The 55,067-nt window shown below is 68.8% G+C and carries 54 protein-coding genes (1 of these 54 running past the window's edge); 20 read left to right on the top strand and 34 right to left on the bottom strand.

The features are described 5' to 3' along the window. The 3 genes in view from modB to BUE42_RS09575 are tightly spaced (at most 27 nt apart) and all read right to left on the bottom strand, a layout consistent with a single transcriptional unit that may run on beyond the window. Window positions 1–57, bottom strand: the 5' portion of a protein-coding gene (modB, locus tag BUE42_RS09585) for a molybdate ABC transporter permease subunit (protein ID WP_073464685.1). Its footprint begins 636 nt before the window's first position; the window shows 57 of its 693 coding nt (coding positions 1–57); its start codon is at window positions 55–57; its stop codon lies beyond the left edge, outside the window. Continuing rightward, window positions 54–851, bottom strand: coding sequence for a molybdate ABC transporter substrate-binding protein (gene modA, locus BUE42_RS09580; RefSeq protein ID WP_073464683.1), 798 nt, complete (start codon window positions 849–851; stop codon window positions 54–56). The genes modB and modA overlap by 4 nt, the downstream gene beginning before the upstream one ends. 27 nt (window positions 852–878) lie before the next feature. Continuing rightward, on the bottom strand, window positions 879–1,871 hold the full coding sequence (locus BUE42_RS09575; RefSeq protein ID WP_073464681.1) for a quinone oxidoreductase family protein: 993 nt from the start codon (window positions 1,869–1,871) through the stop codon (window positions 879–881). A 62-nt stretch (window positions 1,872–1,933) separates the two neighbouring features. Here BUE42_RS09575 and BUE42_RS09570 point away from each other — a divergent pair, with 62 nt between their 5' ends. From BUE42_RS09570 to BUE42_RS09560, 3 genes are read left to right on the top strand one after another with little or no spacing between them, the layout of a single operon-like run. Continuing rightward, window positions 1,934–2,242: a putative signal transducing protein gene (locus tag BUE42_RS09570; protein ID WP_073464679.1), complete on the top strand. Its 309-nt coding sequence runs from the start codon at window positions 1,934–1,936 to the stop codon at window positions 2,240–2,242. Further along, window positions 2,239–3,165, top strand: coding sequence for a DMT family transporter (locus BUE42_RS09565; protein WP_073464979.1), 927 nt, complete (start codon window positions 2,239–2,241; stop codon window positions 3,163–3,165). The genes BUE42_RS09570 and BUE42_RS09565 overlap by 4 nt, the downstream gene beginning before the upstream one ends. Continuing rightward, entirely contained in the window at window positions 3,162–5,522 is a 2,361-nt protein-coding gene (locus BUE42_RS09560; protein ID WP_073464676.1) for a response regulator, read from the top strand. Before BUE42_RS09565 ends, BUE42_RS09560 begins: the two co-directional genes overlap by 4 nt. A 39-nt stretch (window positions 5,523–5,561) precedes the next feature. On the opposite strand, the gene BUE42_RS09555 is transcribed toward BUE42_RS09560, so the two are convergent. From BUE42_RS09555 to BUE42_RS09545, 3 genes are all read right to left on the bottom strand, one after another. Next, window positions 5,562–6,122 (bottom strand): ankyrin repeat domain-containing protein, encoded by a 561-nt coding sequence (locus BUE42_RS09555; protein WP_073464674.1) that lies wholly within the window; start codon window positions 6,120–6,122, stop codon window positions 5,562–5,564. After that, window positions 6,122–8,113, bottom strand: coding sequence for an ankyrin repeat domain-containing protein (locus BUE42_RS09550; protein ID WP_159445390.1), 1,992 nt, complete (start codon window positions 8,111–8,113; stop codon window positions 6,122–6,124). The genes BUE42_RS09555 and BUE42_RS09550 overlap by 1 nt, the downstream gene beginning before the upstream one ends. A 208-nt stretch (window positions 8,114–8,321) precedes the next feature. Next, a complete protein-coding gene (locus BUE42_RS09545; protein ID WP_047504410.1) occupies window positions 8,322–8,618 on the bottom strand; it encodes a hypothetical protein in 297 nt (98 codons plus the stop codon). Between the two features lie 143 nt (window positions 8,619–8,761). Between BUE42_RS09545 and BUE42_RS09540 the strand changes: the two genes are divergently transcribed. Beyond that, the gene (locus BUE42_RS09540; protein ID WP_073464669.1) at window positions 8,762–9,673 is read left to right on the top strand and encodes an AraC family transcriptional regulator; all 912 of its coding nucleotides are present in this window, start codon (window positions 8,762–8,764) and stop codon (window positions 9,671–9,673) included. 12 nt (window positions 9,674–9,685) lie between these two features. Here BUE42_RS09540 and BUE42_RS33700 read toward each other — a convergent pair whose 3' ends face one another. Together BUE42_RS33700 and BUE42_RS09530 are read right to left on the bottom strand one after the other, a co-directional pair. Continuing rightward, window positions 9,686–11,497, bottom strand: coding sequence for a glycosyl hydrolase (locus tag BUE42_RS33700; RefSeq protein ID WP_083614016.1), 1,812 nt, complete (start codon window positions 11,495–11,497; stop codon window positions 9,686–9,688). A 129-nt stretch (window positions 11,498–11,626) separates the two neighbouring features. Then, window positions 11,627–12,163, bottom strand: a complete 537-nt coding sequence (locus tag BUE42_RS09530) for a pyridoxamine 5'-phosphate oxidase family protein (RefSeq protein ID WP_073464664.1) — start codon at window positions 12,161–12,163, stop codon at window positions 11,627–11,629. Window positions 12,164–12,331: 168 nt separating this feature from the next. Here BUE42_RS09530 and BUE42_RS09525 point away from each other — a divergent pair, with 168 nt between their 5' ends. Further along, window positions 12,332–12,535 (top strand): hypothetical protein, encoded by a 204-nt coding sequence (locus BUE42_RS09525; RefSeq protein WP_073464662.1) that lies wholly within the window; start codon window positions 12,332–12,334, stop codon window positions 12,533–12,535. Window positions 12,536–12,566: 31 nt separating this feature from the next. Here BUE42_RS09525 and BUE42_RS09520 read toward each other — a convergent pair whose 3' ends face one another. The 7 genes from BUE42_RS09520 to BUE42_RS09490 all read right to left on the bottom strand — a co-directional run bounded on the left by BUE42_RS09520 (window position 12,567) and on the right by BUE42_RS09490 (window position 19,407). Further along, a complete protein-coding gene (locus tag BUE42_RS09520) occupies window positions 12,567–13,424 on the bottom strand; it encodes a hypothetical protein (protein WP_073464659.1) in 858 nt (285 codons plus the stop codon). 389 nt (window positions 13,425–13,813) lie between these two features. After that, the gene (locus BUE42_RS09515; RefSeq protein WP_073464656.1) at window positions 13,814–14,596 is read right to left on the bottom strand and encodes an SDR family oxidoreductase; all 783 of its coding nucleotides are present in this window, start codon (window positions 14,594–14,596) and stop codon (window positions 13,814–13,816) included. A gap of 54 nt (window positions 14,597–14,650) precedes the next feature. Next, window positions 14,651–15,631, bottom strand: coding sequence for a sialic acid TRAP transporter substrate-binding protein SiaP (locus tag BUE42_RS09510; protein ID WP_073464977.1), 981 nt, complete (start codon window positions 15,629–15,631; stop codon window positions 14,651–14,653). A gap of 10 nt (window positions 15,632–15,641) precedes the next feature. Further along, complete coding sequence (locus BUE42_RS09505) at window positions 15,642–16,628, bottom strand: tripartite tricarboxylate transporter substrate binding protein (protein ID WP_073464654.1); 987 nt, start codon at window positions 16,626–16,628, stop codon at window positions 15,642–15,644. 58 nt (window positions 16,629–16,686) lie between these two features. After that, window positions 16,687–18,087 (bottom strand): TRAP transporter large permease, encoded by a 1,401-nt coding sequence (locus BUE42_RS09500; RefSeq protein WP_073464651.1) that lies wholly within the window; start codon window positions 18,085–18,087, stop codon window positions 16,687–16,689. Then, window positions 18,084–18,698: a TRAP transporter small permease gene (locus tag BUE42_RS09495; protein ID WP_083614015.1), complete on the bottom strand. Its 615-nt coding sequence runs from the start codon at window positions 18,696–18,698 to the stop codon at window positions 18,084–18,086. Before BUE42_RS09495 ends, BUE42_RS09500 begins: the two co-directional genes overlap by 4 nt. Before the next feature lie 4 nt (window positions 18,699–18,702). Beyond that, complete coding sequence (locus BUE42_RS09490) at window positions 18,703–19,407, bottom strand: FadR/GntR family transcriptional regulator (protein WP_073464649.1); 705 nt, start codon at window positions 19,405–19,407, stop codon at window positions 18,703–18,705. A 164-nt stretch (window positions 19,408–19,571) separates the two neighbouring features. Here BUE42_RS09490 and BUE42_RS09485 point away from each other — a divergent pair, with 164 nt between their 5' ends. After that, the gene (locus BUE42_RS09485; RefSeq protein ID WP_083614014.1) at window positions 19,572–21,158 is read left to right on the top strand and encodes a discoidin domain-containing protein; all 1,587 of its coding nucleotides are present in this window, start codon (window positions 19,572–19,574) and stop codon (window positions 21,156–21,158) included. A 17-nt stretch (window positions 21,159–21,175) separates the two neighbouring features. On the opposite strand, the gene BUE42_RS09480 is transcribed toward BUE42_RS09485, so the two are convergent. Next, on the bottom strand, window positions 21,176–21,862 hold the full coding sequence (locus BUE42_RS09480) for a DUF6781 family protein (protein ID WP_073464644.1): 687 nt from the start codon (window positions 21,860–21,862) through the stop codon (window positions 21,176–21,178). 203 nt (window positions 21,863–22,065) lie between these two features. On the opposite strand from BUE42_RS09480, the gene BUE42_RS09475 reads away from it, so the two are divergent. Beyond that, window positions 22,066–22,290, top strand: a complete 225-nt coding sequence (locus BUE42_RS09475; protein ID WP_047504444.1) for a hypothetical protein — start codon at window positions 22,066–22,068, stop codon at window positions 22,288–22,290. A 29-nt stretch (window positions 22,291–22,319) separates the two neighbouring features. On the opposite strand, the gene BUE42_RS09470 is transcribed toward BUE42_RS09475, so the two are convergent. Both BUE42_RS09470 and BUE42_RS09465 read right to left on the bottom strand, forming a co-directional pair. Further along, window positions 22,320–23,234, bottom strand: coding sequence for a DMT family transporter (locus tag BUE42_RS09470; protein WP_073464642.1), 915 nt, complete (start codon window positions 23,232–23,234; stop codon window positions 22,320–22,322). Window positions 23,235–23,271: 37 nt separating this feature from the next. Further along, entirely contained in the window at window positions 23,272–24,819 is a 1,548-nt protein-coding gene (locus tag BUE42_RS09465; protein ID WP_073464640.1) for a methyl-accepting chemotaxis protein, read from the bottom strand. Between the two features lie 184 nt (window positions 24,820–25,003). Between BUE42_RS09465 and BUE42_RS09460 the strand changes: the two genes are divergently transcribed. Both BUE42_RS09460 and BUE42_RS09455 read left to right on the top strand, forming a co-directional pair. Beyond that, window positions 25,004–25,498, top strand: a complete 495-nt coding sequence (locus BUE42_RS09460; protein WP_073464638.1) for a hypothetical protein — start codon at window positions 25,004–25,006, stop codon at window positions 25,496–25,498. A 422-nt stretch (window positions 25,499–25,920) separates the two neighbouring features. Then, entirely contained in the window at window positions 25,921–26,733 is an 813-nt protein-coding gene (locus tag BUE42_RS09455; RefSeq protein ID WP_083614013.1) for a transglutaminase family protein, read from the top strand. A 24-nt stretch (window positions 26,734–26,757) separates the two neighbouring features. On the opposite strand, the gene BUE42_RS09450 is transcribed toward BUE42_RS09455, so the two are convergent. Continuing rightward, window positions 26,758–28,554 (bottom strand): DUF885 domain-containing protein, encoded by a 1,797-nt coding sequence (locus BUE42_RS09450; RefSeq protein WP_073464634.1) that lies wholly within the window; start codon window positions 28,552–28,554, stop codon window positions 26,758–26,760. A 172-nt stretch (window positions 28,555–28,726) separates the two neighbouring features. Between BUE42_RS09450 and BUE42_RS09445 the strand changes: the two genes are divergently transcribed. Next, window positions 28,727–29,407, top strand: coding sequence for a GNAT family N-acetyltransferase (locus BUE42_RS09445; RefSeq protein WP_073464632.1), 681 nt, complete (start codon window positions 28,727–28,729; stop codon window positions 29,405–29,407). Here BUE42_RS09445 and BUE42_RS09440 read toward each other — a convergent pair. Beyond that, on the bottom strand, window positions 29,365–29,892 hold the full coding sequence (locus BUE42_RS09440) for a transglutaminase-like cysteine peptidase (RefSeq protein WP_159445389.1): 528 nt from the start codon (window positions 29,890–29,892) through the stop codon (window positions 29,365–29,367). The two genes, BUE42_RS09445 and BUE42_RS09440, sit on opposite strands and share 43 nt — an antisense overlap. Window positions 29,893–30,200: 308 nt before the next feature. Then, window positions 30,201–30,503 carry a putative quinol monooxygenase gene (locus BUE42_RS09435; protein ID WP_073464973.1) on the bottom strand — a complete coding sequence of 101 codons (303 nt, stop codon included), beginning with the start codon at window positions 30,501–30,503 and terminating at the stop codon, window positions 30,201–30,203. Between the two features lie 113 nt (window positions 30,504–30,616). Here BUE42_RS09435 and BUE42_RS09430 point away from each other — a divergent pair, with 113 nt between their 5' ends. Then, window positions 30,617–31,579: a GlxA family transcriptional regulator gene (locus tag BUE42_RS09430; protein ID WP_073464627.1), complete on the top strand. Its 963-nt coding sequence runs from the start codon at window positions 30,617–30,619 to the stop codon at window positions 31,577–31,579. Here BUE42_RS09430 and BUE42_RS09425 read toward each other — a convergent pair. From BUE42_RS09425 to BUE42_RS09395, 7 genes are all read right to left on the bottom strand, one after another. Then, on the bottom strand, window positions 31,576–33,201 hold the full coding sequence (locus BUE42_RS09425) for a gamma-glutamyltransferase family protein (protein WP_073464971.1): 1,626 nt from the start codon (window positions 33,199–33,201) through the stop codon (window positions 31,576–31,578). The genes BUE42_RS09430 and BUE42_RS09425 overlap by 4 nt on opposite strands. Before the next feature lie 94 nt (window positions 33,202–33,295). Then, entirely contained in the window at window positions 33,296–34,801 is a 1,506-nt protein-coding gene (locus BUE42_RS09420; RefSeq protein ID WP_073464625.1) for a tripartite tricarboxylate transporter permease, read from the bottom strand. Between the two features lie 13 nt (window positions 34,802–34,814). After that, a complete protein-coding gene (locus tag BUE42_RS09415) occupies window positions 34,815–35,276 on the bottom strand; it encodes a tripartite tricarboxylate transporter TctB family protein (protein WP_073464622.1) in 462 nt (153 codons plus the stop codon). 163 nt (window positions 35,277–35,439) lie between these two features. Continuing rightward, window positions 35,440–37,245: a GspE/PulE family protein gene (locus tag BUE42_RS09410; RefSeq protein WP_073464620.1), complete on the bottom strand. Its 1,806-nt coding sequence runs from the start codon at window positions 37,243–37,245 to the stop codon at window positions 35,440–35,442. Continuing rightward, window positions 37,242–38,012 carry a spermine/spermidine synthase domain-containing protein gene (locus tag BUE42_RS09405; RefSeq protein WP_073464618.1) on the bottom strand — a complete coding sequence of 257 codons (771 nt, stop codon included), beginning with the start codon at window positions 38,010–38,012 and terminating at the stop codon, window positions 37,242–37,244. Before BUE42_RS09405 ends, BUE42_RS09410 begins: the two co-directional genes overlap by 4 nt. A 19-nt stretch (window positions 38,013–38,031) precedes the next feature. Continuing rightward, window positions 38,032–38,562 carry a DNA-deoxyinosine glycosylase gene (locus BUE42_RS09400; protein ID WP_073464616.1) on the bottom strand — a complete coding sequence of 177 codons (531 nt, stop codon included), beginning with the start codon at window positions 38,560–38,562 and terminating at the stop codon, window positions 38,032–38,034. Then, window positions 38,563–39,387: a TatD family hydrolase gene (locus BUE42_RS09395; RefSeq protein ID WP_073464614.1), complete on the bottom strand. Its 825-nt coding sequence runs from the start codon at window positions 39,385–39,387 to the stop codon at window positions 38,563–38,565. A 143-nt stretch (window positions 39,388–39,530) separates the two neighbouring features. On the opposite strand from BUE42_RS09395, the gene BUE42_RS09390 reads away from it, so the two are divergent. The 6 genes from BUE42_RS09390 to BUE42_RS09365 all read left to right on the top strand — a co-directional run bounded on the left by BUE42_RS09390 (window position 39,531) and on the right by BUE42_RS09365 (window position 44,419). Continuing rightward, window positions 39,531–40,613, top strand: coding sequence for a S1C family serine protease (locus BUE42_RS09390; protein WP_073464612.1), 1,083 nt, complete (start codon window positions 39,531–39,533; stop codon window positions 40,611–40,613). A gap of 26 nt (window positions 40,614–40,639) precedes the next feature. Then, entirely contained in the window at window positions 40,640–41,644 is a 1,005-nt protein-coding gene (locus tag BUE42_RS09385) for an AAA family ATPase (protein ID WP_073464610.1), read from the top strand. Continuing rightward, a complete protein-coding gene (locus BUE42_RS09380) occupies window positions 41,644–42,621 on the top strand; it encodes a DUF58 domain-containing protein (protein WP_073464608.1) in 978 nt (325 codons plus the stop codon). The genes BUE42_RS09385 and BUE42_RS09380 overlap by 1 nt, the downstream gene beginning before the upstream one ends. Beyond that, window positions 42,618–43,646, top strand: a complete 1,029-nt coding sequence (locus BUE42_RS09375) for a VWA domain-containing protein (RefSeq protein WP_073464606.1) — start codon at window positions 42,618–42,620, stop codon at window positions 43,644–43,646. The genes BUE42_RS09380 and BUE42_RS09375 overlap by 4 nt, the downstream gene beginning before the upstream one ends. Before the next feature lie 73 nt (window positions 43,647–43,719). After that, window positions 43,720–43,983, top strand: a complete 264-nt coding sequence (locus BUE42_RS09370; protein ID WP_200798931.1) for a hypothetical protein — start codon at window positions 43,720–43,722, stop codon at window positions 43,981–43,983. A 10-nt stretch (window positions 43,984–43,993) separates the two neighbouring features. Then, window positions 43,994–44,419, top strand: a complete 426-nt coding sequence (locus tag BUE42_RS09365) for a putative toxin-antitoxin system toxin component, PIN family (protein ID WP_073464604.1) — start codon at window positions 43,994–43,996, stop codon at window positions 44,417–44,419. Window positions 44,420–44,445: 26 nt separating this feature from the next. On the opposite strand, the gene BUE42_RS09360 is transcribed toward BUE42_RS09365, so the two are convergent. Together BUE42_RS09360 and BUE42_RS09355 are read right to left on the bottom strand one after the other, a co-directional pair. Further along, window positions 44,446–45,771: an ATP-binding protein gene (locus BUE42_RS09360; RefSeq protein WP_073464602.1), complete on the bottom strand. Its 1,326-nt coding sequence runs from the start codon at window positions 45,769–45,771 to the stop codon at window positions 44,446–44,448. Continuing rightward, the gene (locus tag BUE42_RS09355) at window positions 45,768–46,490 is read right to left on the bottom strand and encodes a response regulator (protein WP_073464599.1); all 723 of its coding nucleotides are present in this window, start codon (window positions 46,488–46,490) and stop codon (window positions 45,768–45,770) included. The genes BUE42_RS09360 and BUE42_RS09355 overlap by 4 nt, the downstream gene beginning before the upstream one ends. Before the next feature lie 94 nt (window positions 46,491–46,584). On the opposite strand from BUE42_RS09355, the gene BUE42_RS09350 reads away from it, so the two are divergent. Next, a complete protein-coding gene (locus tag BUE42_RS09350; RefSeq protein WP_073464967.1) occupies window positions 46,585–47,946 on the top strand; it encodes a TAXI family TRAP transporter solute-binding subunit in 1,362 nt (453 codons plus the stop codon). Between the two features lie 316 nt (window positions 47,947–48,262). Here the strand turns inward: BUE42_RS09350 and BUE42_RS09345 are convergent, their stop codons facing one another. The 4 genes from BUE42_RS09345 to BUE42_RS09330 are packed head-to-tail and all read right to left on the bottom strand — an operon-like array spanning window position 48,263 to window position 52,524. Next, the gene (locus tag BUE42_RS09345) at window positions 48,263–49,105 is read right to left on the bottom strand and encodes a carbohydrate ABC transporter permease (protein WP_073464965.1); all 843 of its coding nucleotides are present in this window, start codon (window positions 49,103–49,105) and stop codon (window positions 48,263–48,265) included. A gap of 44 nt (window positions 49,106–49,149) precedes the next feature. Continuing rightward, window positions 49,150–50,049 carry a carbohydrate ABC transporter permease gene (locus BUE42_RS09340; RefSeq protein ID WP_073464963.1) on the bottom strand — a complete coding sequence of 300 codons (900 nt, stop codon included), beginning with the start codon at window positions 50,047–50,049 and terminating at the stop codon, window positions 49,150–49,152. Window positions 50,050–50,074: 25 nt separating this feature from the next. Continuing rightward, complete coding sequence (locus BUE42_RS09335) at window positions 50,075–51,391, bottom strand: ABC transporter substrate-binding protein (protein ID WP_073464597.1); 1,317 nt, start codon at window positions 51,389–51,391, stop codon at window positions 50,075–50,077. Between the two features lie 59 nt (window positions 51,392–51,450). Then, window positions 51,451–52,524, bottom strand: coding sequence for an ABC transporter ATP-binding protein (locus tag BUE42_RS09330; RefSeq protein WP_073464594.1), 1,074 nt, complete (start codon window positions 52,522–52,524; stop codon window positions 51,451–51,453). Window positions 52,525–52,716: 192 nt separating this feature from the next. Here BUE42_RS09330 and denD point away from each other — a divergent pair, with 192 nt between their 5' ends. Further along, window positions 52,717–53,736, top strand: coding sequence for a D-erythronate dehydrogenase (gene denD, locus BUE42_RS09325; RefSeq protein ID WP_073464591.1), 1,020 nt, complete (start codon window positions 52,717–52,719; stop codon window positions 53,734–53,736). Beyond that, window positions 53,733–54,485 carry an SDR family NAD(P)-dependent oxidoreductase gene (locus tag BUE42_RS09320; RefSeq protein ID WP_073464589.1) on the top strand — a complete coding sequence of 251 codons (753 nt, stop codon included), beginning with the start codon at window positions 53,733–53,735 and terminating at the stop codon, window positions 54,483–54,485. The genes denD and BUE42_RS09320 overlap by 4 nt, the downstream gene beginning before the upstream one ends. Window positions 54,486–55,067: the final 582 nt, after the last annotated feature.

Here is a 55,067-nt window from a genome sequence, read left to right as displayed (position 1 = left end):
GCCGGCCACCTTCAGCGACAGCGCGAGCGGAATCCACGCGGACTCCGCGGCGTTCACGGCTTCTGGAAGCCGTAGCGTGCCAGCACCGCCTGGCCGGCCGGCGACAGCAGGTAGTCGACGAAGGCGCGGGCGGCCGCCGGGTTCGGGCCACCGGCGATCAGCGCCACCGGGTAGCGGATGGGGGTCTCGGTGGGCACGGTGAGCGCCACCTTGACCTTGTCCTTCAGCACCGCGGCGTCGGTGCCGTAGACGAAGCCGGCCTCGGCCTCGCCGCGCGCCACGTAGTCGAGCGCCTGGCGCACGTTCTGCGCGTAGACGGCCTTGGGTTCGACGTCGGCCCACAGCTTCGCGGCCTCGAGCGCGCCCTTCGCGTAGCGGCCGGCCGGCACGCCGCTCGGCTGGCCGAGCGCGATGCGCTTGACGGCCGGCTGCTTCAGGCCGGCCAGCGCGGCCAGCGCCAGCGTGCTGTCGGACGGCGTGACCAGCACCAGCGAGTTGCTGACGAAGTCGCGGCGCGAGCCGGCGGCCACCAGTTGCTGCGCCTGCGCGCGGTCCATCGTCTCCTGGTCGGCCGAGGCGAACACGTCGACCGGTGCGCCCTTCGCGATCTGCGCCAGCAAGGCGTCGGAGGCAGCGAAGTTCAGCAGCAGCTTGGTGCCCGGGTTCTGCGCCTCGAAGGCGGGGGCCAGTTCCTTGAAGGCGTTGGTCAGGCTGGCGGCGGCCGAAACGGTCAGGTCGGCGGCGTCGGCGGTGGCGGCGAAGACCGAGAAGGCCGCGATCAGCAGGCGGGCAGCGAGGCGCATGGTGGGGGCGTTACAGCGTGGAAGACCCCGAAATGTAGCGCACTGCATATCGCGTCGCCCGGATGCCAATCCGGGCTACGGGATCAGCACCGAACCGCCGACCGTCTTGCGCGATTCCAGGTCGGCATGCGCCTGCGCCGCGTCCTTCAGCGCGTAGCGGTGCTCCACCGGGATCTTCACCTGCCCGCTGGTCACCATCGCGAACAGCTCGTCGGCCATCGCCTGGGTCGACTCGCGGGTCGCGATGTGCGTGAACACCGTGGGCCGCGTCAGGAACAGCGAGCCCTTCGCGCCCAGCACGCCCAGGTCGAACGGTGGCACCTTGCCCGACGCGCTGCCGTAGCTGGCCATCAGGCCGAAGGGCTGCAGGCAGTCGAGCGACTTGTCCCAGGTGTCGCGGCCGACGCCGTCGTAGACCACCTTCACGCCCTTGCCGCCGGTGATCTCGCGCACCCGGGCCGCGAAATCCTCCCGCGCGTAGTTGATCGTGAAGGCCGCGCCGTGCGCCTGCGCGGCGGCGCATTTCTCGTCGGTGCTCGCGGTGCCGATCAGCTGCAGCCCGAGCGAGCGCGCCCATTGGCAGGCGATCAGCCCGACGCCGCCGGCCGCGGCATGGAACAGCACGAAGTCGCCCGCCGCGAGGCCGCCCTGCGGCAGCGTGCGGCGCAGCAGGTACTGCGTCGTGAAGCCCTTCAGCATCATCGCCGCGCCTTCGTCGAAGCCGATCGCGTCGGGCAGCTTCACGACGCACTTCGCCGGCATCACCCGCAGCGTCGCGTAGGCACCGGGCGGCTGGCTGACGTAGGCCGCGCGGTCGCCGACGCGCAGGTGCGAGACGCCCTCGCCCACCGCCTCGACGATCCCCGCGCCTTCGACGCCGATGCCGAACGGCGCCGGCAGCGCGTACGCGCCGCTGCGGTGGTAGACGTCGATGTAGTTGATGCCGACCGCATGGTGGCGGATGCGGATCTCGCCCGGGCCGGGTTCGCCGACCACGACCTCCGACAGCGTCAGGGTCTCGGGTCCGCCGGCTCGATCGAGGCGGACGGCGTGTGCAGTAAGTGGCATGGCTTGCTCCAGTGGATGCGGTATCGTGCCAGCACTCCCGCGACCCCTGCCCACGCCCGGTCTTGAAACGCCTCACCACTGCACCCAACCTCGCCCTCGCCCAGCTGTGGGCCGACATGCTCACGCAGACGGGCATCCCCACGACCGTGCAGCGCGCGTTCGCCAGCAGCCTCTCCGGCGGCGTGCCGCCCAGCGAGACGCTGCCCGAGCTGTGGGTCGACGACGAGGCCGACCATGCACTCGCCGTCGTGCGGCTGGACGAGCTGCAGCATCCGCGCCGCCAGCTGTGGGCCTGCCCGCAATGCCATGAAGTGATCGACGGCCCGTTCGAGCAGTGCTGGAACTGCGGCGCCGCGATGCCTTCCGCATGACGGCGCTGAATCCCCGCATCATCCTGATGCTGACCTTGCCGCCGGTGCTGTGGGCCGGCAACGCGGTGGTCGGCCGGCTGATGGTCGGCAGCGTGCCGCCGCTCGCGCTGAATGCGCTGCGCTGGTCGCTCGCCTTCGTGCTGCTGCTGCCGCTCGGCTGGCGCCTGCTGAAGCAGCCGCGCGACCTGCTCGAACGCTGGCGCTACCTGGCACCGCTGAGCCTGGTGGGCGTCGGCAGCTACAACGCGCTGCAGTACATGGCGGTGAGCACCTCCACGCCGATCAACGTGACGCTGATCGCCGCCAGTTCGCCGCTCTTCATGCTGGCCGTCGGCGCGCTGGCGTATGGCGAGCAGCCGACGCGGCGCCAGGCCGCCGGCGCCGCGCTGTCGCTGCTGGGCGTCGCGCTGGTGCTGTCGCACGGCCACCCGTCGACGCTGCTGCAGCTGCACCTGGTGCCCGGCGACCTGCTGATGCTGCTGGCGACCGCGCTGTGGGCGATCTACAGCTGGATGCTCGCGCGCCCGCCGGCCTCGATGCGCTACCCCGAGCGGCCGGCCTGGAGCGGTGCCGAGTTCCTGCTCGCGCAGGTCGGCTTCGGCGCGCTGTGGGCCAGCGCCGGCGCGGGCGCCGAGCAGGCGCTCACCGGGCAGCCGGTGCTGTGGTCGGGGTCGGTGTACGCGGCGCTGGCCTACGTGGCGATCGGCCCGTCGATCGTCGCCTACTTCTGCTGGGGCGCCGGCGTCACCGCGGTGGGGCCGGCGATCGCCGCCTTCTTCGCCAATCTGACACCGGTGTTCGCCGCGCTGATGTCGGCCGCCATGCTCGGCGAAGGGCCGCAGTGGTACCACATCGCGGCGTTCGGGCTGATTGCCGCAGGGATCGTCGTAACATCCCGCGCAGCGCCCCGCAGGACACCATGACACCTTCCGGTTCCGACGCAGCTCCCCCCGCCCGCAAGCGTTCCTGGCAACTGCTGTACGGTGCCGCTGCGCTGCTGATCCTGCTGGTGATCGGGCTCGACCAGTTCCTCGGCGTCAAGGTCAACGACCGCTTCGGCGATTCGCTGGCCGCCGACCGCGGCTGGGCCACGCGCTTCGAAGCGCTGGGCGAGCTGCGCCGCCTGGCCGGCGAGGTCGACGCGCCGGCCAACGACATCTTCGCGTCGGGCCAGGTCGACAACGAGCGCCTGCGGCTGCATGCCGCGCATGAGCGCTTCAAGCAGTCGCTCGCGACCGCGATGCAACGCTTCGAGAGCCACCCGGCCGAAGGCGAACGCGAGCTGATGGTGCAGGGGCTGCAATCGGCCGGCAGCACGGTGCAGCGCATGGTCGAGCAGGCCGAGACCACGCTGCAGCGCTTCGGCGAGCAGCGGCTCGATGCGGCGACGCGCTCGATGGTCGAGGTCGACCGCAGCTATGCGCACCTGCAGGAAGACCTGCGCGGCGTCGGGCGCATCTCGCGCACCATCCAGAAGGCGCAGTTCGATGCGCTGAGCCGGTCGGTGAGCCGCTACCGCTGGCTCGAGTTCGCGAGTGCCATCGGCGTCACCGCGATCACGCTCGGCATGCTGGTCTACGGCTTCCTGATCCGCCGCCGCATGGAAATGGCGTCGGCCGACAAGGCCCGGCACCTGACCGAGCTGCAGGCCGCGAAGGACGCGGCCGAGGCGGCGAGCCAGGCCAAGTCGCAGTTCCTCGCCAACATGAGCCACGAGATCCGCACCCCGATGAACGGCGTGCTGGGCATGACCGAGCTGCTGATGGGCACGACGCTGAACGACCAGCAGCGCCGCTTCGCCGACAGCGCGCACCGCTCGGGCCAGGCGCTGCTGGGCGTGATCAACGACATCCTCGATTTCTCGAAGATCGAGGCCGGCAAGTTCGAGGTCGAATCGCTGCCCTTCAACCCCTGCGAGGTGGCCTACGACGTCGCCGAGCTGCTGGCGGTGCAGGCGCATGCCAAGGGGCTCGAGGTGATCTGCCAGATGGGCCCCGACCTGCCGCTGCGTGCCTACGGCGATGCGGCGCGGCTGCGCCAGGTGCTGATGAACCTGATGGGCAATGCCGTCAAGTTCACCGAACGCGGGCATGTGATGATCTCGGTGGTGAAGCTGCCGGCCAGCAGCGCGGCGCACAACCATGCGGCGCTGCTGGAGTTCGCGGTGTCGGATTCGGGCCCGGGCATCTCGACGGCCGACCAGGCGCGGGTGTTCGACGCCTTCACGCAGGCCGACAGCTCGCGCACCCGGCGCCATGGTGGCACCGGCCTCGGGCTGACGATCTCGAGCCAGCTGGTGGCGATGATGGGCGGCAAGCTGCAGCTGCACAGCACGCGCGGCGAGGGATCGCGCTTCTGGTTCTCGCTGCCGATGCGGCTGGTGCCCGACAACGCGACGATGCTGACCGATCGCGAGGCGGCGGCGCTGCAGGGGCTGCAGGTGCTGGTGGTCGACGACAACACGACCAACCTCGACATCCTGCGCCACCAGCTGACGGCCTGGGGGCTGCGGGTGGACACCGCCGACAGCGGCGAGCACGCGCTCGAGCTGATGAGCAAGCGGCCGGTGGTGCACGACCTTGCGATCCTCGACGTGCACATGCCCGACATGGACGGCCTGTCGCTGACGCAGCGCATCCGCGCGAACCGCCGGCTCGACGGGCTGAAGCTCGTGATGCTGAGCTCGCAGGGGCTGGACATGCCGGCGATCAGCCTGACGCGGCTGGGCATCGAGCGCTGGCTGTCGAAGCCGGTGCGCAAGCAGGAGCTGCGACGCGCGCTGATCGACCTGCTGGCGCACGAGGCGCAGCCGGTGCCCGATGCCGTGCTGCCCGCCCCCGAGTTGCCGGTGCACGTCCCGGCAGGCCCGGTGCGGAGCGCGCGCGTGCTGCTCGCTGAGGACCACCTGGTGAACCAGGAGGTGGCGGCCCAGATGCTGCGGCTGGCCGGCTACGACGTGCAGGTGGTGTCCGACGGCCAGGCCGCGATCGACGCGGCCCGCAGCCATGCCTTCGATGTGGTGCTGATGGACTGCCTGATGCCGGTGGTCGACGGCTTCGAGGCGACCGCGCGGCTGCGCGAGATCGAGCGGGCCGAAGGCGTCAGCGGCAGCGCCCGGCTGCCGATCGTCGCCCTCACCGCGAACGCGATGAAGGGCGACGTGGAAGCCTGCCTCGCCGCCGGCATGGACGACTACGTCGCCAAGCCGTTCACGCAGGAACAGCTGGTGGCGGCGATCGAGCGGCGGTTGAAGGCGCGGGCGGTGCAGCGGGCGGAGTGAGCGAGGCGGTCCGCGGACCGATGCGTTTCATCTCGCCGTTCAATGCTGCAAGGCAAGGTCAAGAGCATCGACGATACGAGAATTGCCCCTTCGTGATGCCAAGGTCATTGGTGTCATGCCCTGCGCGTCGGCAATACCTGCATCTGCACCGACTGCCAGCAACCTCATCACCAGATCCTCGTACCCGCCGGCAACTGCTTCCCACAATGCCGTGCGTCCGTAGTGCCCCGTCGCGTTGACGTCGATCGCCGGTTGCTCGAGCAGGAGATCCACCAGGTCGGCGGTTCCCTCTCGCGCCGCAACGGTGAGCGCGGTGTCTCCGGCACCCGATCGCCTGGCGTTGACGTCGCTCGCGGGCAATTCCAGCAGCCACAGCATCGCCGCCCGCTTCTTCGCGGCCACGGCTGTGATCAGCGCGGGAACCCCATCGACGGGAGAGGGTTGCGCCCCGGTCCGGACCAGCAGGCGGCACATGTCGATGTCGTCCGCGGCCACCGCGCACGACAAGGCACCCATACCGAACGCATCGAGCTCGTTCACGGTCGCCCGATCGGCCAGCAACTCGACCACCTTGAGATGCCCGGCCGAAGCGGCATGCATCAACGCCGTTTTTTTTGGCTGTCACGCGCCAGGACATTCGCTTTCCTCGAGATCAGCAGATTCGCCACACCGATCTGGCCGGCTGCCGCTGCGACCATCAACGGCGTCTCACCATGGGCTGCCGCATGGTCTGGCGAAGCGCCCGCGTCGATCAGTGCCTGAACGATCTCCAGATCGTCCTGCTCGGACGCGAACGCCAGGGCGGGATAACCCGCCTTGTCCCTGATGTCCGTTTGCGCTCGCTGAGCGAGCAGTTCTTTCACGATCGGGAGATGCCCTTCCAGCACGGCCTGCATGAGCGGCGTTCGCCCCCGGGCAGCCTTCTGGTCCACGCAGCAACCGATGGCCAGCAATTGCCGGACAGCGACCAGATCACCATGGCTCGCAGCCCGGCCGAGCAGCGTCATCTTGTCAGACTGGCGTACGTCCAATGACGCGCCCGATTGCAACAGTTGCTTCACTTCCTCCATCTCGGGATTCAGCACGGTCAACAGCAGACGCAACGTCGCGGGATCTTCGCAAGCCATCGCCAGCCTCAGAAGAATCCCCCGCTCCTTCGGAGCCAAGCTCTCGAAGAACGCCAGAGCCTGTGAGACAACGCGACGTTGACGGGCTTTGTTCCGACTCTCCAACACATGTTCCAGGAGCGACGTCCCCGATTCGTCGCGATCTTTGAACATGGTGATCGACCAAGGTGCCGCAGCGCCGTAGCCAGACAACATGTCGTCCAGGGCAGCCAGGTCGAGCTCGACGCCCGTGCGATCGTCCATGCCTTCTGCGCCGCATCGCTCCTTCGACGCCAGAAGGTGTTGCTGCGCCTGCACGATGAATGCCCGTTCCATTTCCACAGGCCAGCCGATTGGCGATGCCGCAATCAACCGGCGCAAATGCGCCATGATGGCGATGAACACTGGATACCGCAGTCCTTTGCGTCGAAGATACTCCACTCGGCCGTTGCTGCTGGTGCGATTCGCTGTGACGAACTCATCCAGGGTCTGCGGCTTTCCATTGCCCCGCCGACGCATCACGGTTCCTTGGGGTTGACGGTGCGATTCGCGAAAGGCGGAGACGTCTGTGTAAAAGAGGAGCGCGTCAGGCAATTGGATGCTGAAGACTTCGCCATCACACTCGCGGCGAAGCTTTCGTCCCAGGAGATCATCGACGGGAATCACCGGCAATCCGCGATCGTCCATCGCCACCAACCTGCGCCCGGCCTCCAGGCACTGCGCCCGACAGCCACGTGTCGCCGCCATACCGAGTTTCTCGACGACCAGCATGACCACGTTCCATTGATGGGAGGCGCTGGAGATGGCTTGAAGTTCCGTCTCAAGCATGCCAATGGAGTCGATGCACACCATCAGTTCGCGGTCCCCTTCCTTGATGTAGATCACGGGAGTGGAATGCGTGCCAGCAGCGCCGCATTCGAAGGCGACTCGTCGACACGCTTGCGCGTCATTTCGGAGTTCGATCAGAAAGCCACCCAGGGAACTCATGAACTGGCACAGCGACAGTGGCTTTCCTTCGATTTCCGGGACCCTCAGGTCCGCGCCATCCTTCACTTCGTAGAAGCGGCGGATCAAGTCTCGTCCCCTGCGGGTCGTCAATGCGCGGTCGTAACCCAGGTCGTCCTTTTCGAAGGAAAAGAGATCGTCATGCGATTCGACAGCGTCGAATGGCGCATTCGCCTCGCGCAGGTTCATGGATGCCAGCCACCCCGGCACATGCGCCATCCACATCGGATATGCCTTCAACTCCGCCGGGAAGAGCAGCTTGCAAGCCTCGCCGGGTCGCGGCGGCGTTGCGAAGCGCAGGGCCATCAGCGCTTGAACCAACTCGTCAGGAATCTGCAGGCAGTCCGGAGCACACTCGCGAAAATCGAGTTCTCGACTCGCCGGATTGCCGATGAACTGCTCCAGCACATCGGCAACCGCAGGTTCATGATCCGGCCCGGACCGATAGGCCTCCAATGCTTTGCGCGCACTGTGCTCCAACTCGGAAGGGTCCGTAAGGCCAGGCTGGTGGCACTTCAACAAAACGGATCGCGGCGTGAGAACTCGAGACAACATAAGACTTCCTGTGGCGACTGGCGTACTGCCCAGACCCTCGCTGAGTGAGCTTCGGGATCAGCGGGGTTCCGCCGGTTGCGCACACATTCGTCCGACCCAAGTGCCGAATCTCGCAAGCCGGGTCAGAGGCGCCTCAGATCTGGTGCCGCACCGGCGCCACGCTCCACGACACCGTCGGTTGGTCGATCATCGCGTGCACGCGCGAGTGGCCCATCTCGTTCATCAGCCGCGCCATCGCGACGCGGCCGTGCGCGGCCGAATCCCAGATCAGCATGTCGACGACCGTGCCGTCATTCCATTGCGCGAGCCGTCGCGAACGGAATCCCGCCTGGCGCTTGAGCCAGTCGTCGATCTCGACGTTGGCATCGATGAAGTCGTCGCAGGTGCAGTTCGCGAGCTTGAAGGTGGTGATTTCGATCGCTTCGGTCATGGGAATCCTCCGGTGAGACGGCTCGCATCATCCTGCAGCCTCGCCCCGGCCCGTTAGCAGAATCCTGCAGAACTCATGCACGATCCTGCAAATCGCGCGCTCGCGACACAACACTGCTGCGCGCCTCGGGCAAGATCGCCGGCATGGCTTCTCCCCCCGATCGCTATGCCGAGATCGCCGCGCTGATCGCCCGCCACGCGCCCGGCGACGGACAGGCGAGCACCGCCGTCGGCAACCTGTTCTTCGGCCGCTGCTCCACGCCGTCGCAGCCGCATTACGCCGCGCAGTGGCCGTGCTTCGCGCTGCTCGCGCAGGGCGAGAAGATCCTGACGCTCGGCAGCGACGAGTATCGCTACGGCGTCGGCGACTACTTGGTCACCTCGGTCGACCTGCCGATCGTCTCGCGCGTCACCGTCGCGAGCGAAGCGTCCCCCAGCCTCGGCCTCGGCATGGCGATCGACGGCGTGCGGCTCACCGAGCTGCTGCGCCGCGTGCGCGCGCCGCAGGCCGCGGCCGCCGGCGACGGCCTGCGCGGCGTCACGGTGAACCGCGCGCCGCCGGAGCTGCTCGATGCCGTGATCCGGCTGCTGCGCCTGCTCGACAGCCCGCACGACATCGCGGCGCTCGCGCCCTTGGTCGAGGAAGAGATCCTGTACCGCCTGCTGACCGGCCCCGACGGCGGGCGGCTGCTCGCGATCGCGTCGGCCGACAGCCGCAGCCACCGCGTCGGCAAGGCGGTCGACTGGCTGCGCCGGCACTTCGCCGAGCCGTTGCGCATCGAGGACCTGGCGTCGCACGTCGGCATGAGCGAGTCGTCGCTGCACCACAACTTCAAGGCGGTGACGGCACTGACGCCGATGCAGTACCAGAAGCAGCTGCGCCTGCACGAGGCGCGCCGGCTGATGGTGGTCGAGCGGCTGGGCGTCGCGACCGCCGGCCACCGCGTCGGCTACCAGAGCCCGTCGCAGTTCAGCCGCGAATACGCGCGGCTGTACGGGCAGCCGCCGGTGCGCGACGTGTCGGCCGGCGTCGCGCCCGAGGCCCAGGGCCTCTGATCCCGCTCCGGCTCAGGGCTTGTAGGGCAGCGACAGGTAGTGCCTGCCCAGCTCGGTGAGCTGGCCGTCGGCGCCGAGCAGGCTCGAGAAGTGCGTGTCGTTGCTCCAGCGGCCGGTGAACCAGGCGTAGCGCACGACATCGGCGCGGTTCTCGAGCACGCCGACCATCTCGGTCATCTGCGCCGTCTGCTTGGCCACCGTGTCGATCTGCGCCGAGCCGTCGCCGTTGTGCCAGTTCGCGAACTCGGTGACCCAGAACGGCTTGCCGTACTTCGTCAGGCGATCGAGCTGCGCGGCCAGGCCGTAGTCGTACCAGTGGAAGGCCAGCATGTCGATGCGCGGCGCGCGCTGGCCGTTGGCATTGCGGTAGGCGGCGTAGAAGGCATCCATCCAGACGACGGGGTCCTCGAAGCCGGCCAGGTTGCCCCAGGTGATCTGCGGGCCGACGATCTTGACGCCGGTCTTGGCCGCCAGCGCCTCGACACGCGGCCAGGCCGCCGCGGTGTCGGCCGGCGACATCGTCGCCTGGCCCCACAGGTTCGGCTCGTTCAGCACCAGCAGGACCTTGTACTGCGGGTTGGCCTTCAGCAGCGCCTCGATCTCGGCATCGTTGAAGCTGAAGTTCCACAGCATCGGCACGAAGTCGGTGCCGGCCGGCGGCGTCAGCTTCGGCCGGGGCGACCAGTTGTACCACCAGGACACGCCGGGCGAGAGCGCGTTCAGGTCGCCGGTGGTCGCCACATCGTAGGCGATGCCGCGCTTCGCGCTCTTGCCGACCGGGTTGGACGGCGTCGTGCCGCCATCGGCCACGAGGCGCCATTGCTGGTTGTCGCTGCGAGTGCAATCCCACTGGTGCACCACGCCGCCGACCGCGGTGCTGAAATCGCGCACGTCGAGGCACTTGTTGCTGTGGCGCGCTTTCAGCTCGAACGCGTCGCCGACGGCGGTGGCGGTGTAGCGCTGGTTCGCGCCGGCGGTGTCGGTGAGCTGCTGCACCGCCGCGCCGTTGGCGGTGGACGAGGCGGCGACGCTGATCGACTTGCCGCTGCGCACGTTGGTCAGGCGCCAGGCGCCACTGCCGGCCGATGCGAGGTCGAAGCGCTGCGCGTCATCGCCGGCACACGCGGCCTGCAGCGGACGGGCACCATCGGCGGTGCTCGCGCCCTCGATGCCGACGCACAGCTGCGAATGCACCGAGCGCACCGAGTAGCGGCCCACTGCGGGCCCGGCCTTGCCGCCGCTGGCCACCGGGTGGACGGTGAACGACTGCGCGGGTTCGTCCTTGCAAGTGAGCTGCTGCAGGCCGGTGCTGCTCGACGGCGCGACGCATTTGCCGCTGCCCGAGTTCACCAGCGCGAAGCGGTTGCCGCCGAGGCGCTTGAAGGCGAAGCGTTGCGCGTTGGTGCCGTTGTCGGTCCATTGCTGCACGGTGGCGCTGTCAGCGCCCGAAGCGCCCGCGACATCCATCGCGCGGCCGCTGCTCGCCAACAGTTTGTAGCGTCCTGATGCATCCAGGCTCACATTGAAGGACTGGGCCGTGCCGCTGTTGCAATCCGCGAAGCGGAAGCGGGCGCCGTCGGCGTTGTCGGGCGCGGCTTCGAGGCACTGGTTGCTGCCGGTGTTGGCGAGCACGTAGCGCTCGGCCTGCAGCGGCAGCGTGGTGTCGGTCGATGGGGTGAAGGCCGCAGCCGACTCCGAGGGCGCACCGGCCGTCGATGCGTCGGTCGTGCTGCTCTCGCTGCCACCACACGCCGCGAGCGTGCCGATCAGGCTGATTGCCGCGGCCACGCCGACGGCCTTCCACGTCCTGTGAATCCTGCGCATCGTCCGTCCCCTGTTGTTGGCAGGTCAGTGCCTGCGGGGGCAGTGTTATGGAACTGGTTCCAGGTGGCAACGGCGGGGATGTGAGCAGGTGTGTAGCTGTCAGCGGGCGCGCTCTTGCGTGCCTCTCGGCTACAGGCTGACGCGTCCCTCGATCGAATCGTCCAGCGTCTTGCCGATGGCCGCGCCGATCAGGATCTTCAGTCCGGCGACGGCGTCGCCATGCTTGTTGTCCCAGTAGTAGCCATCGGTCGGTGCGAACTCGATGACGGTGATGCGCGGGTCATCGACGCCGCCGGTGAACCAGGTCTTGATCGGTGCGGCCCACAGTTCCTGGATCTTCGCCTTGTCGGTCGAGACCGTGGCGCGGCCCCGCAACTGCAGGAAGTCGGAATGCTTCGACGCCTGGAAGTACAGCGTGACCTGCGGGTCGGCCGCGATCTCGGCATTCTTGTGGCTGTCGCTCGCGCTGAGAAACCACAGGTGGCCGCGCTCGTCGGCCTGCTGCACGCTCATCGGCCGCGCGGCGACCGCGTCGCCGATGCGGCTGGCGGTGCAGAAGAAGCACGACGCGTTCTTGTCGACCACCGCCCGGATGCGGGCGATGGCGTCTGCGGCGCGCAGGTCCTGGCGGTTCTGCTCGGTTTGTTGCTGGTTGATGGAGTCCATGGGGCGGCATGTTCCCGTGCCGTCCGCGCGATGTCAGCCGGGGCGCATGCCGTGTCGATGTAAGCCGCGTCCGACCGGGCAACCCCACGGCGACACGGCGAAAACGCCCCATGCGATGATCCACGCAGGAGGTGCGGCCTCGCGCCTCGTGACCATGAGAGGCCCCCGATGGAAACCTTGGACGACATGCGGCGCCGGCACCTGCTGACGATCGAGCAACATGCCGAGATCGGCGCCTGGGTTGCCAGCGCCAAGTCACCCGAAGCCATCATGGCGATGCCGCCGCACCTGTGGCGCGCACTGTCGCTGGCCAGCGTGCTGATGAACGTGGATGCGGAGCTGACGCAGGCGCCGATGCTGGGCGACGGCTGACGGCCCTGCACTGGCGTGCGCCAGTGCGGAACTATGCGGACTGAAACTCCGAGTTCAGCGCCTGGAGCAAGTTCACCATGCATTGACGGGCGCTCTTGTCGTCTCTCACCAGAGCGCGCTCCAACCGCCACATATGAGTCGACAACTCTGCGCCCCAGAATGACTTGAACCGCTCGCGTTGGCACAGCGCGAGCAGGGCCTTCTCGTCCTTCTCCATCCAGGCTCCACCGGAGATCAAACGATCAAGGAGAACACGAAACTTCTGCAATTCAGCGGGAGAACCTGCTCCACGCGGCAGCATCGATTTCACCGCGCTCCATGCAGCGAAACGACCGGAGCGTCCGGCATCCGTGGTGTTGAGCTTCTGCAATTTGAGGAACTCGGACTGCTGCTGCAGCGTGAAGCGGGTCTGGAAATCACCACTCGCCACGATCGAGTTCACGTGTGCGCGCATCGTCCTCCAGTCGATCTGCTGCCGACCGTTGACCGTCTGGGTGCCGTCGCGCAGGCGAGCGAGGTCCATGCACGCGGCCTGAAAGGAGACGGTCGGCTTGCGCTTTGGCGCAGCCGAGGGGGCTGAAACCTGCCGCCGCGGCGGCGCCGGTGGCCGGCCTGTCGGCGCCTGGTTGCCAGCGTGCTGCCGCCTTGCCTTGAGGACGCGACACACCGCCGTCCATGCGTCGTATCGCGCCTGCCCCGGCTGACCCAACAGAGGCTGCAAGGCATTGATGCTGTTGCTCAGCTCCGGCGCAAACTGAGCGAATTCTTCGGGACGGGCCTTGAGTGCGTTCACGAGGCGCTGGGCGAGCTGCCAGTCCTCAGGCTGGACTTCGGGCGTGGTCGCTCCACCCGTCGCGTTGGCACGCTGGTCGTCGTAGTACGCCTGCATGAGCCCAAGTGTTTTCAGGGGGTCGTCGAAACCCCGCGAGGACGGACCACCGGCGAATGGAGGCACCTTGAACAGGGGCGACTTGGGTCCAACGGGCCCGTGTGTTGCCACCGTGCTGCCAGCGCGTTGGCGCTGCTGAGAGAAGGTCCGCGGTTGAGTGGTGCTGACTCGATTCGTCGAAGGATCTGTCAGCGATCGCTGGATCGTGCCAACGCGTGGGCTGCGGCTCTGGAAGGAGATGGAAGAACCCATGATGGCCTTTGTGGTTGAAGTGACACCCCAGGCGCCACCTCAGCCTCACAAGCGCCGAGCCCTCACCCGAGTAACGCCCGGTATGTCACGCCAGCCACCGCATCGTTCCACGCGCGGTACATTTTTCCGCCCAGGGTCTAGAACGTCCCCGGGTAGGACCCGCCGTCCAGCAGGATGTTCTGCCCCGTCAGGTACCCCGCCTGCACACTGCACAGGAACGCGCAGAACGCGCCGAACTCGTCGGGCGTGCCGAAGCGCTGGGCCGGGATCGCCTTGCGGCGCACGTCCCAGGCCGCATCGGCGTCCTGCCCGGCCTTCTGCGCACCGGCACGCACCGTGGTGCGCAGACGGTCGGTGTCGAACGCACCCGGCAGCAGGCCGTTGATCGTCACGTTCTTCGCCGCCAGGTTGCTGCGTGCCAGGCCGGCGACGAAGCCGGTCAGCCCGCTGCGCGCGCCGTTCGACAGCCCCAGCACGCCGATCGGCGCCTTCACCGCGCCCGAGGTGATGTTGACCACGCGCCCGTAGCCGCGCGCTGCCATCGCATCGACCGTCGCCTTGATCAGCTCGATCGGCGTCAGCATGTTCGCGTCGAGCGCCTTGATCCAGGCCTCGCGGTCCCACTCGCGGAAATCCCCCGGCGGCGGCCCGCCGGCGTTGTTGACCAGGATGTCGACCTGCGGGCACGCGGCCAGCGCGGCCTCGCGGCCGGCCTGTGTCGTGATGTCGCCGGCCACGGTGCGCACCTCGCCGCGCTTCAGTGCCCGCAGTTCGGCGGCCGTGGCCTCCAGCGCCTCGGCGCCGCGCGCGGTGATCACCACGTTGACGCCCTCGCGCACCAGCGCCTGCGCGCAGCCCTTGCCCAGGCCCTTGCTGGCGGCACACACCAGCGCCCACTTGCCTTCGATTCCGAGATCCATCTGAGAGTCCTTTCGACGCCGTGTGGCGAATCGTCGGGATTCTCGGCGAACTCGCTATTTCAGCGCTTCGACACGGTCGTAGAGCTCCTTGCTCCACGGCGCATCAGGCGCCGTCACCGCCTTCTGCACCGCCTGCATGAACGGCTTGCGGTCGACCTTGACGATCGTGCGGCCGGCCTTCTCGAAATCAGCCACCATGCGATTCTCTGATTCGAGGATGTCGTTGCTCGTGCGCGTGGAGGCCTCCCACAGCACCTGCTCGAACAGCTTGCGGTCGTCGGCCGGCAGCTTGCCCCAGACCGATCCGGACACGATGGTCAGCAGCGACTCGGTGATGTGCCCGGTCAGCATCGTGTACTTCTGCACCTCGTAGAACTTCTTGGCCTCGATGGTCGGCAGCGGGTTCTCCTGCGCATCGACCGTGCCGTTCTGCAGCGCAAGGTACACCTCGGCAAAGGCGATCGGCGTCGGGTTTGCGCCGACCGCGCGCGGGAACATCATGTACAGCGGCGCATCGGGCACGCGCAGCTTCATGCCCTTCATGTCCTCCGGCTTCAGCACCTGCTTGTTGGCCGTCAGGTGGCGCTGGCCGTAGTAGGTGTAGCCGACGATGTGGTTGCCGCCGCTCTTGCCCTCGTAGCCGGCCGCCAGCTCCTTGAAGATCGCGCTGTCGCGAAAGCTCTGCCAGTGCGCATGGTCGCGGAAGATGAACGGCCCCGACGCGATCGACAGCGGCGGATAGGCCCGCCCGGCAAACGCCATCCCGGTGTAGATGATGTCCACCGTGCCCAGCGTCAGCCCCTGGTTGATGTCGGTCTCCTTGCCGAGCGTCGAGGCCGGGAACACGTCGATCAGGTACTTGCCGTTGCTGCGCTTCTTGATCTCTTCAGCCGCCCACAGCGCCTGCTTGTGGTACGGCTCGCTGGTCTCGTAGACATGGGCCCATTTGAGCTTGGTCTGCGCGAGGCCGGCGCTGCTGCACAGCGCCAGCACGGCCACGCATGCGAACTGCTTCAGGACGGTGGGCAACTTCATCATCGTCTCCTCATGGCTTGTTCAGGTTCAGCTTCGGGATCAACACCTTGAAGGTCTCGTGGTCGCGCGCGATCACGGTCTTGAACGACGCCGCATCGGCATACGCGTAGCCGAGGTTCAGCTTGTCCATCGCCTCGTGCAGGCTCGGTTCGGCGGCGGTCTTCTGCGTCGCGGCGCGCAGCACGTCGACGACGTCCTGCGGCGTGCCCTTGGCCACGCCCAGCCCGCGCCAGGTGCCGATGCTCAGGTCGACGCCGCGCTCCTTCAGCGTCGGCACCTTCTCGAAGCCCTTCACGCGCTGGTCGGCCATCACCGCCAGCGTCTTCAGTTTGCCGGCCTGCACATAGGTCGAGACCTCCGCCGGGCTGACCGACACCGCGTCGATCTGCGAGCCCATCAGCGCCAGCACCGCCGGCCCCGCACCCTGGTAGGGCACGTGCAGGAACTTCGCGCCGGTGCGGTCTTCGAGCGCCGCCGCGGCCAGGTGCCAGATCGAGCCGACGCCCGAGTTGCCGACCTTCAGGTCGCCCTTCTTCGCGGCGGCGATGAACTCCTCGTAAGTGTTCCACGGTGCATCGGCGCGCACCGTGATCGCGGCCGGGTCGGCATTGAGCTGCGCGATCGGGATGAAATCCTCGTGCGTGAACTTAGCCAGGCCCAGGTGCGGCAGCGTCGCGATCTCGACCGTCATCACCGCGATCGTGTAGCCGTCGGGCTTGCTGTTGATCACGTAGCCCCAGCCGATGGCGCCGCTGGCACCCGGCTTGTTGCTGACGTACATCGAGGCCGGCAGGTGCTTGCGCGAGGCCTCGGCGAAAGCGCGCGCGAGCGCATCGGTGCCACCGCCCGGTTGGTAGGGCACCAGCAGCTCGATCGGGCGCGTGGGGTAGTCGGCGGCCCGGGCGTTGGAAGCGGTGAAGGCCGAGAAACCGGCCAGGGGCAGCAGGCAGGCGGCGGCCAACAGCAGGGCATGCCGCGCAGCGTCGAAGCGAATCATCGTCGTTGTCTCCGTTCAGTCGTCGTTGTCGTAGGGGTCGTCAGATCACGGGAAAAATTCAGGACAGCAGGCGTGGCAGCCACAGCGAGATCGCCGGCACGAAGGTCACCAGCGCCAGCGAGCCGAGCAGCGGCACCAGCCACGGCAGGATCGCCATCGTCGTGCGCTCGACCGACAGCTTGGCCACGCGCGCCAGCACGAACAGCACCAGGCCCATCGGCGGGTGCAGCAGGCCGATCATCAGGTTCAGCACCATCACCAGCCCGAAGTGCACCGGATCGATCCCCAGGTGCTGCACGATCGGCAGCAGGATCGGCACGAGGATCGTGATCGCTGCGGTCGGCTCCAGGAAGCAGCCGACGAACAGCATCAGCGCGTTCGCCAGCAGCAGGAACTGCCACGGCTCGGTCGCGAAGGTCAGCACCCATTGCGCGATCAGCTCGGTGGTGCGCGTGGCGGTGAGCATCCAGCCGAAGATCGACGCGGCCGCGACGATGAACAGCACCGTCGACGAGGTCTCCACCGTGTCCATGCACGCCTTGACCAGCGTCTTCAGGCTCAGCGTGCGGTACCACACCAGGCCGAGGAACAGCGCCCACACGCAGGCGGCGATCGCGCCTTCGGTGGCGGTGAACAGCCCGCTCGTCATGCCGCCGATCAGCAGCACCGGCGTCATGATCGGCAGCACCGCATCGAAGCGGAAGAAGCGGTCGGCCGCCAGCAGCGCCGCCAGCGCCAGCGCGGTCGCCAGCTGCATGTTGACGCCGGTTCTTGAAAGCGCCCACAGCACGAACGGGAACGCCACCACCACCGCCAGCTCGGCCAGCGCCTTCGCGATGCGGCGCCATTCGGGCTGCGTGTCGCGGCCCCAGCCGTTGCGGCGCGCGAACCAGGCCACCGTCAGCATCATCAGCAGCGCCATCACCGCGCCGGGCACGATGCCGGCGAGGAACAGCTGGCCGACCGAGACGTTGGCGAACATCGCGTAGATCACGAACGGCAGCGACGGCGGGATGATCGGCCCGAGCGTCGCCGACGCAGCCGTCACGCCGACCGCGAACTCGGTGCTGTAGCCGTGGTCCTTCATCGCCTTGATCTCGATGGTGCCCAGGCCGGCGGCATCGGCAATCGCGGTGCCGCTCATGCCGGCGAAGATCACCGAGCCGACGATGTTCACGTGCGCAAGCCCGCCGCGCAGCCAGCCCACCAGCGCGAGCGAGAAGTTGTAGATGCGCGTCGTGATGCCGGCCACGTTCATCAGGTTGCCGGCCAGGATGAAGAACGGCACCGCGAGCAGCGGAAAGCTGTCGATGCCGCCGACCATCCGGTGGATCACGACGAAGGGCGGCGTGTTGCCGCTCAGCAGCACGAACAGCAGCACCGCCGCGGCCATCGCGATCGCGACCGGCACGCCCGCGCCCATGAACACGAGGAAGACGAGCTTGAAGACGGCGGTCATGGGGTCGGTGCCTCATCCGCCAGTTCGGGCTTCTCGAGCACCGACGCGCCACGCCGCCAGTTGGCGCGCGCCACGCCGACCGCGCGCCAGGTCATCGCCGCGAAGCCCAGCAGCACCGCGCCATACACCAGCCCCATCGGCAGGTCGACGACTGCCATGCGGCTCGCGCCGATGCGGCCGATCAGTTGCCAGGTCAGCACCGCGCAGGCGCCGAGGAAGCCGATGCGGGTCACGTCGACCACGGTCGCCACCACGCGCATCGGCATGGCGGGCAGCACGCGGTACAGGTAGTCGACCTGGATGTGGTTGTTCTTGCGCACGCCGATCGTGGCACCGATGAAGACGATGGCCACCAGGAAGTAGCGCGCGATCTCCTCGGTCCACGAGGCCGAGTCGTTCAGCGCGTAGCGGGTGAAGAACTGGTAGAAGACCGTCGCGCCGAGCAGCGCGAACAGCACGAAGGCCAGCCAGTCTTCAGGGCGGTAGGCACGCAGGTCGACCTCGGCATCGTGCACCTCGAAGTGCGCGGCTTCGGCGGCCACGCTGGGCGGGTGGTCGGTGGCGGGCGGGCCGGGCGGGACCTCGGGTTCGTCGATTGCTGCGGGCTGCATCGGCTCAGTCTCCAGGCTTCCATCCCGAGGCGAAGCGCACCTCGGCGTTCTTCATGTGCTTGCGCATCGCTTCGCGCGCGGCGCGCGGGTCGCGCCCAGCCACCGCCTGCAGCAGCTCGCCGTGCTCCTCGACGGCCTGCTTCCACACCGCCTCGCCGGAGAAGTGCGATTCCATCTGCGTGTACAGCGGGCCGGTGCGCGCCTCCCACAGCTGCTGCACCACCATCAGCAGCGCGCTGTTGCCGCTGGCCTCGGCCAGGCACAAGTGGAAGCGCTCGTCGGCCGCCACCGCCTCGGGCGCGTGCGTCGCGTGGCGCTGCATGTCGGTCAGCGCGCTCTTCAGGCGCTGCAGCTGCTCGGGCGTCGCATGGGTCGCGGCCAGCGCGGCCGCTTCGGATTCGATGATCCAGCGCGCGCGGATCAGGTCGAACGGGCCGGGGGGCGTCGCCTCGGCGCGGTGCGACGCGCCGACGGGCTTGCGCGCGCTGACGAACACGCCGGCCCCGCCGCGCACCTCGACCAGGCCTTCGACCTCGAGCGCGATCAGCGCCTCGCGCACCGACGGGCGGCTGACGCCGAGCTGCTCCGACAGGTCGCGCTCCGACGGCAGCCGCGCGCCGACACGGAACTCGCCCTTGTCGATGAGGCGGCTCAGCTGGTCGGCAATCTGCCGGTACAGCCGGCGGCTCTCGATGGTCTGGATGGGCATGGCAGCCGGGGCGCCTGGAATTGGTCAGGCCAGTTGATCTTCCGGGAGCCGCACCGTCGATCCAAGAGGGGTTGGCCCTGACAGGGAACTCCCTGACGCCAGTGGGTTGCCAATTGGCCTGACCACTTGTCCAATTCGCCGACCAGAACAATGAAGGAGACGAGATGACACCGAGATCGATGCTCGCGGCCGCCGCGTGCGCGCTGGCCGGCGTGGGTGCCGCGCAGGCCGAGGATGCGCTGGACCTGAAGCTGCGCAACGGATGGGCCGTCGCGGCGCAGCAGGAGGGCGCGGTCGCGCAACGCAGCAACAAGACCTCGTACCCGAAAGTCACCACCAGCGACGCGGCGCAGGCCTGGACCTATGCCGGCTCCGGTGAATGGACCAGCGGCTTCTTCCCCGCCGACCTGTGGTTGCTGCACGGCCAGTTCGCGGCCGACGGCTGGAGCACGCAGGCGCAGACTTGGCAGAACGGCATGGAGGGCCAGGACACCAACACCGGCACGCACGACGTCGGCTTCATGGTGTTCACGCCGTTCGGCAACGCGTACCGGCTGACCGGTGTCGACAGCTACCGGCAGGTGGCGCTGACCGCGGCGAACTCGCTGACGCAGCGCTACAACGGCACCGTGGGCGCGGTGCGCTCGTGGGGCTCGACCGGCGACAACGCGAACTTCCAGGTGATCATGGACAACATGATGAACCTGGAGCTGCTGTTCTGGGCCAGCCAGCACGGCGGCTCGACGGCGCTCTACAACCAGGCGCGCAGCCATGCGTTGAAGACGCGCGACAACCACGTGCGCGCCGACGGCAGCAGCTACCACCTCGTCACCTACGACCCGGTGACCGGCGCGGTGAAGTCGCGCACCACGGTGCAGGGCTACAGCGACAGCTCCACCTGGGCGCGTGGCCAGGCCTGGGGCATCTACGGCTTCACGATGACCTACCGTTTCACCGGCGAGACCACCTTCCGCGACACCGCGCGCAAGATGGCCGACTGGTACCTCGCGCACCTGCCGTCGGATTCGATTCCGTACTGGGACTTCAACGACCCGGCGATCCCCAATGCGCCGCGCGACACCTCGGCCGCGGCGATCGCGGCGGCCGGGCTGATCGAGCTGTCATTGCTGGAGACCGACAGCACGCGGGCGACGACCTACCGCAACGCGGCACGCACGGCGCTGAGCGCGCTGCTGTCGGCGCCGTGGTTCGCGACGCTGGGCTCGCCGTCGAACAGCCAGGCGCTGCTGCTGCAGAGCGCCTACAACCACCACGCCGGCAACACGCTCTACAACCAGGGCACGGCCTGGGGCGACTACTACCTGCTGGAGGCGATGCAGCGCTGGCGGCGTGTCGACCCCGGCCTCGCGACGCTGCCGGTGGCGGCGGTCAGCGCGACCAGCGCGCAGGCGGGCAACCCGGCCGCCAACGCGATCGACAGCAACCTGGCGACACGCTGGAGCGCCGAAGGGGACGGCCAGGCGATCACGCTGGACCTCGGCTCGAGCCGTGCGATCCAGAAGGTCGGCGTGGCCTTCTACCTGGGTGACCAGCGCACCGCGCGCTTCGACATCGCGACCTCGCCCGACGGCAACGGGTGGACGACGCGCTGGCGCGGCATCTCGAGCGGGCAGACGACGGCGAAGGAGTTCTACGACATCACCGACGTGACGGCCCGCTACGTGCGCATCACCGGGCACGGCAGCACGGCGAGCCAGTGGAACAGCATCACCGAGCTCACCGTGCACTGAGCCCGGTTCGACGGTGATCAGCGGCGCCGCGTCTTCGCGGCCGGCGCCTCGGCCTCGCCGCCCTGCAGCCCCTCGGCCATGCCGATCAGCACCCCGCTGACCAGCGCCGAGTAGCTGTCGAGCAGCGCCTGGGCCGTCTTCAGGCCGAGCGCACGGCTGTCGCGGATCGCCGACTGCGTCTGCGACACCAGCTGCTCGACCGCGCTGGAGGCCTGCGCGCCGGTGTCGGTGCCCTTCAGCTTCATCGTCTCGAGCACCTGGCTCCACGCACCCTGCAGCGGCTCGGTGGCCGAGCCGGCGGCCTTGCTGACGGTCGAGAAGAAGGTGTCCTCCATCTTCTCCAGGTCGGCCAGCGCGCCCTTCAGCTGCTTTTCCTGCAGGCCCACGCCCTGGTCGACGAACTGCTGCAGCGCCTTGCGGTGCGCCTCGACCGCCTGCAGCAGCGCGCCGTCCATGCCGGCGAAGGCCTTGCCGAGCAGCGCCTCGGGGTCGATCGCCGGCGACGGGTTCTCGGCCAGCCCGGTGGACGCGGCCTTGGTGACCGTCTTCACGACGCCGCGGATGTTCTGCAGCGTCAGCTCGCGCCCCTGCAGCGCCTTCAACGTCGCCTCGCCGACCGCCTTGCGAAGCGCCTCGCCCTGGCGGGCGCTGGCCTGCGAGAACATGGCGATCAGTGCGTCCTGGTCGATCCCTGACTTGCTCATTCGCTTCTCCTGGTGATGGATGCTCGGTTTTGTGGCCAGCCGGCGGAATCCGGCGCCCCGCAAGGGTATCCAACTGTTTTCGAGAAGGAAACCTCGCCAGCCCTGATAATGTCGGACCCGCGCGGCCGCGGGCCCTCTATGGGGCCTGCGATCCGCGCCCTTTCCCTCCGGGTGCGCGACCCGCGCCCGCAACCCCCTGATCCATGGCCAAAGACCAAGTCAAGAACTCGATCGATGCCGAAGGCCTGCGTTATCGCACCAAGGCCCCCGGCTCTCCGTTTGCGTCTGCCGGCGTGTTCAGCGCCGCGACGATGTCGTGCTTCCTGTGCGGCAAGCACCGCGCGCGCACTTCGCTGAAGTCACGCAAGCTGCTGGGCAAGACCCAGTTCGTCTGCGCGCCGTCCTGCAAGGAAGCGGACGAAGCCTAGCCTGGATCGGCCCGCTGGCTGTCAGACAGTCAGCGGGCCTTCGCGAGCAGCCAGATCCCCGCCAGCACCAGCACGGTACCGGCGGCGACCCATCCGGTGAACGGCTCGCCGAGGATCACGACGCCCATCAGGATCGTGGACAGCGGCCCGACCATCCCGGTCTGCGCCGCGACCGTCGCGCCGACGCGCTCGATGGCCATCATCACCATCAGCACCGGCGCGAAAGTGCACAGCGTCGCGTTCAGCACCGACAGCCAGATCACCTCGGGCGCCACCAGCGCCGCCGACATCGGCCGCAGCACCACGAACTGCCCGATGCACAGCACGCAGGCCACCGTGGTCGCGAGACCCGTGAGCCGCAGCGCACCGAGGCGCTTGACCTCTTCGCCGCTGAACGCCAGGTAGAGCGCATAGCTCACCGCACTGCCGAACACCAGCACCGCGCCGAGCGCGACATGCGAGCCCACCAGCTGGATCTCGTGCCCGAACACCAGCAGCACGCCGGCATAGCTGACGCCGAGCGCCATCAGCTGGCGGCGGTTCACCGTCTTGTGGAACAGCACGACGCCGAGGAACAGCACCAGCGTCGGGTTCAGGTAGAGGATCAGCCGCTCGAGGCTCGCGCTGATGTACTGCAGCCCGGCGAAGTCGAGAAAGCTCGCGAGGTAGTAGCCGCTGAAGCCCAGGCCGAGCACCACCATCCAGTCGCGGCGCGTCAGCGCCGGCTTGCCACGCCCCGCCCACCACGACAGCAGCAGGAACAGCGGCAGCGCGAACAGCATGCGGTACATGATCAGCGTCACCGCATCGACGTCGTGCCGGTAGGCCAGCTTGACGATGATGGCCTTGCCCGAGAAGGCGATGGCACCGAGGGTCGCCAGCAGCAGGCCGGGCCAGTGGCGTTGAGGGGTGGTGGCCGTGGGTACCGCGCTGGTGCTGCTCATCCGTCCGATTCTACGGAGCAGGGTGAGCGAGGCGTGCCTACAACTTGAATGAGCCCACCGCGCGCGACAGCATCGTCGCCTGGTCCTTCAGGCTTTGCGTCGCCGCGGTCGACTCCTCGACCAGCGCCGCGTTCTGCTGCGTCATGTGGTCGAGCTGGGCGATCGCCTGGTTCACCTGGCCGATGCCGTCGCTCTGCTCGCCGGCTGCGGTGCTGATCTCGCCGATGATGTCCGTCACGCGGCGCACCGAGCTGACGATCTCGCGCATCGTCGTGCCGGCCTCTTCGACCAGCCGCGTGCCCGATTCGACCTTGCCGACGCTGTCGCCGATCAGGCTCTTGATCTCACGCGCGGCCTGCGCCGAGCGCTGCGCCAGGCTGCGCACCTCGCCCGCCACCACCGCGAAGCCGCGGCCTTGCTCGCCGGCACGTGCGGCTTCGACCGCCGCGTTCAGCGCCAGGATGTTGGTCTGGAACGCGATGCCGTCGATCACGCCGATGATGTCGGCGATCTTCTTTGACGAACCGGCGATGGCTTGCATCGTCTGCACCACGTCGGCCACCACCTCGCCGCCGCGCGAGGCCACGCCCGAGGCCGACAGCGCCAGCTGGTTCGCCTGCTTCGCCGCATCGGCGCTCTGGCGCACGGTGGCCGTCAGCTGCTCGACGCTCGACGCCGTCTGCTGCAGGTTCGATGCCGTCTGCTCGGTGCGCGACGACAGGTCGAGGTTGCCGGCCGCGATCTCGGTGCTGGCCGTCGTGATGGATTCGCTGACGTGCTGCACGCTCGCCACCAGCTCGGCCAGCTTGCCCTGCATCGCGCCCAGGTCGGACACCAGCGCCTGCACCTCGTCACGGGAGTCGGTCGCCACCGGTGCCACGCTCAGGTCGCCGGCGGCCACCCGCTCGGCCATCCGCGAGGCGCCCGCCAGCGGCACCACGATCGAGCGCGACAGCGCCCAGGCGCAGCCCAGGCTCACCAGCACGCCCGCCGCAATGCCGATCGACAGCATCGTGATGCCTTCGCGCTCGCTGCGCCCGGCCGCGGCGCGCGCCTCCTCGACGCGCTGCGCCTGGTACGCCGCGAGGTCATCGACCGCCTTCGCATAGGCGTCGGCCGCCGGGCGCAGCTTGCCGGCGATGTCGTCGCCGGCCACCTTCTCTCCGGCCGCCTTGCGCTTCACCAGGCCGTCGCGCACGCCGCGGAATTTGCCGCCGGCCTCGTCGATGACGGCGAACAGCTCCTTCGTTCGCTCGTTGTCGACGAGGTCTTCCAGCGCCTTGCGAACCCCTTCGGAGCGCGCCGAGGTCAGCTTGCGGTCGGCGTTGATGCGCGCGGCAAATTCAGCATCATCGATCTGCAGCAGCGTCTCGGCCCGGGCCGAGCTGAGCACGACGATCGAATGCAGCTCGCGGGCGAGCAGCGCGCGCTGCGACGACGCACCGCCCAGGTCGTTGGCGATGTCCTGCAGCCGGTCGAGGCGCCAGATGCCGATACCGGCGGCCAGCGAGGTCACCAGCATCACCAGGCCGAAAGCCAGCGCCAGCCGCGGGGCCAGGCGCATGCGCGAGAAGAAGGAAGTCATGGAAAAAGTCCTCGGAACTGCAGGGACGGGGATGCCGCCGTCGGCAATTCACCGACAACGGCAACGCAATGTCCGGCTATCGGACGGGCAGCGAAGAACTTAAGGGTTTTCCCTTGGAAACCGGCGCGGCTTGCGGTGCTGCAACAATGCCGAGCGCGCGAAACAAGCCTTTGCGCATGCACCCATGCCGCCTCTGCAACTCACGCTCCCCGTTCTGAGCGCCATCCTGGCTGTCCTGCAAGTGCCGGCCCACGGCGCGACCCGGCAGGACCTCGTGACGGCCCAATGCGCGGCCGGCACGACCGACATCGATACCGACAACCACGACCGGACCGATCGCCTGCTCTCCGAGTCGAACCGGCAAATCAATGAGGTTGCCCGCATCACCCAGCTCTGGAAGGAATTCCTGGCGACGTTGGGAACGGGGGTCGTTGAAGATGTTCTGGCCAAGATTGCCATCTCGCAGCGTGAATCATTTCGCAAGGTGTATGCCGATGGCGGCATGACGCCCAGCACGCCATCCACCTTGCCCGGCATGGTCACCAGATTCGCAGTCACGGAGGTGTCCGCCACGTCGGCTCAAGCGATGGTCCTGATCCGGGAGAATGGCGTCGAGCAAGCTTACTTTGTCATTTTCGCCACGGACGTTGACGGCGTGTGGCGGCTGTTTTCAATGTAGATTCGCGCCGCGCCGCAGAGGGCGCATCACAATTGTGCATGGTGCTCGCGAGCGCGGGTGCCGTGGTGATCAATGACATCGGGCTGGCCTTGTGCGCCCACATGATCTCGAACGCGTGGCGGCACCACTGGAGAGGACAGTGGCTGACCTGGTCGGCAGTGCGCACCGGCGACGCCGAGCGTCTCGCGCGGAGTGCGGCTCGGCTGGGCCTGCCGACGGTGGCCACACCTGCAGAGACGCCACCGCTCGCCGTGTCGCCAGACGCAACCGATCGTGAGCCTCGTTAACCGAGCACGACAATTCTCCCGGCGCCCTCCGTCATCTCCCCACATTCGCTGCAAGGTCCTTGACTAGCGTCCACCCGCTGGTCACACAACGCGCACGCAGGGGCGGCGCACCAGCGTTCAAAGCGGGGTGCCACGATGTCGAGGATTCATCTTCTGTTCGCAGGCTGGTTGTTGTCGGCCTCACTGCTGTCCCCAACGCTGTCCCACGCCGAGCTGCGCCCGCAGCCGGAGTCCGACCTGCAGGCCGTCGAGGCGATGCTGCATCGACCCGATGTCGAGCTCGACCTCGGCGACGTCAAGATCGCGATCGACAAGCGGGTCGAGCCGCGCATCGACGTGGACGCCACGCGGCGCCGGCTCGCCGGCATCGCGGCCGACGTGCTGGAGATGCTGCCGCCCGCACCCACCCGCCATGAGCGCTTCGAGGCCTTGCATGCCTACCTCTACCGCGCCGGCGACTGGAACGGCAACCGCCCCTGGCTGCGCGCCGCCGAGGACCCGGCCTGCCAGGACATCGCGAACAAGCTGCTGGCCACCCACCTGGTGACGCGGCGCGGCAACTGCGTGTCGATGGCGATGCTGGTCACGATCGTCGGCCAGCGGCTCGGCCTGGACATCAGCCTCGCGACCGCGCCGCAGCAACTGAGCGTCGTCTACCGCGACGAGGCCGGCACCCTTCGCATCCTCGATCCGACCTCGGGCGAGCTGAAGCCCGACACCACCCGGCCACGCGGCACACCGCCCGCCTCTGCGCTGCGCGTGCTTACCCGGCGCGAGTCCGCCGTGCTCGCTGCGCAAGTGCTGGTCGACCATCTGGCCCGCCTTCCCGGCCAGGAGACGCACCGTGCCGCCATGGCAGAGCTGCTGCGCGTCAACGATCCGCGGCACGTCGCGATGCAGCCCTCCACCTCGCCCGCCCAGGTCGCCCAGCGCGAGCGCTCGCGCTGAACGACACCTGCGACGCCCGCACCCTCAGCGCCGGCTCGCGATCCAGCGGTCGATCTGCGCATCGAGCACCGACAGCGGCAATCCGCCCTCGGCCAGCACCGCGTCATGGAAGGCCGGCATGCTGAAGCGATCGCCCAGTGCCTGCTTCGCCCGTTCGCGCAGTTCCTGGATCTTCAGCGAGCCGATCTTGTAGCCCAGGGCCTGGGCCGGCCAGGCCATGTAGCGCTCGATCTGGTTGCGCGCCTGCTCGGGCGACGCGCCGACGTTGGCCTGCCAGTACGCCATCGCCTGCTCGCGGCTCCAGCCCTTCGCATGCAGGCCGGTGTCGACCACCAGGCGCGCGGCACGCGCGATCTCCAGCCGCAGCTCGCCGACCCATGCGGCCGGATCGTCGTACAGCCCCATCTCGCGGCCCAGCGTCTCGGCATACAGCCCCCAGCCTTCGCCGAACGCATTGATCCAGACCCGCTTGCGGAACTCGAGCAGCGTCAGCTCCTGCAGCAGGCCCATCTGGAAATGGTGCCCCGGCTGGCCCTCGTGCAGGAACAGCGCCGTCATCGTCGTCTTGTCGTAGGCAGCAGGGTCGTGGATCACCGCCCAGAAGATGCCGGGCCGCGAGCCGTCCTCCGCCGGCAGCGAGTAGTGGTCGGAGGCCGAGTCCTTCGTCAGCTCGGGCTCGGGGCGGATCTCCAGCGGCGCCTTCGGCACCCGCCCGAACAGCTGCGGCAGGCTGGCCTTCACGCGCTCGTTGATGCCGCGGTAGGCCTGCAGGATCTCGGCCTCGCTGCGGTAAGGCAGAAACGTCGGGTTGGTGCGCACCCAGCCGAGCAGGCCTTTCGGATCGCCGTCGTAGCCGAGCTGCGGCGCCACCTTCGCGAGCTCGCCCTGGATGCGCGCCACCTCGGCCAACCCCATCGCGTGGATCTCGTCCGGCCCCAGCTCGGTGGTGGTCTGGTCGCGCACCCACTGGCGGTACCAGGCCGGGCCGTTCGGCAGCGCGCCCCAGCCGTCGGTGCTGCGGGCCGCGGCCAGGTAGTCGCCCTCGGCGAACGCGGTCAGCTTGCGCATCGCGGGCGCCACACGGTGCGTCACGACGTCGCGGTACGCGGCCGTCAGCCGGCGGCGATCCGCTTCGCCGAACGAGGCCGGCAGGTTGCGGATCGGCGCGTAGAAGGCATTCTTGTCGAGCGACGCATCACCGAGCGGCCGCAGCGGGCCGAGCATCGCCACCACCACCGCCTTCGGCTGCACGATGCCGCGGCGCATGCCTTCGCGCATGTTGGCGATGGCCTGGTCGACCCAGGCCGGCAGGCGCGCGATGCGCTTCAGGTAGGCGTCGTACTGCGCGACGGTCTTCAGCGGCTGCTCGCCCTGGCCGCTGCCGAAGGTCGCCAGCAGCACCGGGATCGAGTCGAGCTGCTGCAGCGGCAGCAGGTGATCGTCGAAGGCCTCGAAGCCGATGCGGGTGCGCAGTTCGCGCGCCAGCAGGTCGTGCGTCAGCTGGTCGGCAGGCGACAGCTGCGCGCGATCGATCGCCGCCAGCCGCCGCTCGATGCGGTGGTACATCGCGAAGCGCTGCTTGCGCTCGCGCGGCGCGATGCTCAGCGGGAGCTGGTCGTCGAAGCGGTTGTCGCCGGCCAGCGTCGCGGTGTAGACCGGATCGAGCCGGGCCTGCTCGTCGTAGTACTGACTGGCGAGTGTCGCGAGCGCTGCCCCTGGCGTGGCGTCGCGGGCGGAGGCCGGTGCGGCGTCGACGGGGGGCTGGAACAGGGCCAGCACGCCGCTCAGGGCGGCGACCCACAAGGTTCGGTTCAGGATCATGGCGGAGCGTCCTTGCAACGGAGGTGGTGCGCACGAAGGTGCATGGCAAGCGCGGCAGGTTACGCCCACGGCCTGCACGAAACTGTCAGGAGTGTTCGGTCGCGTGTCAGGAGTCCAGCCTTCGCATGCCGCCCTGCCCCCGGCCGCCACGCGACTGTCGTATCGTCCGCCAATGGACTCCCACCTCGACAACGTCTTCTGGCACGCGCTCAGCGGCCCGCAACAGCACTTCTCCGTCGGCTCGGCACGCGCGCGGCGCTACGCGCCCGGCCTCTCGCCGATCTTCGCCTTCAGCGACCTGGAGCGGCCCGACTTCGACGGCCTCTCACCCCACTGCGACCTCGGCGAGCACCTCTACGTTGCCGACTGGCGCGGCCCGGTGCCACGCGACTGGCAGCTGGTCGTCGAGGCGGCGATACACCGCATGGTCTGGCGCGGCGACGCGCCGCCGGACGACCTGCTGCCGGAAGCCATTCGGCTCGACCCCGAGCACGCGGCGCAGGCGATGGAACTGGCGACGCTGACCCGCCCCGGGCCGTTCGGCCTGCGCACCATCGAGCTCGGCGAGTACTTCGGCTGCTTCGACGACGACCGGTTGGTCGCGATGGCCGGCGAGCGCTCCAACGCCGGCAGCTTCCGCGAGATCAGCGGCGTGTGCACGCACCCGGAGTTCCAGGGGCGGGGCCTCGCGCGCAAGCTGATGAACAAGCTCATTCGACGCCAGGTGATGTGCGGCGAGACGCCCTTCCTGCACGTGATGTGCAGCAACGAGGCGGCCCATGCGCTCTACCTGCGCATGGGCTTCCGCGATCACCTCGATCCGGTGACGGTGCGGGTGCTGTCGAGGCTGTAGGCGATGGCCGGCCGCATGGAATCCATGCGGTCGAGCACGCGCGCCCAGGCGGTGATGCGGCGCGCGTCGCGTGCCGGCGCGCCGCGCTCCAGGCCGTGCCAGATGCCGGCTTCATTGAAGCTGATCAGCACGCGCAGGTCGGGCCGCCGCGACAGCGGATGCACCGCATCGACCAGGTTGTCGAGGATCAGCGGATCGCCGTCCGCCTCGCCGGGCGGCAACCAGGCCAGCACCATGTGGCGCTGCCGGTGCCCGTCCGGCGCGCCGGCCTGCGTCTCGACGTACGCGATGCGCAGTTGCGCGGCGGGCAGCCCGGCGGCGACCAGGCTGAAGTACTTCGCCACCGCGTAGTCGACGCAGTCGCCGCTGCCACGCTCGCGAACCTCGCCGGGCGCGGCCCAGGGCGCGGCCGGATCGCTGCGCCGAGGCTCGCCGTCGTACACGATGCGATGGTTGACGGACACGTTGAGCGATGCGAGCAACATGGGTTCATCGGTCGGCTCGGCCGCCGCCGACGGCGACGCGGCGACTGTGAGCAATCCGCACAGCAGTGCGGCAAGAAAGCGAATGGATGTCATTGGGGCGAGACGATGCCGCCGCAATGAGGACGTCCGATGCAGAGATGCCAGACAGATTGCCCCACGTCGTGGGCAAGCAGTGCCAGACGCGATCGATCCCACGGTAAGGGCCCCACGTCGATACCCGAATGAACGGGCGAGACGCGATCTTGCGCCGATCCGCGGCGGCAGGGGATCCTCAACAGTGAGGATCTGCCGCGCGGACCCCGCGACGCTCAGGCGAGCTTGGCCGCCAGCACGTCCACCGGGTCGATCTGCGGCGGCTGGCTGAGCAGTTCCGGCGCCTTCGCCATCAAGGCCTGCGCGATCGCGCCGCCCAGGTGGGCCTGGCGTCCGGCCTCGTCGGCGAACGCATCGAAGATGCCGAAGCTCGAGGGCCCCAGCTTCAGCGCGAACCACACCGTCGTCTGCTGCTCCTGGTTCGCGAGCGCGAGGGCGCTGACGAGCAGGTCCTGCACCGCGGCCTCCTTGCCGGGCTTGGCTTCGAGTCGTGCGAGCAATGCCTTGTGGACCGTCATGACGTTCTCCTGGAAGTGATGGATCAACCCGGATCGGGTGAAGCGGAGTGTGAGCCGGCGGCGCCTGCGGACCTATTGGCAGAATCGACATTCATGCTACCGTTCCTGCCATCATGAGAATCGACATCCTGGCACTGGACGGTGTGTTCGACACCGGGCTGGCAGCGCTGCTCGACGTGTTCGGCACCGCCAACGAGCTGATGCCCGACCAGGCGCCGCTGGTGGTGAGGCCGGTCGGCGTGCGGCGGCGCGTCTTCACCCATCACGGCCTGCGCGTGCCGGTGCAGCCGGCGCACGAAGGCCCGCCGCCCGACGTGCTGGTGGCGCCGGCGCTGGGCAGCAAGACCCCCGAGGCACTGGGTGCCGCGCTGCAGCGTGCCGACGTGCGCGATGCGATCGAGCTGCTGGGCGAGCGCGGCGCGGGCGGCAGCCGGCTGGCCGCGGCCTGCACCGGCACCTTCATGCTGGCGGCCTCCGGCGCGCTCGACGGCCACCAGGCGACCACCACCTGGTGGCTGGCGCCGTTCTTCCGGCAGCGCTACCCGCGGGTCGAACTCGACGAATCGCGCATGCTGGTGCCATCGGGCAGCCTGGTGACCGCCGGTGCCGCGGTGGCCCACCTGGATCTCGCGCTGTGGCTGCTGCGCCAGCTGAGCCCGGCCTCGGCCGGCATCGTCGCCCGCTACCTGATGATCGACGGGCGGCCGTCGCAGGCGGCGTACGCGATCAGCGACCACCTCGCGCATGCCGATCCGCTGATCGAGCGCTACGAGGCCTGGGCGCGCTCGCACCTGGCGCAGGGTTTTTCGCTGCCGGATGCGGCGCGGGCCATCGGCAGCAGCGAACGCACGCTGGCGCGGCGGCTGCAGCGGGTGCTGGGCAAGACGCCGCTGTCGTACTTCCAGGATTTGCGCGTCGAGTTCGCGGTGCATCGGCTGCAAACGAGCCGCGACAGCGTCGATGCGATCGCGGCCGAGGTCGGCTATGCGGATGGCGTCACGCTGCGAACCTTGCTCAGGCGCCGGCTCGGCCAGGGCGTGCGCGAGATCCGCGGGCGCCAGGCGGGTGGGTCCTAGAACACCACCGCCTGCCCGTCCCTTCGCGCATCGCTCGCCGCCACATACCCTTCGCTGCCCGGATCCCCGAGCCGCCAGATGAACTGGCCGGCGCCAAAATCCTGGTACGAGTCGTTGATGACCTCCACGCGATGGCCGCGCTCCGTCAGGCCCTGCACCGTCGCCGGGTTCATCGCGCGCTCGACGTTGATCTCCAGCCCCTGGTTGAAGCGCCAGCGCGGCGCATCGCAGGCGGCCTGCGGGTGCTGGCGGTAGTCGAGCATGCGCACCAGCGTCTGCAGGTGGCCTTGCGGCTGCATGTTGGCGCCCATCACGCCGAAGCTCATCTGCGGCTGCCCATCGCGCGTGAGAAACGCCGGGATGATCGTGTGGAACGGCCGCTTGCCCGGCGCCACCTGGTTGGCGCTGCCGTCGGCCAGGCTGAAGCCGTGCCCGCGGTTCTGCATCGACAGACCGTACCCCGGCACCACCGCGCCCGAGCCGAAGCCCATGAAGTTGCTCTGGATGAAGCTGACCATCATGCCGCTCTCGTCGGCCGCGCTCAGGTAGATGGTGCCGCCCTTCACCGGGTTGCCGGCACCGAAATCCTGCGCGCGCTTCATGTCGATCAGCTTCGCGCGCGACGCGAGGTAGGCGTCGTCCAGCATCTGCCTGGCCGTCACTTCCATGCTGCCCGGCTCGGCGACGAAGCGGTACAGGTCGGCGAACGCCAGCTTCATCGCCTCGATCTGCAGGTGCTGCGAATCGACGTCGTCGACCGCCAGCCGCTCGATGTCGAAGTTCGACAGAATGCCCAGCGCGATCAGCGCCGCGATGCCCTGCCCGTTCGGCGGGATCTCGTGCAGCACGTGCTCGCGGTAGGCCTTGCCGATCGGGTCGACCCACTCCGGCTGGTAGGCCGCGAAGTCCTCGACGCGGATCGCGCCGCCATGGGCCTTCGCGTGGCGGGCGGCGGCCTCGGCGATCTCGCCGCCGTAGTAGGCGGCACCGCGCGTCTGCGCGATCAGGCGCAGCGTCTTCGCGGCGCCGGGCAAGCGGAACAGCTCGCCCAGGTTCGGCGCACGGCCGCGCGGCATGAAGGTCTCGGCGAAGCCCGGTTGCTGCTCCAGCACCGGCACGGCGGCCGACCACTTCTGCTGCACGACGGTGGGCACCGCGTAGCCGCGCTCGGCGATCTCGATCGCGGGCTCCAGCAGGTCGGCGAACGGCAGCTTGCCGAAGCGCTCGCTCAGCGCCACCCAGCCGGCCACGGCGCCGGGCACCGTGACGCTGTCCCAGCCGCGCACCGGCGGGGTCTTGGCGTCGCGGCCATATTTGCCGCGGAAGTAATCGGGCGTCCAGGCGGCCGGCGCACGCCCGCTCGCGTTCAGGCCGTGCAGCGCCTGGCCATCCCACAGGATGCAGAACGCGTCGGAGCCGAGCCCGTTGCTGACCGGCTCGACGATGGTCATCGCGGCCGCCGCGGCAATCGCCGCATCGACCGCGTTGCCGCCCTTCAGCAGCATGCGCAGGCCGGCCTGCGCGCCCAGCGGGTGCGAGGTCGAGACCACGTTGCGGCCGAACACCGGAAGGCGCTGGCTGGTGTAGCCCGCGCTCCAGTCGAAGTGATTCCCTGTCGTCATGTGCAGCGCCTTGAAAGTGATGCGCGGATGATGCCCGCCGCGCGCCAAAAGAAACAGGCCGCTCGAGGCGGCCTGTGTTTTGACTGGAAGCGCGCTATTCCTCCTGGAAGGCTTCCTGCCGCTTGCTCTTGATCGACGGCAACAGCACGATCACGATCATCAGCGCCGCGGCCGCCAGCAGGCCGGCCGACAACGGCCGCACGAAGAACGTGCCCCAGTCGCCGCGCGACAGCAGCAGCGCGCGCCGCAGGTTCTCTTCCATCATCGGCCCGAGGATGAAGCCCAGCAACAGCGGCGCCGGCTCGCAGCTCAGCTTGTAGAACAGGTAGCCGACCACCGCGAACGCCGCCGTCATGTAGACGTCGAAGGTGTTGTTGTTCAGCGTGTACACGCCGATGCAGCAGAACAGCGTGATCGCCGGGAACAGGAAGCGGTAGGGCACCGTCAACAGCTTGATCCAGATGCCGATCAGCGGCAGGTTCAGGATCACCAGCATCGCGTTGCCGACCCACATCGAGGCGATCAGGCCCCAGAACAGCTGCGGGTTGCTCGTCATGACCTGCGGGCCGGGCTGGATGCCCTTGATTGTCATCGCGCCCACCATCAGCGCCATCACCGCGTTCGGCGGGATGCCCAGCGTCAGCATCGGGATGAACGAGGTCTGCGCGCCGGCGTTGTTCGCCGATTCGGGACCCGCCACGCCGCGGATGTCGCCCTTGCCGAAGCGGCCGCTCGCGCCCGCCACCTTCTTCTCGACCGTGTACGCGGCGAACGAGGCCAGCAGCGCACCGCCGCCCGGCAGCACGCCCAGGATCGAACCCAGCGCGGTGCCGCGCAGCACCGCCGGCCAGGCGTCCTTGAAGTCCTGCTTGGTCGGCCACAGGCCCTTCACGCTCTTCGTGAACACCTCGCGGTGCTCGGCCGGCATGCCCAGGTTCGAGATGATCTCGCCGAAGCCGAACACGCCCATCGCGATCACGACGAAGCCGATGCCGTCGGTCAGCTCGGGGATGTCGAAGCTGTAGCGCGCGGTGCCCGAGATCACGTCGGTGTTGATCTGCGCGAGCAGCAGCCCGAGGATGATCATCGAGATCGCCTTGATCAGCGACCCCGAGGCCAGCACCACGGCGCCGATCAGGCCCAGCACCATCAGCGAGAAATACTCCTGCGGGCCGAACTTGAAGGCCAGCTCGGTCAGCGGCGGCGCGAAGGCCGCGATGATGACCGTGCCCACGCAGCCGGCGAAGAACGAGCCCAGGCCGGCGGCGGCCAGCGCCGCACCGGCGCGGCCCTGGCGGGCCATCTGGTAGCCGTCGATCGCGGTCACGACCGAGCTCGATTCGCCCGGCACGTTGATCAGGATCGCGGTGGTCGAGCCGCCGTACTGCGCGCCGTAGTAGATGCCGGCCAGCATGATCAGCGCCGGCGTCGCATCCAGCGAGTAGATCGACGGCAGCAGCATCGCGATGGTGGCCACCGGGCCGAGCCCGGGCAGCACGCCGATCAGCGTGCCCAGCACCGAACCGAAGAACGCATACATCAGGTTCTGCGCCGTGAAGGCGACGCTGAAGCCGAGTGCGAGATTACCCAACAAGTCCATGGTGTTTTCCTTCTCAGCCCACGAACCAGGGCCACATCGGGATGACCAGCTTCAGCCCGAGCACAAAGATCGCCCACGAACCCACGGTGAGCACGACGGCCGTCGCGAGGACGCCCTTCCACTTGAATTCATCGCCGGCGAGGCTGGTCATCAGGATCAGGATCGGCACCGTGATCACCAGGCCCAGGCGCGGCAGCGCGGCGCCGAACACCGCGATCGCCGCGACGATCACCAGCAGCGGTCGCCAGGCGATGGCGCCGATCGGGTCGCCGCCTTCGACCTCGATCGTCAGCGACTTGAACAGCACGAAGGCGCCCAGCAGCGCCATCAGCACGCTGAGGATCAGCGGGAAGTAGCCCGGGCCCGGCCGCGCCGAGGTCCCCATGCTGTAGTTGGTCGCGCCGACGGCGAAGACCACGCCGACAACGACAAACATCAAACCGGACCAGAAGTCCCGTTGGCTCTTGATCTTCACGGATAGCTCCTCGTGTTCTGCTTTGGCTCACGCTGTCTGTTACAGCTTGCGGCTGATTCTAGGCAGCGCACTCCAGGCCCCGTGTGTGGTTTACACGTAGCGCACTGTGTCCGCAGGTGTCGTCAGCGTGTCGTCAGCTCAGCGCGGTTTCAGGCTGTTGACGTCAGGCGTCCCAGGCCGGCGTCGAGCGCAGCACCTCGTCGACCGTGGTGACGCCCTCGGCCACCTTCATGACGCCGGCCAGCCGCAAGGGCCGCAGCCCCTCGGCCAGCGACAGCTGGCGCAGCTTCGACGCATCAGGCACCGGGTGGATCGCCGCTTGCGACGCATCGTTCAGCGTCAGCAGCTCGTACAGCCCGACGCGGCCGCGGAATCCCGTCATGCGGCATTCGAGGCAGCCGACCGGCTTGTAGGGCCGCGCCTTGCCGTTGATGCGCCACGGCTTGATCACTTCGTTCAGCGTCTCGGCCGTCACCGCGTCATCGGGCTGCTTGCAGCTCGGGCACAGCCCGCGCACCAGCCGCTGGGCGAGCACGCCGATCACGGTCGCGCCGATCAGGTAGGGCGGCACGCCCAGGTCGACCAGCCGCGTCACCGCCGACGCCGAGTCGTTGGTGTGCAGCGTGCTGAACACCAGGTGGCCGGTGAGCGCGGCCTGGATCGCCATCTCGGCGGTTTCCAGGTCGCGGATTTCGCCGACCATGATGATGTCGGGGTCCTGCCGCATCAGCGCCCGCACGCCTTCGGCGAAGCCGAGGTCGAGCGCCGGCTGCACCTGCGTCTGGTTGAAGGTGGGCTGGATCATCTCGATCGGGTCTTCGATCGAGCAGACGTTCACCTCGTCGGTGGCCAGCCGCTTCAGCGTGGAGTAGAGCGTGGTCGTCTTGCCCGAACCGGTCGGGCCGGTCACCAGGATGATGCCGTGCGCCCGCGCGGTGAGCCCTTCCCAGCGTTGCGCATCGTGGCTGCCGAAGCCGAGCGCGTCGAGCGACTTGACGGCGGTGTCCGGGTCGAAGATCCGCATCACCATCTTCTCGCCGAAGGCGGTGGGCAGCGTCGACAGCCGCATTTCCACCTCGTCGCCATTCGGGTTGCGCGTCTTGATGCGGCCGTCCAGCGGGCGGCGCTTCTCGATCACGTCCATGCGGCCGAGCAGCTTCACGCGCGCGATCATCGCGTTCATCACGCCGGGCGGCAGCTGGTAGACGGTGTGCATCACGCCGTCGATGCGGAAGCGGATCAGGCTCAGCTCGCGGCGCGGCTCGAGGTGGATGTCGCTCGCGCGCTGGTCGAAGGCGTACTGCCACAGCCAGTCGACCACCTGCACGACGCCCTGGTCGTTGGCATCGAGCTGCTTGTTGCTGCGCCCCAGTTCCACCAGCTGCTCGAAGCTCGCGGCCGCCGAGTTCTCGCCGTTCTTGGCCGCGGCGCGCACCGAGCGCGACAGCGTGTAGAACTCGGTCGTGTAGCGCGCCACCTCGACCGGGTTCACCAGCACCAGCCGCAGCACCTTGCGCGTGTGGGCCTCGATCTCGGGCGCCCAGGCGATGTCGAAGGGCTCGCTGGTCGCCACCGTCACGTCCTGGGCGCCGAACAGCAGCGGCAGCGCGCGGCGGCGCTCGGCATAGTTGATCGACATCACGTCGCCGACGCGACCCACGTCGACCTTCAGCGGGTCGATGCGCATGTACGGCATGCCGATGCGGACGGCCAGCCATTCGGTGAGCATCTCGGTGTCGAACGGCTTGCCGGCCGGGTTCGACAGGCCGGCGCTGCCCAGCCGCACCAGCGGGTGCTGCACGCTTTCGGCGGCGGCAAAGCGCTTCTCGGTGCGGTCATGGTCGTCGCGGTTGATCAGCCCGTCTTCGAGCAGCCAGTGCAGCAGGCGCCGCCACTCCAGGCGGCCTCGCGGGTGCGTGGCGGCGGCCTTGTCGCCCTTCGGGTGTTTCGTGGATGCCGCTGCGGTCATGGGGTCGCCCCGTTCGGGTTTCGGATCATCCGCAGCCACTTGCGCGCCGGCAAGTCGAAGCGGTCCTCGATGTTGTCGGCACGCGCGGCCAGCACTTCACGGGACGGAAGTCCCACCCCCTTCATGCCGACCACGACGGTGTTGCCCTCGCGCGTGGGCCGCATGCTCCACACCGAGGCCTCGCCGAAGGCGCCGGCGATGCGCGCCGCGCTCTGCTCGTAGCTCGCGTCGCGGCCGAACAGGTTGACGCTCATCACGCCGCCATCGGCCAGCACGCGGTGGCAGGCGCGGTAGAACGCGTCGTCGTCGAGCACCGGGCTGGCGGCCTCGTGGTCGTACAGGTCGACGCAGAGCACCTGCACGCTGCCCGCGTTCTTCGGATCAGCCACCCACAGGCCGGCATCCTGGTTCAGCACCTGCAGCCGGTCGTCGTCTGCCGGCAGCTTGAACCACAGCCGGCAGGCGGTGATGACGGTCGGGTTCAGCTCGACGGCCGTCGTCTTCATGCCCATGTGACGGGTGAAGCGCGTGATCGCCGCGGCCCCCAGGCCGAGCTGCACCGCATGGCCCTCGCCCAGCGCCTCGGGTTCGATCAGCAGCAGCCAGACCATCATGCGCTGCACGTAGTCGAGCTCGATCACGTTCGGTTTGCGCACGCGCATCGCGCCCTGCACCCAGGGCGTGCCGAGGTGCAGGTAGCGCACGCCGCCGGCCTCGGAGAGGGTTGCGGGGACGAGTTCGGGTTCGGATTTCGGGCGGGAAGGCATCGGGGGCAGCGGTTCGGGATCAGGCAATTCCACAGGCTTCGAAGGCGGCGCGCCAGGCGTCGAGCTTGCGCTCGAAGCTCCAGGACGCGTTGGCCGGGCTGGTCGACGGCAGGCGCGTCACCGGCACGCCGAGTGTCGCGGTGAAGCGCATCGCCCGCGCCGATTCGCCGCCATTGTGGGCGATGCCCTGCAGGCCGGGCGCGAGGCGCTTCAGGCCGGCGAGGTCGTTGTACTGCGCATCCTCGATCGCACTGTCGAGGCTGCCCTCGCGGCGGCAGTGGGCGTAGACGTCCCAGAGGCCCAGGCCGCGCTCGCGCATCTCGTCGATGCGCCGGTCGTAGGGCAAGGCCCGCAGGTCGACATCCCACAGCGCCGACAGGATCGGCCAGAAGTGGTTGCGCGGGTGGGCGTAGTACTGGCCGGCCTGCAGCGACGCGACGCCGGGGAAGCTGCCCAGCACGACCAGCCGCGTGCGCGGGCCGATCACCGGCGGCAGGCCCTGCAGCAGGCCGGGCTCTTCGACAGAGGTGGGCGTCTCAGGTGTCGTCATCTAGGCGGGCGAGTCTGCCAGAGCTGCGAGCCGCGGCAGCGCGGCGTGCGTGTTGTCGCGTGTCAGTTGCGACAAGTCGTTCAACGACAGCCCGCGCAGCCCGGCCAGCACCTCGGCGATGCGCGCCAGCTCGGCCGGCTCGTTGCGCGAGGTGGCGCCGGCCGCGCGCTCCTCGGCGGTGCGGTACAGCCAGTGCGGCGGGATGTCGGGCGAATCGGTTTCCAGCACCAGGCACTCGGCCGGCACCGTCTGCGCGAGGCGGCGGATCTGCAGCGCGCGGTCGAAGGTCATCGCGCCGCCGAAGCCGAGCTTGAAGCCGAGCCCGATGAACACCTCGGCCTGCTGCGCGCTGCCGTTGAAGGCGTGGGCGATGCCGCGCACCTCGATGCGCCGCAGGTGCTTCAGCAGCGAATCGGCGGAGCGCCGCACGTGCACGATCACCGGCAGGCCGAACTCGCGCGCCAGCTTCAGCTGCTCGGCGAAGAAGTGCTCGCCACGCGCCTGGTCGAGGCCGGGCACGAAATGGTCCAGCCCTATCTCGCCGACCGCCACCAGGCGCGGGTCGCCGATGTGCCGTTCGAGCGCCCGCCGCAGCAGCGCCAGGTCGCCGTCGCCGGCCGCGTCGACGCACAGCGGGTGGATGCCCAGCGCATACGCCAGCCCGTGCCGGTGAGCCAGCGCCCGCACCGTCTCGAAATTCCCGACCATCACCGCCGGCAGCACCTGCTGCGTGACGCCGGCCGCCCGGGCGCGCTGCACCACGGCGTCGCGGTCGGCATCGAATTCAGGGGCGTCGAGGTGGCAATGGGAGTCGATCCAGCGCATCCCCCGGATGATGCCTTGCCCGGCACGTCAAGTAGTACCTCAGCACGTGCACAGCCGTCGACTCCGTGTTACGGTGACGCCATCGTCAGCGTTCGGCACAGTTTTGTATCTCCATGTGCCGACTGCCATCGCAGGAGGCAGGCATGAGACAGGCTCCGCTCTACAGCCGCTCTCGGCGGGCACCCGCCGGTGCCGTCTCGGCAGCGCCCGACGCACCGGCATCGCCGGTGACTGCGGTGGCGCCATCCACCGATCCCGCCACCCTGCCGCCGCCGGTCGCGGCGACGGCCCAGCCGCCGGCCCGCTGGCGCCGCTGGTTCGGCCGCCATGAACGCATGCTGTGGGGTCTTTCAGGCGCGATCCTGGTGCTCGGCGGCGTGGCCGCCTGGCAGGCCCTCAACCCGGGCGCCCGCGCGCTGACCCAGGTCGACATCGACGCCGCGGTGCGCCACTCGCTCGAGAAGGAACCGCTGCCGTCCGCCTACGCCAAGGCCTACGAGATCATCCGCCCGTCGGTGGTGCGCGTGGTCGGCAGCGACGGCGACGAGCCCGACCCTGCCAAGGCCGAGGCCACGCCCGACGCGAAGCGCGCCAAGCCGGTGCCGCTGCCGAAGGCCGCGAAGCCGGTGCCGGGCGACCGCAAGAAGCAGACGGCATCCGACACGCCCGAGCCCGGCGAACCGCACCTGTCGACCTCCACCGGCTCCGGCGTCGTGATCATCGACAACGGCACCATCCTGACCAACCTGCACGTGGTGCAGGGCTCGAAGAAGCTGCGCGTGACCTTTGCCGACGGCTTCGAGTCGGATGCGACGGTGGTCGGCATCGAGCCCGAGCACGACCTGGCGGTGCTGCGCGCGAAGAGCATCCCCGACGACCTGCAAGCCGCGACGATGCGCTCCGCCTCCGACCTGCAGTCCGGCGACCAGGTGATCGCGGTCGGCTACCCGTTCGGCATCGGTCCGTCGGTCTCCGGCGGCGTGATCTCCGGGCTGAAGCGCGACTTCCGCTCGCCGCAGGGCCAGCGGCTGCTGAACAACCTGATCCAGTTCGATGCCGCCGCCAACCCCGGCAACTCCGGCGGCCCGCTGGTGACGATGGACGGCTCGGTGGTCGGCATCGTCACCGCGATCCTGAACCCGACCGAGCACCGCACCTTCATCGGCATCGGCTTCGCGGTGCCGATCGACAGCGCTGCCGGCGCGGCGGGCATGCCGCCGTTCTGATCTTCATCGCCCTTCCCGGAGACTCCATGGACCAGGACACGCCGAACACCGCCACCCTGATGGAGCGGCTGCTGTACGAGATCAAGCGCGTGGTGGTCGGGCAGGACAAGTTCCTCGAGCGCGTGATGGTCGCGATGCTGGCGCAGGGCCACCTGCTGGTCGAAGGCGTGCCGGGCCTCGCGAAGACGATCACGGTCAAGACGCTCGCGACCACGCTGCGCGGCAGCTTCAAGCGCATCCAGTTCACGCCCGACCTGGTGCCGGCCGACCTGGTGGGCACGCGCATCTACAACCAGAAGACCGGCGAGTTCGCGACCTCGCTCGGCCCGGTGTTCGCCAACCTGCTGCTGGCCGACGAGATCAACCGCGCGCCGGCCAAGGTGCAGAGCGCGCTGCTGGAGGTGATGCAGGAACGCCAGGTGACGATCGCCGGCGAGACGCACAAGGTGCCCTCGCCCTTTCTGGTGATGGCCACGCAGAACCCGATCGAGACCGAGGGCACGTACCCGCTGCCCGAGGCGCAGGTCGACCGCTTCATGATGAAGGTGCTGGTCGGCTACCCGAGCGAGGAAGAGGAGTTCGTGATCGTCGAGCGCGTCACCGGCGACCCGGTGACGGTGAGCCCGGTCGCGAGCACCGAGCAGCTGGCCGAGTTGCAGCACCGCTGCCGCAGCGTGTACGTGGACCCGGCGCTGATGCAGTATGCGGTGCGGCTGGTCAGCGCAACGCGCAACCCGGCGCGCTACGGCCTGCCGGACCTTGGCAAGTTCATCAGCTTCGGCGCCAGCCCGCGCGCCACCATCGGGCTGATCGAGGGCGCGCGCGCGATGGCGCTGCTGCGCGGGCGCACCTACGCGCTGCCCGACGACGTGCTCGACCTGGTGCCCGACGTGCTGCGCCACCGCCTGGTGCTGAGCTACGAGGCGCTGGCCGACGGGCTGACCGCCGACCAGATCGTCCACAAGATCGTGCAGAAGGTGCCCAAGCCCGACAAGCCGATGGCCCACCGCGCGGAAGAAGCGGGGCGCTGATGGACGGGACGGCAAAGGACGGGGCAGCGAGCGCCCCCACGGCCGACGCGGTGCTGCGCCGGCTGGAGTGGACCGTGATCCGCCGGCTCGACGGCCTGCTGCAGGGCGACTACCGCACGCTGTGGCGCGGCACCGGGCTGGACCTGGCCGACCTGCGCGAGTACCAGCACCACGACGACGTGCGCCACATCGACTGGAACGTCACCGCCCGGCTGCAGGTGCCGCATGTGCGCGAGTTCACCGAAGACCGCGAGATGAGCGCCTGGTTCCTGCTGGACCTGAGCGGCAGCATCGATTTCGGGGCGCAGCGCAGCAAGCGCAGCGTGTCGGCCGAGTTCGTCACGGTGCTGGCGCGCCTGCTGACGCGCAACGGCAACCGCGTTGGCGCGGTGTTCTATGGCAGCGAGGTCGATGCCGTGCTGCCGCCGCGCACCGGCCGCAGCCATGTGCTGAACCTGCTGCAGCGGCTGCGCGCGCACGCGGCGCCGCAGGCCGCCGCGAAGGCCGAGACGCGGCTCGGCGACCTGCTGCACCGCGCCGCGACGATGATCCCGCGGCGCTCGATGGTGTTCGTCGTCTCCGACTTCATCAGCGCGCCGGGCTGGGCCGACGCGATGGCGCGCCTCGCGCAGCGCCACGAGGTGCTGGCGGTGCGGCTGTACGACGAGATGGAACTCGACCTGCCGGACCTCGGCCTCGTCACGCTGCAGGACGCCGAGACCGGCGAGCAGCTGCTGGTCGACACCCACGACCCGGGCTTCCGCGAGCGCTTCGCGCGCATCGCCGAGACGCGCGAGGACGAACTGCACACCGCCTTTGCGCGCGCCGGCGTCGACACGCTGGAGCTGACCACCGACGACGACCTGGGCGAGGCGCTGCTGCGCTTCGTCGAGCTGCGCCGGCAGCGCGCGCGGGCCTCGCACGGCGGTGGCATGGCGACGCATTTGCGGCCCTTGGCTGCGAGGAGCGCCGCATGACCTTTGTGTGGCCTGACCTCCTGTGGACTTTGCTCGCGATTCCACTGCTGGTGCTGCTGTACCTGTGGCTGCTCGCCAAGCGCAAGAAATCGACACTGCGCTTCGCGAGCCTCGCCATCGTCAAGCAGGCGCAAGGCGGCGGCCCCGGCTGGCGCCGCCACGTGCCGCCAGCGCTGCTGCTGCTGGCCTTCGGTGCGCTGCTGGTCGCCACCGCGCGGCCGATGGCGGTGGTGACGCTGCCGCTGCAGCAGGAGACCATCATCCTCGCGATGGACGTCTCCGGCAGCATGCGCGCCACCGATGTGCAGCCCGACCGCCTGACCGCCGCGCAGGAGGCCGCCAAGTCCTTCCTGATCGACCTGCCGCGCAGCGTGCGCGTCGGCGTGGTGTCGTTCGCCGGCACCGCCGCCGTGGTGCAGCCGCCGACGCAGAGCCGCGAGGACGTGGTCGCCGCGATCGACCGCTTCCAGCTGCAGCGCGGCACCGCGATCGGCAGCGGCATCGTGCTGTCGCTCGCGACGATCTTTCCGGAAGCCGGCATCGACCTGTCGCAGATCACCGGCCAGCGCAACATGCCGCTCGGCCCGAGCGACAAGCCGAAGCAGGATTTCGTGCCGGTCGCGCCGGGCTCGTACGCGTCGGCCGCGGTGATCCTGCTGACCGACGGCCAGCGCACCACCGGGCCGGACCCGCTGGACGCCGCGAAGATGGCGGCCGACCGCGGCGTGAAGGTGTACTCGGTGGGCATCGGCACCAAGGAGGGCGAGACCATCGGCTTCGAAGGCTGGTCGATGCGGGTGCGGCTCGACGAGGAGACGCTGAAGAACATCGCCAACCTGACGCGCGCCGAGTACTTCTACGCCGGCACCGCGACCGACCTGAAGAAGGTCTACCAGAGCCTGAGTTCGCGGCTGATGGTCGAGAAGAAGGAGACCGAGGTCAGCAGCCTGTTCGCGGCGCTGGGGGCGGTGCTGGTGCTGGTGGCGGCGACGCTGTCGGTGTGGTGGTTCGGGCGGGTGATGTGAGCCGCGTTCGTATACTGGCTCGAGCCGATCAGCCGATCGGTGACCGGGCGATGCGGTTCAGCGGGAGTCGCCCATGACCGAGAAGCCAGCCATGACCACCGTTCAAATCACCTTGCCCGATCAGTTGGCAAAGGAAGCCCAGCGCGCCGGCCTGCTTTCGACGGCGAAGCTCGAGCGCTGGCTGCGGGAGCAACTCGGTGCTCAGCGTGTCGATGCGCTGTTTGCAGCGATGGACCGCATGGCTGCGGTTGACGAACCTGTCGTGATGTCACCCGAAGAAGTCACGCAGGAACTGGCCGCCATGCGCGCCGAACGACGCACGGGGACAGCGAGCTGAAAGTGATTTCGTGCGTGTCGTCCTGGACACCAACGTGGTCGCGTCGGCCATCCTGTGGGGCGGCACGCCGCGCCTGCTGCTGAATGCGGCGCGCGAGAAGCGGATTGACCTCTTCACCAGCACGCCGCTGCTCGCCGAGCTCACTGACATCCTGGGTCGACCCAAGTTCGACAAGAAGATCGCGACAGCCGGACTGAGCATTGATGAGATCGTCGACGGCTATGCGCGGCTGGCGGCGGTCGTTTCCCCCTCCCCCGTACCGCGCATCGCACCCGATCCTGATGACGACGTGGTCCTTGGCACCGCCCTCGCGGCCAGAGCCTTCCTCATCGTCACCGGCGACAAGGCCCTGCTCACGGTTGGCTCGCACGAGGGCATTCGGCTGCTCACCGTCACCCAGGCCATCGACGCCATCGCTGCGGGAAGCACCGGCTGACCGTCCGTGCAGACGGGCGAGGCCGGTCACCCCACCGCTGCATCTCGACTGAAGCGCACCGTGACGCGCAGGCCGCCCAGCGGCGAGTCGCCGAGCGTCACGCTTGCTCGATGCTGATGCGCCACGCCGCGCACGATCGCGAGGCCGAGGCCGGTGCCTGACTCTTCGTGTTCGGCACGGCGGTAGAAGCGGTCGAACACCCGCTCGCGGTCGGCGGGCGGAATGCCGGGGCCGGCGTCGTCGACCTGCAGGATCGCGGCGCCCTCCTCCCGCGCCACGCGCAGCTCGACACGCGAACCGGGCGGCGAGTAGCGCACCGCGTTGTCCGCGAGGTTGCGCGCCAGCACCGACAGTGCGTTGCGGTCGCCCTGCACGATCACCGGCTCGTCGGCGAACAGTTCGAAGTCGGCGCCGCGCGACAGCGCGAAGGCGGCGGTGTCGACCAGCGCCTGGCGCACCACCTCGGCCAGGTCGACGGACTCGGCGGCCGCGGGGGCGGCGCCGGGTTCGGTGCGCGCGAGCGTCAGCAGTTGCTCGACCAGCCGTGCCGAGCGCTCGATGCCGTGGCTCAAGGCCTCGATCGCCTGCTGGCGATGGGTGTCGTCGGGCGCGCGCTTCAGCAGCTCCAGCTGCAGCTTCAGCGCCGTCAGCGGCGAGCGCAGTTCGTGCGCCGCGTCCGAGACGAAGGCGCGCTGCGTGTCGAGCGACTGGCCGAGGCGCTGCAGCAGCGCGTTCAGCGCACCGACCAGCGGCGCCACCTCGTCCGGCAAGCCGTGCTGCGGCAGCGGCTCCAGCAATTGTTCGCCGCGCTCGCGCAGCTGCGCGGCGACGCGGCGCAGCGGGCGCAGCGTCAGCGCCGCGATCCAGCCCATCGCCAGCGCCATCACCGGCGCCAGCAGCAGCAGCGGGGCCACGCTGCGCAGCGCCGCGCCGGCTGCCAGCCGCTTGCGGATCTGCGCCGGCTGCGCCACCTGGATCACGCGCGCGCCGGTGGCCACGCTGAAGGTGCGCCAGGCCGGGCCCGCGCCGTCGGCACCGGCCTGCACGGTGGCCAGCCCGAGCAGCACGCGGGTCGGCAGGTCGGGGTGGTCGCGCGTCGCGTAGATGCGGCGACCGTCGACGCTCCAGATCTGCACGACGAAATCGAACTGCTCGTCGGCCAGCGCGTTCATCTGTTCCGTCGCGATCTCGCCCTGGTCGCGCAACGACAGCGCCATCTGGCGCAGCTGGTAGTCGAACAGCGCCTCGGTCTCGCTGAGCACGCTGCGGTAGGTGATCGCGCCCATCACCGCGGCGGCGACCACCAGCATCGCGAGCAGCGCCAGCAGCAGGCGCAGGCGGATCGACTTCAAGCGCCGCCCGCCTGTGGTGTGGCCGAGCCGCCCGGCGTGCCGACGTAGTAGCCGACGCCGCGCATGTTCTGGATGAAATCGGCCCCCAGCTTGCGCCGCAGCTGGTGGATGTAGACCGAGACGGCGTTGCTCTCGATCTCTTCGCCCCAGCCGTAGAGGCGGTCTTCGAGCTGGGCGCGCGACAGCAACGCGCCGGGCCGCAGCATCAAGGCCTCGAGCACCGCGAACTCGCGTGCCGACAGCAGCACCGGCACGCCGTCGCGCGTCACCTGGCGCGTGGCCGGGTCGATCGTGACGCCGCCGTGGCTGAGCAGCGGCTGTGCCCGGCCGCTGTGGCGGCGCAGCACGGCCCGCATGCGGGCACTCAGTTCATCGAGTTCGAAGGGCTTCACGAGGTAGTCGTCGGCGCCGGCGTCGAGCCCGGCGACGCGGTCGCCGACGCCGTCGCGGGCGGTCAGCACGATGACCGGTGTGCTGTCGTGGCGGGCGCGCAGCGCGCGCAGCACGCCGAGCCCGCCCGCATCCGTGCCCTCGCCGGCGGGCGCCCGCCCGGGCGGCAGGCCCAGGTCGAGCAGCACCAGGTCGAAGCGCTCGCTCGCCAGCGTGCCGTCGGCCGCGGTCGCGTCGCGCACCCAGTCGACGGCGAAGCCTTCGAGCCGCAGCGCATTGCGCAGGCTTTCGCCGATCATCGGGTCGTCTTCCACCAGCAGCAGTCGCATCAGGGGCCCACGTCAGTCACAACAAAAAGCATACCGCGCCCGCGCGGCGGCGATTCAGGCGCTATTGTTCCGGCTGCTGATGAAACAACGCCTCATGCCCAAAGTCCTTCGCAACACGCTGCTGTCGTTCCGCGACCTGCTGGCGACCGCCGGCCCGTTCGTCTTCCTGACCCTGGTGCTGCTGGTGGTCGCCTACTGGTTCCTCGACCCGACGCCGCCGCGCAAGGTGGTGCTGGCCACCGGCGTCGAGCAGGGCGCTTATGCCGAGTTCGGCAAGCGCTATGCCGAGTACCTGAAGGGCTACGGCATCCAGGTGGAGTTGCGCAGCACGCATGGCGCGGCCGAGAACCTGAAGCTGCTGCGCGACCCGGCCTCGGGCGTGGACATCGCGTTCACGCAGGGCGGTGCCGGCGAATCGCGCAAGAACGCGGCCGCCAATGCCGCGGCCGACGAAGACCTCAATTCGCTGGGCAGCCTGTTCTTCGAGCCGGTGTGGTTGTTCTACCGCGAGGATTCGGCGCAGCGGCTGCTGAAGGGCGTGCCGCTGACGAGCCTGGCGCAGCTGCAGCAGGGCTGGAAGGTGGATTCCGGCGCGCGCGGCAGCGGCGCGCCCAACCTGATGCGCAAGCTGCTCGATGCCAATCGCATCGATGCCGCGACGATGACGCTGCTGCACGACGAGCAGACCGACGCGGTCGTGAAGTTCCTCGGCGGCGAGACCGATGCGATCGTGTTCGCGTCGGCGCCCGAGGCGCTGATGGTGCAGATGCTGCTGCAGACGCCGGGGGTGAAGCTGTTCGACTTTGCGCAGGCCGATGCGTACTCGCGGCGCTTCGCCTTCCTGACGCCGGTGCTGCTGCCGCGTGGCGTGGTCGACCTGGCCGGTGATGTGCCGCCGGGCGACGTGCGGCTGATCGCCCCGACCGCCACGCTGGTGGCGCGCGAGGACCTGCACCCGGCGCTGATCCAGTTGTTCGTGCAGGCGGCGGCGAAGATCCACGGGCCGGCGGGCTGGTTCCAGCGCAAGGGCGATTTTCCGAACGCGCGCGGCACCGAGCGGCCGCTGGCGGCCGAGGCGCAGCGCTTCTACACCAGTGGCGCGCCGCTGCTGCAGCGCTACCTGCCGTTCTGGCTGGCCAACCTGATCGACCGCATGTGGGTGGTGCTGGTGTCGATCGTCGCGATCCTGATCCCGATGTCGCGCGTGGTGCCGCCGCTGTACCAGTTCCGCATCCGCTCGCGGATCTTCCGCTGGTACGGGCAGCTGCGGGCGGTGGAGGATGGGCAGGGCGTGCGGCCGAACGATGAGCTGCGCTCGGAGCTGGACAAGATCGAAACGCGGGTCGGCAACGTGACGGTGCCGCTGAGCTATGCGGACGAGCTGTACTCGCTGCGCAGCCACATCAACATGGTGCGGCGGCGGCTGGATGAGGCGGGGCAGGATCCTACTGGCTGAGTATTGCCTGCGAGCAAAGGCGCAGGCAGGGAGGCTGGGGCTCGCCGGTCGGTGCGCCCCGCCCTGATTGGCGCTCCCCAGCCTCCCTGCCCGCGCCTTTGCGGCACCGCCGCATCGTGTTTGGGGGAAAAGATTGAAGTGACCGACGAGCGTGCAGGCGCTCGCATGCTCGTCGGTCACTTCAATCTTTTCCCCCAACCAGAGCGGGCGGTGTTGCGCGGCGGGTGAGGGGATGGGCTGGGGGCGATTTCTGAGACCGCCTCGGCATGAGCCCCCAGCCCATCCCCTCACCCGCCGCGCCGCACACAACTCCTGCCTACTCCTTCACCGAACCGGTCATCCCCGACACATAGTGCTCGACAAAGAACGAGTAGATGAACGCCACCGGCAGCGACCCCAGCAACGCCCCCGCCATCAGCGACCCCCAGTGGTAGACGTCGCCCTCCACCAGCTCGGTGATCACGCCAACAGGCACCGTCTTCATCTCCGACGACGAGATGAAGGTCAGCGCGTAGATGAACTCGTTCCACGACAGCGTGAACGCAAAGATCCCGGCCGAGATCAGCCCCGGCACCGCCAGCGGCAGCACGATCTTGATCAGGATCTGCCAGCGGCTCGCACCATCGATCAGCGCGCATTCCTCCAGCTCGTACGGGATCGAGCGGAAGTAGCCCATCAGCAGCCAGGTGCTGAACGGGATCAGGAAGGTCGGGTACGACAGGATCAGCGCCATGCGTGTGTCGAACAGCCCCAGCTGGAAGATGATCGCCGCCAGCGGAATGAACAGGATCGACGGCGGCACCAGGTACGCCAGGAAGATCGCCGCCCCCGCCGGCTTCGCGCCCTGGAAGCGCAGCCGCTCGATCGCATAGGCCGCGAGCACCGAGGCCACCAGCGACAGGATCGTCGACGTCACCGACACCAGCACCGTGTTCCACAGCCACTCCGGGTACGCCGTCTCGAACAGCAGCTTGTGGAAATGCGCGAGCGTCGGCTTGACGATCCAGAACGGGTTGCCGTTGCGCGCCAGCAGCTCCTCGTTCGGCTTGAACGAGGTCACCACCATCCAGTAGAACGGGAACAGCAGCACGAACACGAAGATGCCGAGCGGGATGTAGACCGTCACCCAGCGCCGCGGCAGCGTCTGCAGGTAGTCCATGCCCTGCGAATCGGGCTTGTCCTGCGCGTCTTTCACCCCCGCCTTCACTTGTCGCCCCCTTGCTGCCACGCCCGCCGCTGCAGCCCGAAGTAGCTGAACATGATGGCCGCCAGCAGGAACGGCACCATCAGCGTGGCCAGCGCCGCGCCCTCGCCCAGCGCCCCACCGGGAATCGCACGCTGGAACGCGAGCGTCGCCATCAGGTGCGTCGCGTTCAGCGGGCCGCCACGCGTCAGCACGTAGATCAGCTGGAAGTCGGTGAAGGTGAACAGCACCGAGAAGGTCATCACCACCGCGATGATCGGCGACAGCAGCGGCAGCGTGACGTGGCGGAACTGCTGCCACGGCGTCGCGCCGTCGATCGCCGAGGCTTCGTAGTACGACGGCGAGATCGTCTGCAGCCCCGCCAGCAGCGAGATCGCGACGAAGGGCACGCCGCGCCACACGTTGGCGACGATGGTCGAGAAGCGCGCGTTCCACGGGTTGCCGAGGAAATCGACATACCGGTCGATCCAGCCGAGCTTCATCAGCACCCAGCTGATCACCGAGAACTGCGCGTCGTAGATCCACCAGAAGGCGATCGCCGACAGCGCCGTCGGCACGATCCACGGCAGCAGCACCACCGCGCGGAAGAACGACTTGAACGGCAGGTTCTTGTTCAGCAGCACCGCGAGCCACAGTCCGAGCACGAACTTCAGGATGCTCGCGATCACCGTGTAGAACAGCGTGTTGAACAGCGCCAGCTGCGCGACGCTGTCGCCCACCAGGAACTCGAAGTTGTCGATGCCGATCCACGAGCCGCCGCGGCCGATCTTCGCGTCGGTGAAGCCGAGCCAGGTGCCCAGCCCGAGCGGGTAGGTCAGGAACAACAGCAACAGCACCGCGGCCGGCAGCATGAAGGCCAGGCCGAGGGCGTTGCGGCTGTTCTGGAAGCGCTCGATCAGTTTCACGGCTCAGCCCCTGGATGAATCAGACCTTGTAGTAGCGTTCCGCGCGTTTCTGCGCCCGCTCCATCGCCTCCTTCGGTGTCTTCGAGCCGCTGCCGGCCTCGGCCACCATGTTCGGCACGATGAAGTCCGCGAGCGCCCCGGCCGATGCATAGCCCAGCCGCCCCGCATAGCCCGCCGGCCGCAGGTTCTTCACGCTGTCGCGGTACGGCGTGTTCTTCGGGTCGACCGACCACACCGCGCTCTTCTCGTACGCCCGCAAGGGCTGCGCGACGTAGCCGCCGCCGCCCTGCAGCCACGGGTCGAACTGCTCCTGCTCCATCATGAAGCGCAGGAACTCCTTGGCCGCCTGCGGGTACTTGGTGTACTTGAAGATCATCTGGTTGAAGAACAGGTGGTACTCGGTCGGAACGCCCACCGGCCCGATCGGGAAGGCCGCATGGTTGATGTCGGCCGCCATCTCCTTCAGCTTCGGGTCGGGCGAGTTCTTCGCCGCGTAATACACCGAGATGCCGTTGTTGGTGATGCTGATCTGCCCGTCGAGAAACGCCTTGTTGTTGTTCGGGTCCAGCCACGACAGCGTGCCCGGCACGAAGCTCGAGTACAGCTCCTTCGCGTACTCCAGCGCCTTCAATGTGGCCGGGCTGTCCAGCGTCACCTTGTTGTCCTTGTCGACCATCGCCCCGCCGAAGGCCCACAGCAGCCAGTGGCACCAGCCGCTGTCGCCGGTCGCGTTGCCCAGCGCCATGCCGCCCGGCGTGCCCTTCGCGGCCAGCGCCTTGTAGAGCTTCAGGAAGCCGTCGGTGTCCTTCGGCATCGTCTCGAAACCGGCCGCCTTCATCTGGCTCTCGCGGTACACCACCAGCGAGCCGGCCGCACCGAGCGCGACACCGATCCACTTCTTGCCGTCGGGCCGCAGGTAGGCCTCGCAGGCCGGGTACCAGCCGCCGTATTTCTTGCCGAGGTACTCGCACAGGTCGGTCACGTCGAGCAGCTTGTCGGGGTACAGGTTCGCGTCGTCGTTGGTCGACAGGATGATGTCGGGCCCGGCACCGGTGTTGGCCGCGACGGCCGCCTTCGGCCGCACGTCTTCCCAGCCCTCGTTGTCGACCCGCACCTCGATGCCGGTCTTCTCGGTGAACTTCCTGACGTTCACCATGTACGCCTCGATGTCACCCTGCACGAAGCGGCTCCAGCGCAGCACGCGCAGCTTGGCGCCCTTCTCGGGCTTGTACGCGAGCGTCTGTGCGCCGGCGGTCGGCGTCCACAGCGCACCCGAGCCCAGCGCGGCCACTCCAGCGGCCCCTTCCAGAAACTTGCGGCGATCGAAGTCACTCATCGTTGTCTCCTGTCAAGTTGTGAAGCGGCGCACTGCGGCACCGTGAAGGAATCAGCTCATCAGGCCACCAGTCGCTTGCCGCTGCCGGCGTCGAACAGGTGCGCGCGGCCCAGGTCGGGCTGCAGGTGGATGGTCGCGCCGGGCTCGAAGCGGTGCCGTTCGTGGAACACCACCGACACCTCGGTGCCCTGGTGGCGGCAGGCGACGAAGGTGTCGGCGCCGGTCGGCTCCACCACCACCACCTGCGACGGGATGCCGCCGCTGTCCTGCAGCGACAGGTGCTCCGGCCGCGTGCCGAGGATCACCGGCTGGCCGTCCTCGCCGTTCGCGCCGGTGGGCGCGTTCATCTGCGTGCCGTCGGCCAGCTCCACCTGCAGCGTGCCGGCGCGGCGGCGCAGCGTGCCGGGCAGGAAGTTCATCGACGGCGAGCCGATGAAGCCCGCCACGAAGGTGTTCACCGGCTGGTCGTACAGGTCGAGCGGGCTGCCGGTCTGCTCGATGCGGCCGTCGCGCATCACGACGATCTGGTCGGCCATGGTCATCGCCTCGATCTGGTCGTGCGTGACGTAGATCGACGTGGTCTTCAGCCGCTGGTGCAGCTCCTTGATCTCGCTGCGCATCGCGACGCGCAGTTTGGCGTCGAGGTTGGACAGCGGCTCGTCGAACAGGAAGACCTGCGGATCGCGCACGATCGCCCGCCCCATCGCGACCCGCTGGCGCTGCCCGCCCGAGAGCTGGCGCGGGTAGCGGTCGAGCAAGGCGGTGAGGCCGAGGATCTCGGCGGCCCGGGCCACCTTCGGGTCGGCCACCGCCTTGTCCTGCTTCGCGAGCATCAGCGAGAAGGCCATGTTCTCGCGCACCGTCATGTGCGGGTACAGCGCGTAGTTCTGGAACACCATCGCGATGTCGCGCTGCTTGGGCGGCAGGTCGTTGACGCGGCGCTCGCCGATGCGGATCTCGCCGCCGGAGATCTCCTCCAGCCCGGCGATCATGCGCAGCAGCGTCGACTTGCCGCAGCCCGACGGCCCGACCAGCACGGTGAAGGCGCCATCGGCGATCTCGATGTCCACGCCGTGCAGGATCTGCACCGCGCCGAAGCGCTTCTTCACCGACTGGATGCTCACACTGGCCATGCGTCGTCCCTCTGCAAGGTGGTGCGAATCCCGGATGTCGGGACAGCGCTGCCCCATCGGCATGCGATGGGGCAGGCGGGTTGTATGACGACCCCACGGGCGTGTCAATCGGCGCTGCCCCTCCTCGCGTTTGCCCGGGCTGTGCGCGCATGATGGGTTGCGCCGGGCGTGCTGCCCGGCGGGAGGCATGCCATGAAACTGCTGATCACCGGCGGTGCCGGCTTCGTGGGAACGCGGCTGGCGCAAGCCCTGCTCGCGCGCGACACGCTGGCCGGGCAACGCATCGAGACCCTGGTGCTGGCCGACCAGGTCGCGCCGCGCACCGAGCTGCTGGCCGACTCCCGCGTGAAGGCGCGCACCGGCCCGCTGCTCGCGCAATGCGCTGCGCTGCGCGACGAACCGTTCGACGGCGTGTTCCACCTTGCGTCGGCGGTGTCGGGCGAATGCGAGGCCGATTTCGAGCTCGGCCTGCGCTCCAACCTCGACAGCACGCGCGCGCTGTTCGACGCGCTGCGCAGCACGGTGCAGCACGGCGCGCCGGTACCGCGGCTGGTGTTCTCGAGTTCGGTCGCGGTGTTCGGGCCGGATGCCGCGGTGCCGCTGCCGGCGCGCGTGGGCGACGACACGCTGCCGGCGCCGCAGACCTCGTACGGCACGCACAAGCTGATGTGCGAGTACCTGCTGGCCGACTACACGCGCAAGGGTTTCATCGACGGTCGTGCCGCGCGGCTGATGACGGTGACGGTGCGCCCGGGCCGGCCGAACGGCGCGGCCTCGTCGTTCTTCTCCGGGATCATCCGCGAGCCGCTGGCGGGTGAAGACGCGGTGTGTCCGGTGTCGGCGAACGTCTGCCACCCGGTGGCCTCGCCGGCGCGCACGGTCGAGGGGCTGATCGCGGTGTACGAGGCGAGCCGCGAAGCCTTCCAGGGCCGGCTCGCGATGAACCTGCCGGCGCTGAACGTCTGCGTCGGCCAGATGCTCGATGCGCTGGAGGAAGTGGCCGGGCGCGCGGTGCGCGAGCGGGTGCGCTTCGAGAGCGACGAGCGCATCGCCGGCATCGTCGCCAACTGGCCGAAGGCGGCCGATGCGGCGCGTGCGGCCCACCTCGGGCTGAAACCCGACGGCTGCTTCACCGACATCGTCCGGCAGTACATCGCCGATTGCGAGGCGGTGCCGGACGGAGCGGCTGCGCTGAAGGGACTGGCCCGATGAACCGCATCGACCTCGACGGTCGTGTCGCGATCGTCACCGGCGGTGCGCAGGGCATCGGCTACGCGACCGCGCAGCGGATGCTGCGCTCGGGCGCCAAGGTGATCGTGTGGGACATCGATGAAGCGCTGCTGGCACGATCGAACGAGGCGCTGCGCCCGCTCGGGCCGGTCGCGGCGCAGATCGTCGAGCTGAGCGACGAGGCCTCCGTGCGGCGAGCGGCTGATGCGGCGATCGCGCAATGGGGCCAGGTCGACATCCTCGTCAACAACGCCGGCATCACCGGCGGCAACGGCACGACCTGGGAGCTCGCACCCGAGGTATGGCGGCGCGTGATCGAGGTGAACCTGATCGCGCCGTACCTGACCTGCAGGGCGCTGGTGCCGCACATGATCGGGCGCGGCTACGGGCGCATCGTCAACATCGCGTCGGTGGCCGGCAAGGAGGGGAATCCGAACGCTTCGCACTACAGCGCATCGAAGGCCGGGTTGATCGCGCTGACGAAGTCGCTCGCGAAGGAGCTGGCGACAAAGGGCGTGATCGTCAACGCGGTGGCGCCGGCCGCGGCCAAGACCGCGATCTTCGAGACGATGACGCAGGCGCACATCGACTTCATGCTGTCGAAGATCCCGATGGGGCGCTTCCTGGAGGTCGACGAGGCAGCGGCGATGATCGCGTGGTTGTCGTCGGCGGAGTGCTCGTTCAGCACCGGGGCGGTGTTCGACCTGACGGGTGGGCGATCGACGTATTAGTTCTCGTGCGTTCGCGCTTGCAAAGGCACGGGTGGGGAGGCTGTGGCGCGCCGGACGGTGCGATCTTCGCCCCTGGCGGGGCGAAGACTGCCCTCCGCTGACTGGCTTCATGGCCCGTCGCCGAAACTCCCGTCACTCACTTCGTTCGTTGTGGTCAAACACTCGGCGACAGTCAGTTCACGAAGCGTGCTGCGCACGCGGGCCATGAAACCAGCCAGCTCCGGCGCCCCGTCCCTATTGGCGCTCCACAACCTCCCCACCCGCGCCTTTGCCGACACCGCAGCTTTGGTTGGGGGGAAAAAGATTGAAGTGACCGACGAAGCGTGCCGGCGCTCGCATGCTTGTCGATCACTTCAATCTTTTTCCCCCCAACAAGAGCGGGCGGTGCAGCGCGGCGCGGCGGGTGGCGGGAGGGGCTGGGGGCGATTTCTGGGGCGACGAAGAAGATCGGCTTCGGGGGTGGCGGGCGCAGCCCGCTTCGTAGACCGACTCATCGGCACTGTCTGACCACAACGAACGAAGTGAGTGGAGGGAGTTTGCCGATGCACCCCCGAAGCCGATCTTCTTCGTGGAGTCGGCCCC

This window comes from Rhizobacter sp. OV335 (genome assembly GCF_900142965.1).
Taxonomy (GTDB): domain Bacteria; phylum Pseudomonadota; class Gammaproteobacteria; order Burkholderiales; family Burkholderiaceae_C; genus Rhizobacter.
This window is presented reverse-complemented; position numbering and strand designations above follow the sequence as displayed.

Excerpts from the sequence above, each read along its gene's own strand:
- modA (WP_073464683.1), bottom strand. The coding sequence starts at position 851 with ATGCAGTGCGCTACATTTCGGGGTCTTCCACGCTGTAACGCCCCCACC.
- BUE42_RS09345 (WP_073464965.1), bottom strand. The coding sequence starts at position 49,105 with ATGGACTACCTGCAGACGCTGCCGCGGCGCTGGGTGACGGTCTACATC.
- BUE42_RS09490 (WP_073464649.1), bottom strand. The coding sequence starts at position 19,407 with ATGCCCATCCAGACCATCGAGAGCCGCCGGCTGTACCGGCAGATTGCC.
- BUE42_RS09555 (WP_073464674.1), bottom strand. The coding sequence starts at position 6,122 with ATGCATGCCGCTTCGGCCGGGCATCTCAAGGTGGTCGAGTTGCTGGCC.
- BUE42_RS09450 (WP_073464634.1), bottom strand. The coding sequence starts at position 28,554 with ATGATCCTGAACCGAACCTTGTGGGTCGCCGCCCTGAGCGGCGTGCTG.
- BUE42_RS09465 (WP_073464640.1), bottom strand. The coding sequence starts at position 24,819 with ATGACTTCCTTCTTCTCGCGCATGCGCCTGGCCCCGCGGCTGGCGCTG.
- BUE42_RS09510 (WP_073464977.1), bottom strand. The coding sequence starts at position 15,631 with ATGAAGTTGCCCACCGTCCTGAAGCAGTTCGCATGCGTGGCCGTGCTG.
- BUE42_RS09370 (WP_200798931.1), top strand. The coding sequence starts at position 43,720 with ATGACCGAGAAGCCAGCCATGACCACCGTTCAAATCACCTTGCCCGAT.
- BUE42_RS09460 (WP_073464638.1), top strand. The coding sequence starts at position 25,004 with ATGCCGCCTCTGCAACTCACGCTCCCCGTTCTGAGCGCCATCCTGGCT.
- BUE42_RS09350 (WP_073464967.1), top strand. The coding sequence starts at position 46,585 with ATGCCCAAAGTCCTTCGCAACACGCTGCTGTCGTTCCGCGACCTGCTG.
- BUE42_RS09455 (WP_083614013.1), top strand. The coding sequence starts at position 25,921 with ATGTCGAGGATTCATCTTCTGTTCGCAGGCTGGTTGTTGTCGGCCTCA.
- BUE42_RS09320 (WP_073464589.1), top strand. The coding sequence starts at position 53,733 with ATGAACCGCATCGACCTCGACGGTCGTGTCGCGATCGTCACCGGCGGT.
- BUE42_RS09375 (WP_073464606.1), top strand. The coding sequence starts at position 42,618 with ATGACCTTTGTGTGGCCTGACCTCCTGTGGACTTTGCTCGCGATTCCA.
- BUE42_RS09400 (WP_073464616.1), bottom strand. The coding sequence starts at position 38,562 with ATGACGACACCTGAGACGCCCACCTCTGTCGAAGAGCCCGGCCTGCTG.
- BUE42_RS09440 (WP_159445389.1), bottom strand. The coding sequence starts at position 29,892 with ATGTTGCTCGCATCGCTCAACGTGTCCGTCAACCATCGCATCGTGTAC.
- BUE42_RS09425 (WP_073464971.1), bottom strand. The coding sequence starts at position 33,201 with ATGACGACAGGGAATCACTTCGACTGGAGCGCGGGCTACACCAGCCAG.
- BUE42_RS09545 (WP_047504410.1), bottom strand. The coding sequence starts at position 8,618 with ATGACCGAAGCGATCGAAATCACCACCTTCAAGCTCGCGAACTGCACC.
- BUE42_RS09565 (WP_073464979.1), top strand. The coding sequence starts at position 2,239 with ATGACGGCGCTGAATCCCCGCATCATCCTGATGCTGACCTTGCCGCCG.
- BUE42_RS09470 (WP_073464642.1), bottom strand. The coding sequence starts at position 23,234 with ATGAGCAGCACCAGCGCGGTACCCACGGCCACCACCCCTCAACGCCAC.
- BUE42_RS09540 (WP_073464669.1), top strand. The coding sequence starts at position 8,762 with ATGGCTTCTCCCCCCGATCGCTATGCCGAGATCGCCGCGCTGATCGCC.
- BUE42_RS09560 (WP_073464676.1), top strand. The coding sequence starts at position 3,162 with ATGACACCTTCCGGTTCCGACGCAGCTCCCCCCGCCCGCAAGCGTTCC.
- BUE42_RS09330 (WP_073464594.1), bottom strand. The coding sequence starts at position 52,524 with ATGGCCAGTGTGAGCATCCAGTCGGTGAAGAAGCGCTTCGGCGCGGTG.
- BUE42_RS09385 (WP_073464610.1), top strand. The coding sequence starts at position 40,640 with ATGGACCAGGACACGCCGAACACCGCCACCCTGATGGAGCGGCTGCTG.
- BUE42_RS09505 (WP_073464654.1), bottom strand. The coding sequence starts at position 16,628 with ATGATTCGCTTCGACGCTGCGCGGCATGCCCTGCTGTTGGCCGCCGCC.
- BUE42_RS09445 (WP_073464632.1), top strand. The coding sequence starts at position 28,727 with ATGGACTCCCACCTCGACAACGTCTTCTGGCACGCGCTCAGCGGCCCG.
- BUE42_RS09410 (WP_073464620.1), bottom strand. The coding sequence starts at position 37,245 with ATGACCGCAGCGGCATCCACGAAACACCCGAAGGGCGACAAGGCCGCC.
- BUE42_RS09335 (WP_073464597.1), bottom strand. The coding sequence starts at position 51,391 with ATGAGTGACTTCGATCGCCGCAAGTTTCTGGAAGGGGCCGCTGGAGTG.
- BUE42_RS09390 (WP_073464612.1), top strand. The coding sequence starts at position 39,531 with ATGAGACAGGCTCCGCTCTACAGCCGCTCTCGGCGGGCACCCGCCGGT.
- BUE42_RS09485 (WP_083614014.1), top strand. The coding sequence starts at position 19,572 with ATGACACCGAGATCGATGCTCGCGGCCGCCGCGTGCGCGCTGGCCGGC.
- BUE42_RS09435 (WP_073464973.1), bottom strand. The coding sequence starts at position 30,503 with ATGACGGTCCACAAGGCATTGCTCGCACGACTCGAAGCCAAGCCCGGC.
- BUE42_RS09380 (WP_073464608.1), top strand. The coding sequence starts at position 41,644 with ATGGACGGGACGGCAAAGGACGGGGCAGCGAGCGCCCCCACGGCCGAC.
- BUE42_RS09405 (WP_073464618.1), bottom strand. The coding sequence starts at position 38,012 with ATGCCTTCCCGCCCGAAATCCGAACCCGAACTCGTCCCCGCAACCCTC.
- BUE42_RS09475 (WP_047504444.1), top strand. The coding sequence starts at position 22,066 with ATGGCCAAAGACCAAGTCAAGAACTCGATCGATGCCGAAGGCCTGCGT.
- BUE42_RS09420 (WP_073464625.1), bottom strand. The coding sequence starts at position 34,801 with ATGGACTTGTTGGGTAATCTCGCACTCGGCTTCAGCGTCGCCTTCACG.
- BUE42_RS09500 (WP_073464651.1), bottom strand. The coding sequence starts at position 18,087 with ATGACCGCCGTCTTCAAGCTCGTCTTCCTCGTGTTCATGGGCGCGGGC.
- BUE42_RS33700 (WP_083614016.1), bottom strand. The coding sequence starts at position 11,497 with ATGCGCAGGATTCACAGGACGTGGAAGGCCGTCGGCGTGGCCGCGGCA.
- BUE42_RS09520 (WP_073464659.1), bottom strand. The coding sequence starts at position 13,424 with ATGCAGGCGTACTACGACGACCAGCGTGCCAACGCGACGGGTGGAGCG.
- BUE42_RS09395 (WP_073464614.1), bottom strand. The coding sequence starts at position 39,387 with ATGCGCTGGATCGACTCCCATTGCCACCTCGACGCCCCTGAATTCGAT.
- BUE42_RS09515 (WP_073464656.1), bottom strand. The coding sequence starts at position 14,596 with ATGGATCTCGGAATCGAAGGCAAGTGGGCGCTGGTGTGTGCCGCCAGC.
- BUE42_RS09525 (WP_073464662.1), top strand. The coding sequence starts at position 12,332 with ATGGAAACCTTGGACGACATGCGGCGCCGGCACCTGCTGACGATCGAG.
- BUE42_RS09355 (WP_073464599.1), bottom strand. The coding sequence starts at position 46,490 with ATGCGACTGCTGCTGGTGGAAGACGACCCGATGATCGGCGAAAGCCTG.
- BUE42_RS09575 (WP_073464681.1), bottom strand. The coding sequence starts at position 1,871 with ATGCCACTTACTGCACACGCCGTCCGCCTCGATCGAGCCGGCGGACCC.
- BUE42_RS09495 (WP_083614015.1), bottom strand. The coding sequence starts at position 18,698 with ATGCAGCCCGCAGCAATCGACGAACCCGAGGTCCCGCCCGGCCCGCCC.
- denD (WP_073464591.1), top strand. The coding sequence starts at position 52,717 with ATGAAACTGCTGATCACCGGCGGTGCCGGCTTCGTGGGAACGCGGCTG.
- BUE42_RS09530 (WP_073464664.1), bottom strand. The coding sequence starts at position 12,163 with ATGGACTCCATCAACCAGCAACAAACCGAGCAGAACCGCCAGGACCTG.
- BUE42_RS09480 (WP_073464644.1), bottom strand. The coding sequence starts at position 21,862 with ATGAGCAAGTCAGGGATCGACCAGGACGCACTGATCGCCATGTTCTCG.
- BUE42_RS09430 (WP_073464627.1), top strand. The coding sequence starts at position 30,617 with ATGAGAATCGACATCCTGGCACTGGACGGTGTGTTCGACACCGGGCTG.